Origin of the sequence: Methylosinus trichosporium OB3b, assembly GCF_002752655.1 — a bacterium.
Taxonomy (GTDB): Bacteria; Pseudomonadota; Alphaproteobacteria; order Rhizobiales; family Beijerinckiaceae; genus Methylosinus; species Methylosinus trichosporium.
Genome location: NZ_CP023737.1, coordinates 1905373 through 1962575, shown reverse-complemented (window position 1 = coordinate 1962575; position 57203 = coordinate 1905373). Strand labels below are relative to the sequence as shown.

At 67.0% G+C, this 57203-nt stretch carries 48 protein-coding genes (2 of these 48 only partly in view); 15 read left to right on the top strand and 33 right to left on the bottom strand.

What is annotated here, in order from left to right; genetic code table 11:
- A protein-coding gene (gene parC / locus CQW49_RS09520; protein WP_003613922.1) for a DNA topoisomerase IV subunit A crosses the window boundary here: on the bottom strand, positions 1-926 show its 5' portion. It extends 1327 nt beyond the left edge of the window; only the first 926 of its 2253 coding nucleotides appear in the window; it begins with the start codon at positions 924-926; its stop codon lies beyond the left edge, outside the window.
- 229 nt (positions 927-1155) lie between these two features.
- On the opposite strand from parC, the gene CQW49_RS09515 reads away from it, so the two are divergent.
- Positions 1156-1404 carry a hypothetical protein gene (locus CQW49_RS09515; protein ID WP_003613924.1) on the top strand — a complete coding sequence of 83 codons (249 nt, stop codon included), beginning with the start codon at positions 1156-1158 and terminating at the stop codon, positions 1402-1404.
- 111 nt (positions 1405-1515) lie between these two features.
- Here the strand turns inward: CQW49_RS09515 and CQW49_RS09510 are convergent, their stop codons facing one another.
- Positions 1516-1761, bottom strand: a complete 246-nt coding sequence (locus CQW49_RS09510; protein WP_003613925.1) for a hypothetical protein — start codon at positions 1759-1761, stop codon at positions 1516-1518.
- A 158-nt stretch (positions 1762-1919) separates the two neighbouring features.
- On the opposite strand from CQW49_RS09510, the gene CQW49_RS09505 reads away from it, so the two are divergent.
- Together CQW49_RS09505 and dapE are read left to right on the top strand one after the other, a co-directional pair.
- Positions 1920-2825 (top strand): class I SAM-dependent methyltransferase, encoded by a 906-nt coding sequence (locus CQW49_RS09505; RefSeq protein ID WP_003613927.1) that lies wholly within the window; start codon positions 1920-1922, stop codon positions 2823-2825.
- A gap of 71 nt (positions 2826-2896) precedes the next feature.
- The gene (gene dapE / locus CQW49_RS09500; protein WP_003613928.1) at positions 2897-4054 is read left to right on the top strand and encodes a succinyl-diaminopimelate desuccinylase; all 1158 of its coding nucleotides are present in this window, start codon (positions 2897-2899) and stop codon (positions 4052-4054) included.
- 218 nt (positions 4055-4272) lie between these two features.
- Here dapE and CQW49_RS09490 read toward each other — a convergent pair whose 3' ends face one another.
- The 5 genes from CQW49_RS09490 to CQW49_RS09470 all read right to left on the bottom strand — a co-directional run bounded on the left by CQW49_RS09490 (position 4273) and on the right by CQW49_RS09470 (position 10677).
- Positions 4273-5292 carry a sensor histidine kinase gene (locus CQW49_RS09490; protein WP_040567359.1) on the bottom strand — a complete coding sequence of 340 codons (1020 nt, stop codon included), beginning with the start codon at positions 5290-5292 and terminating at the stop codon, positions 4273-4275.
- Between the two features lie 146 nt (positions 5293-5438).
- Positions 5439-7457, bottom strand: coding sequence for a DNA topoisomerase IV subunit B (parE, locus tag CQW49_RS09485; protein ID WP_003613930.1), 2019 nt, complete (start codon positions 7455-7457; stop codon positions 5439-5441).
- 65 nt (positions 7458-7522) lie between these two features.
- Positions 7523-8365: a tetratricopeptide repeat protein gene (locus CQW49_RS09480; RefSeq protein ID WP_162150812.1), complete on the bottom strand. Its 843-nt coding sequence runs from the start codon at positions 8363-8365 to the stop codon at positions 7523-7525.
- Between the two features lie 206 nt (positions 8366-8571).
- Positions 8572-10062: a toll/interleukin-1 receptor domain-containing protein gene (locus tag CQW49_RS09475; RefSeq protein WP_003613932.1), complete on the bottom strand. Its 1491-nt coding sequence runs from the start codon at positions 10060-10062 to the stop codon at positions 8572-8574.
- Between the two features lie 180 nt (positions 10063-10242).
- Complete coding sequence (locus CQW49_RS09470) at positions 10243-10677, bottom strand: RrF2 family transcriptional regulator (protein WP_003613933.1); 435 nt, start codon at positions 10675-10677, stop codon at positions 10243-10245.
- Between the two features lie 210 nt (positions 10678-10887).
- Here CQW49_RS09470 and CQW49_RS09465 point away from each other — a divergent pair, with 210 nt between their 5' ends.
- A complete protein-coding gene (locus CQW49_RS09465; RefSeq protein WP_003613934.1) occupies positions 10888-12216 on the top strand; it encodes a PQQ-dependent sugar dehydrogenase in 1329 nt (442 codons plus the stop codon).
- Positions 12217-12260: 44 nt separating this feature from the next.
- Here CQW49_RS09465 and CQW49_RS09460 read toward each other — a convergent pair whose 3' ends face one another.
- Complete coding sequence (locus CQW49_RS09460) at positions 12261-13301, bottom strand: sulfate ABC transporter substrate-binding protein (RefSeq protein WP_003613935.1); 1041 nt, start codon at positions 13299-13301, stop codon at positions 12261-12263.
- A 372-nt stretch (positions 13302-13673) separates the two neighbouring features.
- Here CQW49_RS09460 and CQW49_RS09455 point away from each other — a divergent pair, with 372 nt between their 5' ends.
- Positions 13674-15341 (top strand): hypothetical protein, encoded by a 1668-nt coding sequence (locus CQW49_RS09455; RefSeq protein ID WP_157926079.1) that lies wholly within the window; start codon positions 13674-13676, stop codon positions 15339-15341.
- 159 nt (positions 15342-15500) lie between these two features.
- On the opposite strand, the gene CQW49_RS09450 is transcribed toward CQW49_RS09455, so the two are convergent.
- From CQW49_RS09450 to erpA, 3 genes are all read right to left on the bottom strand, one after another.
- Positions 15501-16649 carry a Ppx/GppA phosphatase family protein gene (locus CQW49_RS09450; RefSeq protein ID WP_003613939.1) on the bottom strand — a complete coding sequence of 383 codons (1149 nt, stop codon included), beginning with the start codon at positions 16647-16649 and terminating at the stop codon, positions 15501-15503.
- A 331-nt stretch (positions 16650-16980) separates the two neighbouring features.
- A complete protein-coding gene (locus tag CQW49_RS09445; RefSeq protein ID WP_003613942.1) occupies positions 16981-17883 on the bottom strand; it encodes a sugar kinase in 903 nt (300 codons plus the stop codon).
- A 194-nt stretch (positions 17884-18077) separates the two neighbouring features.
- Complete coding sequence (erpA, locus tag CQW49_RS09440) at positions 18078-18422, bottom strand: iron-sulfur cluster insertion protein ErpA (protein ID WP_003613946.1); 345 nt, start codon at positions 18420-18422, stop codon at positions 18078-18080.
- A 116-nt stretch (positions 18423-18538) separates the two neighbouring features.
- On the opposite strand from erpA, the gene CQW49_RS09435 reads away from it, so the two are divergent.
- Positions 18539-19726, top strand: coding sequence for a deoxyguanosinetriphosphate triphosphohydrolase (locus CQW49_RS09435; protein ID WP_003613947.1), 1188 nt, complete (start codon positions 18539-18541; stop codon positions 19724-19726).
- Positions 19727-19833: 107 nt separating this feature from the next.
- Here the strand turns inward: CQW49_RS09435 and CQW49_RS09430 are convergent, their stop codons facing one another.
- Entirely contained in the window at positions 19834-20361 is a 528-nt protein-coding gene (locus CQW49_RS09430) for a hypothetical protein (protein ID WP_003613949.1), read from the bottom strand.
- Between the two features lie 299 nt (positions 20362-20660).
- Between CQW49_RS09430 and CQW49_RS09425 the strand changes: the two genes are divergently transcribed.
- On the top strand, positions 20661-21665 hold the full coding sequence (locus tag CQW49_RS09425; RefSeq protein WP_003613952.1) for a complex I NDUFA9 subunit family protein: 1005 nt from the start codon (positions 20661-20663) through the stop codon (positions 21663-21665).
- A 157-nt stretch (positions 21666-21822) separates the two neighbouring features.
- Here the strand turns inward: CQW49_RS09425 and CQW49_RS09420 are convergent, their stop codons facing one another.
- From CQW49_RS09420 to CQW49_RS09385, 8 genes are all read right to left on the bottom strand, one after another.
- On the bottom strand, positions 21823-22512 hold the full coding sequence (locus CQW49_RS09420) for a sulfate transporter family protein (protein ID WP_003613953.1): 690 nt from the start codon (positions 22510-22512) through the stop codon (positions 21823-21825).
- A gap of 83 nt (positions 22513-22595) precedes the next feature.
- Positions 22596-23657: a GSCFA domain-containing protein gene (locus tag CQW49_RS09415; RefSeq protein WP_003613954.1), complete on the bottom strand. Its 1062-nt coding sequence runs from the start codon at positions 23655-23657 to the stop codon at positions 22596-22598.
- Positions 23654-24445 carry a hypothetical protein gene (locus CQW49_RS09410; RefSeq protein WP_003613955.1) on the bottom strand — a complete coding sequence of 264 codons (792 nt, stop codon included), beginning with the start codon at positions 24443-24445 and terminating at the stop codon, positions 23654-23656. The genes CQW49_RS09415 and CQW49_RS09410 overlap by 4 nt, the downstream gene beginning before the upstream one ends.
- 445 nt (positions 24446-24890) lie before the next feature.
- On the bottom strand, positions 24891-26780 hold the full coding sequence (locus tag CQW49_RS09405) for a cation:proton antiporter domain-containing protein (RefSeq protein WP_003613956.1): 1890 nt from the start codon (positions 26778-26780) through the stop codon (positions 24891-24893).
- A 6-nt stretch (positions 26781-26786) separates the two neighbouring features.
- Positions 26787-27386: an NAD(P)H-dependent oxidoreductase gene (locus tag CQW49_RS09400; RefSeq protein ID WP_003613959.1), complete on the bottom strand. Its 600-nt coding sequence runs from the start codon at positions 27384-27386 to the stop codon at positions 26787-26789.
- Between the two features lie 188 nt (positions 27387-27574).
- Positions 27575-28672, bottom strand: coding sequence for a redox-regulated ATPase YchF (gene ychF, locus CQW49_RS09395; protein WP_003613961.1), 1098 nt, complete (start codon positions 28670-28672; stop codon positions 27575-27577).
- Positions 28673-28784: 112 nt separating this feature from the next.
- A complete protein-coding gene (rsmD, locus tag CQW49_RS09390; RefSeq protein ID WP_003613962.1) occupies positions 28785-29339 on the bottom strand; it encodes a 16S rRNA (guanine(966)-N(2))-methyltransferase RsmD in 555 nt (184 codons plus the stop codon).
- 174 nt (positions 29340-29513) lie between these two features.
- On the bottom strand, positions 29514-31670 hold the full coding sequence (locus tag CQW49_RS09385; RefSeq protein ID WP_099831768.1) for a pseudouridine synthase: 2157 nt from the start codon (positions 31668-31670) through the stop codon (positions 29514-29516).
- A gap of 183 nt (positions 31671-31853) precedes the next feature.
- Between CQW49_RS09385 and CQW49_RS09380 the strand changes: the two genes are divergently transcribed.
- Positions 31854-33155: a UDP-N-acetylglucosamine 1-carboxyvinyltransferase gene (locus CQW49_RS09380; RefSeq protein ID WP_003615405.1), complete on the top strand. Its 1302-nt coding sequence runs from the start codon at positions 31854-31856 to the stop codon at positions 33153-33155.
- A 197-nt stretch (positions 33156-33352) separates the two neighbouring features.
- Here the strand turns inward: CQW49_RS09380 and addA are convergent, their stop codons facing one another.
- The 5 genes from addA to addB all read right to left on the bottom strand — a co-directional run bounded on the left by addA (position 33353) and on the right by addB (position 42428).
- A complete protein-coding gene (gene addA, locus CQW49_RS09375; RefSeq protein ID WP_003615407.1) occupies positions 33353-36790 on the bottom strand; it encodes a double-strand break repair helicase AddA in 3438 nt (1145 codons plus the stop codon).
- 136 nt (positions 36791-36926) lie between these two features.
- Positions 36927-38321, bottom strand: coding sequence for an MFS transporter (locus CQW49_RS09370; protein ID WP_003615410.1), 1395 nt, complete (start codon positions 38319-38321; stop codon positions 36927-36929).
- A gap of 120 nt (positions 38322-38441) precedes the next feature.
- A complete protein-coding gene (locus CQW49_RS09365) occupies positions 38442-38876 on the bottom strand; it encodes a type II toxin-antitoxin system VapC family toxin (RefSeq protein ID WP_003615412.1) in 435 nt (144 codons plus the stop codon).
- The gene (locus CQW49_RS09360; RefSeq protein ID WP_003615414.1) at positions 38876-39121 is read right to left on the bottom strand and encodes a type II toxin-antitoxin system VapB family antitoxin; all 246 of its coding nucleotides are present in this window, start codon (positions 39119-39121) and stop codon (positions 38876-38878) included. Before CQW49_RS09360 ends, CQW49_RS09365 begins: the two co-directional genes overlap by 1 nt.
- Before the next feature lie 199 nt (positions 39122-39320).
- Positions 39321-42428: a double-strand break repair protein AddB gene (gene addB / locus CQW49_RS09355; protein ID WP_024749810.1), complete on the bottom strand. Its 3108-nt coding sequence runs from the start codon at positions 42426-42428 to the stop codon at positions 39321-39323.
- A gap of 431 nt (positions 42429-42859) precedes the next feature.
- On the opposite strand from addB, the gene CQW49_RS09350 reads away from it, so the two are divergent.
- Positions 42860-44014: a sensor histidine kinase gene (locus tag CQW49_RS09350; RefSeq protein ID WP_003615073.1), complete on the top strand. Its 1155-nt coding sequence runs from the start codon at positions 42860-42862 to the stop codon at positions 44012-44014.
- Positions 44011-44679, top strand: a complete 669-nt coding sequence (locus tag CQW49_RS09345; RefSeq protein WP_003615075.1) for a response regulator transcription factor — start codon at positions 44011-44013, stop codon at positions 44677-44679. Before CQW49_RS09350 ends, CQW49_RS09345 begins: the two co-directional genes overlap by 4 nt.
- Here the strand turns inward: CQW49_RS09345 and fabI are convergent.
- From fabI to CQW49_RS09315, 6 genes are all read right to left on the bottom strand, one after another.
- A complete protein-coding gene (gene fabI, locus CQW49_RS09340) occupies positions 44630-45445 on the bottom strand; it encodes an enoyl-ACP reductase FabI (RefSeq protein WP_003615078.1) in 816 nt (271 codons plus the stop codon). The genes CQW49_RS09345 and fabI overlap by 50 nt on opposite strands.
- A 24-nt stretch (positions 45446-45469) precedes the next feature.
- Positions 45470-46693 carry a beta-ketoacyl-ACP synthase I gene (gene fabB, locus CQW49_RS09335; protein ID WP_003615079.1) on the bottom strand — a complete coding sequence of 408 codons (1224 nt, stop codon included), beginning with the start codon at positions 46691-46693 and terminating at the stop codon, positions 45470-45472.
- 72 nt (positions 46694-46765) lie between these two features.
- Positions 46766-47287 (bottom strand): 3-hydroxyacyl-[acyl-carrier-protein] dehydratase FabA, encoded by a 522-nt coding sequence (gene fabA / locus CQW49_RS09330; RefSeq protein ID WP_003615081.1) that lies wholly within the window; start codon positions 47285-47287, stop codon positions 46766-46768.
- A gap of 124 nt (positions 47288-47411) precedes the next feature.
- Positions 47412-48587, bottom strand: coding sequence for an FAD-dependent monooxygenase (locus CQW49_RS09325; protein ID WP_003615082.1), 1176 nt, complete (start codon positions 48585-48587; stop codon positions 47412-47414).
- Between the two features lie 12 nt (positions 48588-48599).
- The gene (locus CQW49_RS09320; RefSeq protein WP_003615084.1) at positions 48600-48860 is read right to left on the bottom strand and encodes a zinc-finger domain-containing protein; all 261 of its coding nucleotides are present in this window, start codon (positions 48858-48860) and stop codon (positions 48600-48602) included.
- 398 nt (positions 48861-49258) lie between these two features.
- On the bottom strand, positions 49259-50494 hold the full coding sequence (locus tag CQW49_RS09315; RefSeq protein ID WP_003615086.1) for a M48 family metallopeptidase: 1236 nt from the start codon (positions 50492-50494) through the stop codon (positions 49259-49261).
- 136 nt (positions 50495-50630) lie between these two features.
- Here CQW49_RS09315 and CQW49_RS09310 point away from each other — a divergent pair, with 136 nt between their 5' ends.
- From CQW49_RS09310 to CQW49_RS09295, 4 genes are all read left to right on the top strand, one after another.
- A complete protein-coding gene (locus CQW49_RS09310; RefSeq protein ID WP_003615088.1) occupies positions 50631-50975 on the top strand; it encodes a DUF952 domain-containing protein in 345 nt (114 codons plus the stop codon).
- Complete coding sequence (locus CQW49_RS09305) at positions 50972-52042, top strand: quinone-dependent dihydroorotate dehydrogenase (protein WP_003615089.1); 1071 nt, start codon at positions 50972-50974, stop codon at positions 52040-52042. The genes CQW49_RS09310 and CQW49_RS09305 overlap by 4 nt, the downstream gene beginning before the upstream one ends.
- 68 nt (positions 52043-52110) lie before the next feature.
- Positions 52111-52650, top strand: coding sequence for a formaldehyde-activating enzyme (gene fae, locus CQW49_RS09300; RefSeq protein ID WP_003615091.1), 540 nt, complete (start codon positions 52111-52113; stop codon positions 52648-52650).
- A 127-nt stretch (positions 52651-52777) separates the two neighbouring features.
- Positions 52778-53170, top strand: a complete 393-nt coding sequence (locus CQW49_RS09295; protein ID WP_003615093.1) for an HU family DNA-binding protein — start codon at positions 52778-52780, stop codon at positions 53168-53170.
- A gap of 92 nt (positions 53171-53262) precedes the next feature.
- Here CQW49_RS09295 and CQW49_RS09290 read toward each other — a convergent pair whose 3' ends face one another.
- Complete coding sequence (locus tag CQW49_RS09290; RefSeq protein WP_244441321.1) at positions 53263-53733, bottom strand: cupin domain-containing protein; 471 nt, start codon at positions 53731-53733, stop codon at positions 53263-53265.
- A gap of 267 nt (positions 53734-54000) precedes the next feature.
- Positions 54001-56340, bottom strand: a complete 2340-nt coding sequence (locus tag CQW49_RS09285; RefSeq protein WP_099831767.1) for a transporter substrate-binding protein — start codon at positions 56338-56340, stop codon at positions 54001-54003.
- 203 nt (positions 56341-56543) lie between these two features.
- On the opposite strand from CQW49_RS09285, the gene CQW49_RS09280 reads away from it, so the two are divergent.
- Positions 56544-57203: the 5' portion of an alpha/beta hydrolase gene (locus CQW49_RS09280; protein WP_004448110.1), read on the top strand. 570 nt of this gene lie beyond the right edge of the window; 660 of the gene's 1230 nt are visible here — the first part of the coding sequence; the start codon lies at positions 56544-56546; the stop codon falls past the right edge of the window.

Sequence of the window (57203 nt, the reverse complement as noted above, 5' to 3'; positions counted from 1 at the left end):
ACATCCTCCGCAGATTCGTCGCGCACATCGCCGGCGAGCGGCGCCTTCTTGTCGACGATCAGCTCGGCGAGCTTCTCGATGAGGCGCGACTTCTGCACGCCATAGGGAATCTCGGTGACGACGGCCACCCATTGGCCCCGCGCAGTCTCCTCCTTATGCCAGCGCGCGCGCAGGCGGAAGGAGCCGCGGCCGGTGCGATAGGTCTCGACGATCTGCGGACGAGGATCGACGACGACGCCGCCGGTCGGGAAGTCGGGCCCCTGCACGAAGTTCATCAATTGCTCGGCGGTCGCCTCGCGATGCGAGATCAGATAGAGCGCCGCGTCGCAGAGCTCGGCGAGATTATGGGGCGGGACCGAAGTCGCCATGCCGACGGCGATGCCCTGCGCGCCATTGGCGAGCAGATTGGGGAGCGCGGCCGGCAGCACCACCGGCTCCTGCTCCTCGCCCGAATAATTGGGGCGGAAGTCGATCGCGTCCTCGTCGATCCCCTCGAGCAGCAGCCGCGCGACAGCGGTCATGCGCGCTTCGGTGTAGCGATAGGCGGCGGCGGCGTCGCCGTCGACATTGCCGAAATTACCCTGGCCGTCGACGAGCGGATAGCGCGAGGAAAAGTCCTGCGCGAGGCGCACCAGCGCATCATAGATGGCCTGATCGCCATGCGGATGGAAGGAGCCCATCACATCGCCGACGATCTTCGCGCATTTCTTGAACGGCGCGTCGGGCGCGAGGCGCAGGGTCTGCATGCCGTAGAGAATGCGGCGATGCACGGGCTTCAGTCCGTCGCGCGCGTCCGGCAGAGCGCGGCCGGTGATGGTGGACAGGGCGTAGGTGAGATAACGCTCCTCGAGCGCCTCGCGCAGCTCGACCGGGATCAGCGCCTCGCCGCCGCCGGCGTCCCCCGCCGGCGTTCCGCTCTTTGCCATGTCGAACGCTCCTTCAGCCGGGCGTCGATTCGCCCCGGCCCGCCGAGCCGTCGTCTATAGAGCGCTTTCTGATCGAACGGAATTGCTCGATCGAACGGAATTCGCTCGAAGCCCTCCAACGCCTGGACGTGAACCATATCCCGCCGGAGAGCATTGCTGCTGCGCCAAAGGTCGAGTAAGACGGCGACGCGCTTCGGAGACGCCGAGGCCTTTTTCCTCGAGCCTTCCCATGAAGACGCCGCTGTTGATCCTCACCACGCTCGTCGCCGGGCTGTCGCTGACGCGCGCCGACGCCGGTCCTTTCAGCTTTCCTCTGTTCGATTGGCTGTCGCCGGGACAAGAGGAGCCGACTCCGGGCAAGTCCGGACGGCGCGCGGCTTCGCCCGAGGCGCTGTGCCGGGAGGTCGATGTCGCAGTGGACGAGGGCTATGGCGTGAGCAGCCGCGAGAAGCGCGTCATCTGCGAGGACGATCGCTGACGAGTCCAGCCTTCTATCGACGACGCGAAATGCGAGCCTGAAGGCTCGCGGTCCGAGGGGCGCCCAGGACCGCGAGCCTTCAGGCTCGCTCCGTCGCGCGATGCGACGCTCTCAATCGATCGAGGAGATGCGGATCGCCGCGTCGAGGTCGGCATGGACGACCTTGAGGCCCGCCTTGGCGACTGCGGCCTCGTCCGCATACCAAGTCGATTCATGGTCGAGACCGCCATATTTATTGAAGACCATCACATATTTGGCCTTCAAATCCACCTCGCAGCGCAGCCCTTTGCCGGGCTGGTCGATCGGCCGCATCTTGCCGTCCCAATCGATGAAATAGCCGCCGGTCGCCTCGGACATTTCCGTTCCCTTTCGAACATTATTCCTGCAAGGCGCGGGAAAGCAGATTCCGGGCCAGGGCCGAGGGCGAGACACGCGCTTTCGTCTGCGCTATGAGGCCAGGACCGGCGGCGCAGCCCGCGCCGATCGCGCAGGCTCGAGCCAGGAGACGAGAGCGGATGCCGTTGCGTCGAAAATTTTCGCGCCTCCATGATCTCTTGTCGCTCCGAATGTCGAGATATTTCAACGCCGACTGGTATTTGCACACCTATCCGGACGTGAAGGCGACGGGGCTCGATCCGGCGCGGCACTATCTCGACCATGGCGCAGCGGAAAAGCGCGATCCGAGCTGGGCGTTCTCGACCGCGGCCTATCTCGACAGCCATCCTGAAGTCGCCCGCGCCGGAGTGAACCCGCTGCTGCATTTCATTCGCGCGGGCGGGTGCGCAGGGCGCGCGGAGCCAGCGCCCTCCGTTAGAGGCCGCGCTGCGCCGCTCGCCGACGCGCCCGCTCTCGTCGATGTCGACGCCACATTCGACCGCCTCGCCGGGGAAAGGCGTCCGGCCAGAGTGCTCGAAGCCGGCACTCTGCAATCGAACCCTGGGCATGCGACCCATTCGCACCGGCGCTTTCCCTGGGTGGCGCAGCGCGATTATGTGAAGCTCGACATCGTCGCCGGTCTGGATGTGGATGTCGTCGGCGATCTCCACGCGCTGCCGGCGCATTGGTCGGGGACCTTCGATTGCGTCCTCGCCAACGCCGTGTTCGAGCATTTGGAGCGCCCCTGGATCGCCGCCCGCGAGATCGCGCGCGTGCTCGCCCCGGGCGGACTCTTCCTGGTGTCGACGCATCAGAGCTTTCCGCTCCACGCCTATCCGAGCGATTTCTTTCGCTTCAGCCGCGAGGCCCTTCGCCTCATCTTCGAGGACGCCGGGCTCGTCGTCGACGCCGCCGACTATAAGCATCGCTGCGCGATCCTGCCGCCGGCCGCGGTCATGCCGTCGCGCCAAGTCGGCGCCTGGAACGCGACATTTCCTTCCTTCATCCTGGTGCAGGCGGCCGGACACAGGAGCGAGAACGGATAGAGAGCGCTTTCCGATCGAACGGAATCGCAGCACGGTTGCGCGACTCGGCGGCTTTCCCTAATTTTGCGCGCATGACACTTTCCCCCGCGCTCTCCATTACCCGCGATCTCCTCCGCTGCCCCTCCGTCACCCCGGCCGACGCCGGCGCGCTCGGTGTGCTCGAGCAGCGTCTGAAGGAGGCCGGCTTCACCACCCATCGGCTCGTCTTCTCGGAAGAGGGGACGCCCGACATCAACAATCTCTTCGCCAAGATCGGCGAGGGGCGCCCGCATCTCGTCTTCGCCGGCCATACGGATGTGGTGCCGAGCGGCGATCCGGCGCGCTGGCGCTTCGATCCCTTCTCCGGCGAGATCGCCGACGGCAAAATCTTCGGCCGCGGCGCCTCGGATATGAAGGGCGGCATCGCCGCCTTCGCCGCCGCCGCGATCGATTTCGTGAGGGAGCATGGCGTCCCGAGGGGCGCCATTTCCTTCCTCATCACCGGCGACGAGGAAGGGCCGGCGGTCAATGGAACGGTGAAGATGCTCGACTGGGCGAGAGCCCAGGGCGAAGTCTTCGACCACAGCATCGTCGGCGAGCCGACCAATCTGGAGGCGATCGGCGACACCATCAAGATCGGCCGGCGCGGCTCGCTCAACGGACGCCTCGTGGTGCGCGGCAAGCAGGGGCATTCGGCGCATCCGCATCGCGCCGACAATCCGACGCCGGCGGTGGCGCGCATCGTCACGGCGCTATCGACGCATCGCTTCGACGAGGGCACGGAGCATTTCGACCGCTCCAATCTCGAGGTGACCTCGATCGACATCGGCAATCAGGCCGCGAATGTCATTCCAGGCGAGGCGCGCGCGCGCTTCAACATTCGCTTCAACAACAGCTGGACTCTCGAGACGCTGCAGGCGGAAATCCGCCGCGTGATCGACGAGGCGGCGGCCGGGGCGCGGGTCGAGGTCGAGTTCCTGCCGTGCAATTCTCTGCCTTTCCTCACTGCGCCGGGCGATTTCACCGCGCTGGTCGCGGGGGCGATCGAGGAGGTGACCGGGCGCCGGCCGGGGCTTTCCACCAGCGGCGGCACGTCGGACGCGCGCTTCATCACCCGCGAATGCCCGGTGCTGGAGTTCGGACTCGTCAATGAATCGATCCATGCGGTCGACGAGCATGCGCGGCTCGAGGATGTGGATCGGCTGACCGCGGTCTATAAGCGCATCCTCGAGAAATATTTCGCGAGGTGACGGCGCTGCTGCGTCACGACAAACTGCGATGATCGGGCTCCGTCATTGCGAGGAGCGAAGCGACGAAGCAAGTGGATGGGCGGACTATCGGCATCGCTGCGCGATCGTTCCCCCCAATGATGCGATCCCGCACATATGGATGGAGAATTGGAACACGAACGAGCCAGCGTTCATTCTGACGCTCGTCGCCGGACCTGAGAAAGCCGAGTGACGCGGCGTCACTCGGCAAGAGCCTGCGCCGCCGGCACGGCGAGCGTCCAGGCGAATCCGTCCGGCGGAAAGCCGATCGTCGCCTCGCCGCCGAGCGCCTGAGCGACGAGCCGCTTGATCACCTTGTGGCCGAAGCCCTCGCAGGGCGCATCGGCGACGGGCGGACCGCCGAACTCGCGCCATTCGACCAGGAACCGGCCGTCCTCCCTGCGCCAGCAGAGCTCGACGCGCCCACCGGGCTGCGACAGCGCGCCATGGGTGAGCGCATTCACGGCGAGCTCGTGCAGTGCGAGGCCGATGTTCTGCGCCGCCTCCGGCTTCAGCATCACGCGCGGCCCCTCGATATGCGTGTCGACGCTGTCCATGTCGAGGCAATAGCCGATTTGCGCGCTCGCCAGCTCGCGCATGCAGGCGCCGCGCCATTCCTGCGACACGAGCAGGTCGTGCGCCATCGCCAGCGCCTGCAGGCGCGCGGCGAACTTGCGCTGAAAATCCTCGAGCGAGGGGGAGCCCGCGGCCGTCTGCCGCGCCATCGCCTGCACCACGGCGAGCAGATTCTTGGAGCGATGCACCAGCTCGCGCAGCAGCACATGCACATGCTGCTCGCGGCGCTTGCGGTCGCTGATGTCGCGCGCCGTGCCGATGATGCGCGCCGCATGGCCGTTCTCGAAGACGGTGCGGCCGCGCACCGCGATCCACCGCTCGATCCCGTCGGTCTGGCCGATCACGCGATATTCCGCTTCGTAATCGCCGACATGGGCGGGATCGAGCGCCGCCTCGACGGCTTCGCGCGTGCGTTCCTTGTCGTCGGGATGCAGCGCATTGCGGAAAATCTCGAAGCTGCCGGGCGCGCTCTCGGGCAGCGCCCAGAGCGCGCGCACGCGCTCGTCGAGATGGACCTCGCCGGTGACGAGATCCCAGTCCCAAATGCCGGTGAGGCTGGCGTCGAGCGCCATGCGCATGCGCTCCAGCGCCAGCGCGGAATCGCCGTCGCCGGAGGCGGCGCGTCTGCTGTCGATGTCGGTCAAGACCTCATCCTCTTCGACGGTCGTCCGCATTGCGTCAGCCGCGCGAGCATAGCGCAATCGTCGCGCGCGGGCGACCTGTCGCGCCCGCTACTGCTGCGCCCGCGCATTCACAACGCACCCGGGCCCGGCGAGGTTCCCGTCCTCGCTCACACATCGAGCTCCGTGGCGAAGGGCGCGCGTTCCTGGATGAAGGCGAAGCGCGCCTCGGGCTTCGTCCCCATCAGCCGCTCGACGCAATCGGCGGTCTCCTCGCGCTCCTCGCCGGCGATCACCACCTTCAGAAGCGTGCGTTTCTTCGCATCCATGGTGGTTTCCTTGAGCTGAGCCGGCATCATCTCGCCGAGGCCCTTGAAGCGGCTCGTCTCGATCTTCCCCTTGCCGGTCAGCACCTTCTTCACCAGCTCGTCGCGATGCCTGTCGTCGCGCGCATAGACCGTCTTGGCGCCTTGCGTCAGCTTATAGAGCGGCGGCACGGCGAGATAGAGATGGCCGCCGTCGATGAGCTTGGGCATTTGGCGGAAGAAGAAGGTGATGAGCAGCGAGGCGATGTGGGCGCCGTCCACATCGGCGTCGGTCATCACGATGATCTTGTCGTAGCGCAAATCCTCGTCGCGATAATGCGAGCCGGAGCCGCAGCCGAGCGCCTGGGCGAGATCGGCGAGCTGCTGATTGGCCGCGAACTTCTCCTTGCCCGCCGAGGCGACATTGAGAATCTTGCCGCGCAAGGGCAGGACGGCCTGACTGGCGCGGTCGCGCGCCGCCTTGGCCGAGCCGCCGGCCGAATCGCCCTCGACGATGAACAGCTCCGAGCCCTGCGCCGAGGTGTTGGTGCAATCGGCGAGCTTGCCGGGCAGGCGCAATTTGCGCGTCGGCGATTTGCGCGCCTGCTCCTTCTCGGCGCGGCGGCGCAGCCGCTCCTCGGCGCGCTCCACCGCGAAATCCAAGAGCTTGGTCGCCTGTGACGGCGCGCCGGCGAGCCAATGATCGAAAGCGTCGCGCACCGTATTCTCGACGACGCGCGAGGCCTCGACATTCATCAGCCGCGTCTTGTTCTGGCCCTGGAACTCCGGCTCGCGGATGAACACCGAGATCATCGCCGCCGACTGGCCCATCAGATCGTCGGCCGTCAGCAGCGCTGCGCGCTTGGCCTGGCCGATGCGCTCGGCGTGATCCTTGAGCCCGCGCAGCAGAGCGAGGCGGAAGCCCGCCTCATGCGTGCCGCCGTCCGGCGTCGGAATCGTGTTGCAATAGGAATGGGAGAAGCCGTCCTCATGGGTGAACCAGGCGATCGCCCATTCGAGCGAGCCATGGCCGCCCTCGCGCTGCACTTTGCCGACGAAGGGCTGATCGGCGACGAGATCCTTGCCCTCGGTCTCGCGGGCGAGATAATCGCGCAATCCGCCCGGGAAGCGCAGCACCGCCTCGGCCGGCACATCGGAGCCGGGCTCGATCAGCGCCGGAGCGCAACGCCAGCGGATTTCGACGCCGCCGAAGAGATAGGCCTTGGAGCGCGCCATGCGGAAGAGGCGGGCGGGGCGCCAATGCGTCGCCGCGCCGAAGATTTCCGCGTCCGGCTTGAAGCGAATCTTGGTGCCGCGGCGATTGGCGATGCGGCCCAATTCCTCGAGCTTTCCCTGCGGCAGTCCGCGCGAAAAAATCTGTCGATAGAGCTGCTGGTTCTGGGCGACCTCGACCTCGAGCCGCTCCGAGAGGGCGTTGACCACCGAGACGCCGACGCCATGCAGGCCGCCGGAGGTCTGATAGGCCCCCGAATCGAACTTGCCGCCGGCGTGCAGCATGGTCATCACCACTTCCAGCGCCGATTTCTTGGGGAATTTCGGATGCGGGCCGACGGGAATGCCGCGGCCGTTGTCGATGACGGTGAGCCAGCCGTCCGGCTCGAGGGAAACCTCGATGAAGCTGGCGTGGCCGGCGACGGCCTCGTCCATCGAATTGTCCAGCACCTCGGCGAAGAGGTGATGCATGGCGGCCTCGTCCTTGCCGCCGATATACATTCCGGGCCGGCGCCGGACGGGCTCCAGCCCCTCCAGCACCTCGATGGAGGCGGCGTCATATTCCGCCGGCGCCTTGGGCGCCTTCGCGGCGGGAGCGGCGGAGGCGGGCTTGCGCTGAGCGCCGCCGAAGAGATCGTCGGATTTGGCCATGAGGGGGATTTTAGCGATTCGTGGAAGGGAGCGCGAGGGGGAGGCTCATGTCGTCCTATGGGCGACTACCTTTTTTGTATATGATTCGCCCATTCTCGTAGCTCTTTAGCGACGAAGCCGTCGCTAAACGCGATAGCTTTGGCTAGACTATGGGAAAGCCGGTCAGAAACGTGGGTCGGAAGAACGAAAGCTTTTCTCTTAATTTCGGCATGCGCCTGACTATATTGCCGCTTTTCGATGAGGACTCTGATGTCCAACTCACTTTTCCTCGCTTCATCATCTGCTGAGAACCCGCCTTCGGCAGCAAGTAACTGATCGATGGTAGCGAGATCACGTTCGGCCTGAGGAATATCATTGAGAGCTAAAAGAATCTCTGTTCGCAGAAAGTAAGCGGGTGGATGGCTGTCATTACGCTCGATTGCCTTGTTGACCGTCCGAAGTGCGTCCCTATATTTTCGGTTAGACAATTGTGATTGTGCCATCCGAATGAGATAGAAAGAAGATCCCGGTGCATCGCCGTACCGCTCAAGCGATTGCATCACGTCGGTCAACTCAGTTTCATCCACGCCGAGACCAAGCTGCCGCTTTCCCAATAGCGCTTCAGCCATTATGTCAAGCAAATAGACATTAGTAGGGAATTGCTTGTAGGCGGCTCTAGCGTAGCCTTCAGCCTCATTATATCGCCGCTGTTTACAGTAAAGCGCCGCTAGTTCGCGGTTTATGTGAACATTGCCAGAACTAAGTGCATAGGCTTTCAAAAACTTACTTTCAGCCTCATCTAATCGGCGTCGATTTCTGAGATCGAATCCCTCTAGAAAAAGGCAGTTTCTCTGTGCGGTGCGCGAGTCATATGTTTTTAGAGCTTGAATTATCGGAGTCAGGTCGCGACCAAGTCTGATGGTCGACAAACCCGAGAGCCGAAGGGCCTCGACTTGGCCGTCCGTCGTTAGCCGATTGCTCATCGCAAGCGCTTGGTTACAGAAATCCAGACAATCTGCCCACTTCCGTCGATCATAACAATCTCGCGCAATTGTAAGTATATGAGATGGAAGTATAAGATTTGCTACGAAAGAGGGAGCGGATGCTCCTCGCAGAAGAGCGGTGTTTGCGCTTTCTAGTAAATAGATCGGGATTTGCTCGTCGTTCTATATTCTCCAATTGTAGAAGTAATTGCATTGGCGATCGCCTTTTTCCAGGCGTCTGTCTTTTCAAATCGCTCGTCGCGCCTGACGGCCTCCCTGATTGGGCTGGCTACTTGATAGTACTTATCTCGCCGCTCAATGCAGCAATGATCTTCAAGTCTACGTAAGGCGGCGGTTATTTCGCTGATATCTTTTTTCATTATTGTTTGTAAAAGCTCAAGTGGAAAATAACGATACTCAGACAGCGCGGCGATTAAGTCCGTTTCAGCCTCATTAAATTCGATCAGCTTCAAAAAATCCTCTGCTCTTCTTACTTTCCACTCGATCAAGTCGTGTGGGTCTGATATAAATAGATCAATGCCATAACTCTTTATAGCCTGAACAACAAATTTGACGTTGAAAGGGTGTCCGTCTAGCAGTTGCGTGATTGCATTTAGTTGTTCGTCAGAAAAGTCAACTTCTGCATCCTTTAACGTGAAGCTCAGCAACTCTTTAATTTGTTCATCGCTCAAGCGAGTGACGAATCTATGATAAGAATTAGGCGAGGCTGCCCGGTAAGCAGGTGGCATCATGCGTGTTTGAACAAAACCAATCTCTGGCCTTGCAGAGCCAGTAAGTTTTTTCAATAGCTCAATTAGAAATGGCTTGTATTTACCCTCTTCGTCGTATGCGCCTCCTTGATCGTCAACAATTGTGAAATCGCCAAGGCGACTTAAATCGGCCATCAAGTCCGCGAGCGCGTCTACCTGCTCGTCAAGACTCATTTGTCCAAATGCCTCAAAATCCTTAACTGCGTCCTCCAGAGAACCAACGACGTGTTGTTCGTGCAGCCTCCGATAGAATTCTTCCGCACCTTCATATCGGTGAAGTGGGATTTCGATGAAGCCTGTGATAGCTCGTGGATATAGTTCTGTGAGAGACTTCTGCAGGAAGGTTCGGCGACCAATGCCGTAGTGACCAACGGCATGGAGCGCAATGGGAGCTTTTCCAGGGGCTAGTCGGAGAGCGCGACGTAGATCCCTCTCATCGTCGTCTCTTCGAATATAAACTTCAAGTCTTGAACGAGTTTCTGCTTCAAGCGCAATCAGAGATGCCTCTATTTTTCTTGAAATAGATTTTGCATTTGCAATGTGAAAGGCCACGTTTATTTCACGCATCCATTCCGGAAGCGCCTTGTAAGAAGTCACGTCTAATGAAAATATTAGCACTCTCCGTAGTGTGCCGGCAGACCTAGACTCAAGAGCAATGCGAAGCTCTTCGGCAACAAAGTCAGAGCGGATCGAGTTATAGGATAGAAAGAAGACAAATAGCGTTGATCGCTTGAGTGCGTTCCTAATAGCTTCAGAGTTCAGCGTAAACTCGAATGTATATTCGTCATATTCACATCGAGCTAGCCCGAGTCGGTCTGCTACCGCGCGCACTACGGCTTTATCTTTGCTGCTGTGCGATAGAAACGCTTTCATTTCATTCCTCTGCCAGCGCGTTAGCTTCACTATCCGGTAAAAACCGGCCCGCGGTCTTGAAACCCTGTCGTCGGGGCAATCGATTGTAAGGCAGAAAAGCTAGCACGAAGGAAGGGAGCACGGAAGCTGCGCCGGGGCGCGAATCTTGAGCGAGCCTTCAGGCTCGCACCTCGCACCCCCTCACCGCAGCACCCGCGCTTCGCGGCTGCCCCGTTCCCGCAGCGAGGCGATGCTGGTGCGGTCCAGAATGAGCGCGATCGATTCGCGCACGTCGAGCATGATGTCGTGAATGGCGCAGGCGTCCTCGTCGGGGCAGTCGGCGCAGCGCTGATAGGCGGTCTTGCTGGCGCAGGCGATCGGCGCCAGCGGCCCGTCGAGAATGCGGATGATCTGGCCCACGGTGACCTTCTCGGCAGGGCGCGCCAGCAGATAGCCGCCGTGCTTGCCCTTCTTGCTGTTGATGATCCCGGCGTTCCTCAGCTCGACCAGAATCGCGTCGAGAAATTTTCGCGGAATATTATTCTCTTTCGCGATGTCGCCGGCGAGGCACTGGCCTTCGGCGCCGGCGAGATGAATCAGCGCTTTCAAGCCGTATTTGGCTTTGTTCGACAACATGGCGGACGATCGGCCTCCTCGACGGCGTGGGCGTCGATGGTCAATCTATCTCCTTTTGCTCACTTCTCCTATAGGGGCGCTGTCGCCGCCCGCCTCCGCGCGGCTCCCCTCGCCGTCGATCGGTGGTAATGTCCAGCCGACGCAGGGCGCGCCGCCGGGCGGCGGCAGGCGGGCGCGCGCCATCGAAACATTCGATCGAGGCGGTGGACTATGAGAATCGGAATTTCCCATTGGGCGGTCCTGCTCGCGATCGCCGGCGCCGGGCCGGCGGCGGCGGAGCCCGCCCCTTTGCTGCGAGGCGCCGCGGCTTTTTCCGATTGGCGCGCCGACGCGCCGGGCGTGCGCCGGCAGATCACCGCCGGCGATCTTCCGGCGCCGCTCGCCAGCGATCCCGTCGCCTCGCGCTCGCAGATCGTCGCGCGCCCCGCCGATGCGGCGCCGCGCGTCCCGGCGGGCTTCGCGACCAGCGTCCTCGCCACCGGCCTCGAGGGCCCGCGCGTCATTCGCGTCGCGCCCAATGGCGATGTCTTCGTCACCGAGAGCGTCGGCGGTCGCGTGCGCGTCTTGCGTCTCGACGGCGCCGCTCCAGCGGAGCATGTGTTCGCGCGCGATCTCGAGCGGCCCTCCGGCCTCGCCTTCTATCCGCCGGGCCCCGATCCGCAATGGCTCTATGTCGCGACGGTCTCGCAGGTGCGGCGCTATCCCTATCGCGCCGGCGATCTCGAGGCGTCCGGCGCCGGCGAGATCGTCGTCGCGGATTTGCCGCGCGACGGACATTGGACGCGGGACATCGCCTTTTCGCCCGATGGCCGCACGCTGTATGTCGCGGTCGGCTCGCGCACCAATGTCGCCGAGGGACATGCGCAACCGTCCGCGCAGCAGGTCGCCGCGCTCGAGCGGGCCAATGGCGTCGGCGCGAGCGATGGTCCCGAGCTGTTTCGCGCCGATGTGCTCGCCTTCGATCCGCAGGGCGGACAAAAACGCGTCTTCGCCACCGGCCTGCGCAATTGCGCGAGCCTCGCCTTTCGGCCGAAGTCCGACGAGCTCTGGTGCGCCGTCGCCGAGCGCGACATGCTCGGCGACGATCTGCCGCCCGATTATGTGACGCATGTGCGCGAGGGCGGGTTCTATGGGTGGCCGTGGCGCTATGCCGGCGACAATGTCGATCCCCGCCACGCCGGCGAGCGGCCGGATCTCGCCGGTCGAGCCCTGTCTCCGCAGGTTCTGATCCAGCCGCATTCGGCGCCGCTCGGCGTCGCCTTCTACGAGGGCGATCAGTTTCCGCGGGACTATTCCGGCGACGCCTTCGTCGCTCTGCACGGCTCATGGAATCGCGCCAAGCGCACGGGCTACAAGATCGTGCGGCTGCGGTTCGAGAACGGGAGCGCGACCGGCGAATATGAGGATTTCGTGACCGGCTTCGTCGCCGATGACGCGGCTGTCTGGGGGCGTCCGGTCGCGGTCGCCGTCGCCAGGGACGGCGCGCTGCTCTTCGGCGAGGACGCCAATGGCACGATCTGGCGCGTCTCTCATCCGTGAGAGGGGAGGGCGGAGCCGACGTCGGCTCCGCCCTCCCCGGCGTTTCAGTTGGCGGCGATCTGCTTTTGAATGTCGTCGAAGACGCCGCCGTCGGCGAAGTGCTTCTTCTGCGCCGCGGCCCAGCCGCCGAAGGCGCCGTCGATGGTGAGGAGCTCGAGCTTCGGCAGGCTATTCACATCTTTCTTCTCGGCGAACTCCGGGTGCGCGGGCCGATAGAAATTCTTGGCGATGATCTTCTGCGCCTGCGGCGTGTAGAGGAAGTTCAGATAGGCTTCCGCGACCTTGCGCGTTCCCTTGGCGTCGACATTGCCGTCGACGAGGGCGACGGGCGGTTCGGCCAGGATCGACAGCGGCGGCACGACGATCTCGAGCTTGTCGGCGCCGAACTCCTTCTGAGCGAGAAAGGCCTCGTTCTCCCAGGCGATGAGCACGTCGCCGATGCCGCGCTGCGCGAAGGTGATGGTGGAGCCGCGCGCGCCGGTGTCGAGAACCGGCGCATTCTTGTAGATGGCCTTCACCAGATCCAGCGTCTTGGCCTCGTCGCCGCCATAGGTCTTCAGCCCATAACCCCAGGCGGCGAGATAGTTCCAGCGGGCGCCGCCGGAGGTCTTGGGATTTGGCGTGATCACCGACACGCCGGGCTTGGCGAGATCGTCCCAATTCTTGACGCCCTTCGGATTGCCCTTGCGCACCAGGAAGACGATCGTCGAGGCGTATGGCGTCGAATTATTGGGAAGACGCTTCTGCCAATCGGCGGCGATCTTCCCGCTCTTGGCGGCGACCGCATCGATATCGGCGGCGAGCGCAAGCGTCACGACATCGGCGTCGAGCCCGTCGATGACCGAGCGCGCCTGCTTGCCCGAGCCGCCGTGCGAGGCCTGGATCGCAACCGTATCGCCGGTCTTGGCCTTCCAATGAGCGGCGAAGGCTGGGTTGATCTCCTTGTACAGCTCGCGCGTCGGATCATAGGAGACGTTGAGGATGCGGATTTCGGCGGCGGAGAGCTTCGGCGCCGGCGCCGCGAGGATCATCGCCGAGAGAATTGGAAGGCGGCGGAGCAGGCGAAGGCAAGGCGTCAGCAGCATGGGACCTCCATCCCTATTAAGATATATATCTACTAGATTAATGGTGTTAATGGGGTGAGTCAATCGAGCGGCGGGCGCATGTGCCGGCCTCGGCGCGAGCGCGCTTCTGGACCGTGAGGCTAGGAGGACAGCCGTTGGCCATTTGCCCATGCGTCGCTCGATGCGGCAGAGCGTCGACGCCGCTCTTCGTCGCGTCGCGTGTGGACCAGAGGCGTCACAGCAGTGAACGAAAAGCGCCGCGTCAAGGACACGATGTCGTCATAGTGGCGGCGGAAATGCGGGGCTCCAAAGCTAAATGAAATCACGTAGGTAGAAATCCTTACGATGTTATAAAAATTTCACAATTCCTCTCTAGCTCACGGCTGCGGCGCCGTGGCGAAGGAGGAGCTAGTGCATTTCCGCTCAAAACTTAGGCATAGAGTGTGCCGATCCAGGCTACTGGGCGGCGTCGGAACCGTGGCGCTCCTCCTTTCGTCAAGTCTTCCGGCCGCGGCGGCCGATAAGGAGACGATGGCGGAACTTCGCGCCCTCATGGCCGAGATCCGTGAGCTGAAGGCGAAGCAGCACGCTCTCGAGAGCCGGCTCGACAAGCAGCAGAAGGCCCCTCCGCAGCATCAGCATGCCGATCGCGGCGCCGTTAAAACCGTGAAGAGCGACCCTCCCGCTCCGGTCTCGCTCGACAAACTCCCGGGCGTCACACTGACCCCGGGCGGCTTCTTTGCCGCCGAGAGCGTCTATCGCACTCATTGGATGGGCAGCGATATCGTCGAGGGCTTCCAGAATATTCCGTTCGCCAACAATCCGGCCGGACATACGGATGAATTTCGGTTCAGCGCCCGTCAGAGCCGACTGTCTCTGCGCGCGGATGGCGACGTCGACCCGTCGACGCATTTGACGGGCTATGTGGAGATCGACTTTCTCGGCGCGGCGCAGACCGCCAATTCCAACCAGACCAGCTCCTATAATCCACGCATTCGACAGCTCTACACCAGCCTCGACTTGAACGAGTTCGACCTGCACTTCCTGGCTGGCCAGGCATGGACGCTGGCGACGACCAATTCGAACGGCATCAAGCCCGAGACGATTCTGACGCCGCCGCAGATCGACGCGCAATATATTCCGGGCTTCGTCTTCGCGCGCCAGCCGGGTCTGCGCATCACCAAGAACTTCGGCAAGGAGTTCAGCGTCGCTTTCGCGGCGGAAGAGGCTGCGACGACATTCGCCGCCGTTCCCGCGAATGTGGCGCCGGGATTCACCAATGTCGCCACGCTCCCCGGCGGCGGCGTCCCGCTCGTCGTCAGCGCTCCCTTGGGCGGTGGATTGTACAATTCGTCCAACAACTACAGCTTCAATCGGATGCCCGATCTGATTGCCAAGGTGGCTTGGGATCCGACCATTCTCGATCGCCATATCCATGTGGAGGGCTTCGGACTCCTGCGCGACTTCACCAGCCGCGCCTATTTGGGCAATCACAGCGTTTGGGCCGGCGGCGGCGGCGCCAGCGTGATCGTGCCGGTCGTTCCCAAGCTGCTGGACTTCCAAGTGTCGGGCGCGATCGGGCATGGCATCGGTCGTTATGGCGCGTCCGGATTGCCGGATGCGACGACGTCGATCACCGGCGCGCCTCTGCCGATCCAACAGCGAATGCTCCTCATCGGCGCGATCGGACATGTCACGCCTCAGACGGATGTCTACGCTTTCGCCGGCGGCGAGTTTTCGAGCGCTCAGCCGCAGTTCGAAACGGTCGGTGGGACGACTTACGCCGGCGGCTACGGCAATTGGGCGTATGATAACTCGGGATGCGGGATCGAGAACTCGGGGCTGCTGCCGGCTGCTCTCACGGTTTGCGCGGGCCAGACCAAATCCGTACGACAGCTCACCGGGGGATTCTGGCACACGCTGTATTCCGGCTCGTTCGGCAAGTTCAAAGCCGGCGTACAATATTCCTATACGGTGAGAGACGGCTTCCAAGGCTTGGGCGGGTCGCCTCAGGGCCGCAACAGCATGATCTTCACGAGCATTCGCTACTATCCGTTCTGATCGTCGTTTTGACGCTCCGACCCCCGAACGGCCGCGCTTCGCGCGGCCGTTCTTGCGTTTTCCATCATGCGGGCGCGTCGGCGGTGCTTTCAGACGCCGGCGCAAAGACCGATGCGAGGAGATCGTGGAGGAAGCGTCCCCGCGATTTGAAAGCGAGGCTCAGCGTTCGCTCGCGCGGAGTCCATCCTCTTCCATCAGCTCGAGCAGGATGCCCTCGCGCAGGCCGCGGTCGGCGATGCGGGTGCGGGCGGCTGGGAAGACGCTGCGGATCGCCTCGAAAATGGCGCAGCCGGCGAGCACCAGATCGGCGCGTTGTGGCCCGATGCAGCCATTGGCGGAGCGCTGATCGAAATCCATGGCGCGCAGCAGGTCGATCGCCTTCGTCGCATCTTCGTCGGAGAGCCATAGCCCGTCGACGCGCCAGCGGTCGTAACGCTCGAGACCGAGATGGACGCCGGCGAGTGTCGTCACCGTGCCGGAGGTGCCGAGGAGGTGAAAACGCTGGCAGCGGCGCTCCACCGCCGTCATCGCGGCGAAGGGCGACAGCGCCGCGAGGGCGCGCTCGGTCATCGCCGCGAAGGTCGTCGCATCGACGCTGCGGCCGCCATAATGCTCGGCGAGCGAGACGACGCCGATCTCGAGCGAGGTCCAATGGCGCAGCTCGAATCCGGCCGCGCCCGCGGCTCGCGCCAGCCAGACGAGCTCGGTGGAGCCGCCGCCGATATCGAACAAAAGGACGCTGTCTGCCTGGGGGTCGGCGAGCGCGCCGCAGCCGCGGGCGGCGTAGCGCGCCTCGGTCTCGCGGTCGATGATCTCGAGCTCGAGGCCGGTACGGTCGAGAACCCGCTGAACGAACTCCTCGCCATTCTCGGCGGCGCGGCAGGCCTGTGTGGCGACGAGCCGGGCGCGGGTGACGCCGCGCGCGCTCATCTTGTCGCGGCAGATGTCGAGCGCCGCCAAAGTGCGCTCGATCGCCCCCTCGCTGATGCGGCGCGCCTGGCTCACGCCCTCGCCGAGCCGCACGATGCGCGAGAAGGCGTCGACGACGCGCAGCATGTCGCTCTTACGCCGCGCCCGATGTTCGCGACGCGCGATCAGCAGCCGGCAATTATTGGTGCCGAGGTCGAGAGCGGCATAGACCGGGTCATGACGGGCCGGCTCGTGACGCTCGCTCGCGCAGGGCAGGCGCGCCGGCTGCGCCTCGGCGTCGCCGATCGGAGCGGGAGGCCGCCCGCCGCGGGCGGAGGCGAAAGGGTCGAACCGCCGCGGTCCGCCGCCTCCGCCGCTCCAATGTTCCGGTTTTCTCAACGCTCCTCCCGCCCGGCTGTCGGCGACGGGGGCGAGCCGCCGGTCTGCTCGTCTCGCGCGATTCAAAGTCCGATCGTGGCGACGAGCATATCAAGGCCTGCGGGAATGCCAAGAACAGGTTTCTGCGCTGTGTCTCTAGGCGGGCGCGCCGCCGCGAATGCGAGGAAGCGCGCCCGAGCGATCGCATCGGCGATGCGATGGGCCGCGGCTCAACAGATCGAGTCGATCGAGAAGTCCGAAAGTTATGAGAGGCCCAGAATCAGGAATCGCGAGGTCGAGCATGGTCCGCCCCCCGCCTTGCTCGGCGCCCGACCGACTTCGCGCCGAACCGCTACTCTTCGTCGGTCGGCGGAAACAGCGCGAGCGTCGCCGTGATGTCGTTTTGCGTCGGCAGGCCGGCTTCATTGCCGAGATGCTGAATTTTGAAAGCCGAGGCGGCGCGGGCGAAGCCGAAATGCTCGCGCCAGGGCGCCTGCGGACGCTGGAGAAAGGAGGCCACGTAGGCGCCGTGGAACACATCGCCCGCGCCCGAAGTGTCGACGACCTTCTCCTTGGGCACCGGCAGAGCGGGCAGGCGCGACACCTCGCCGGATTCGTCGTACCACAACATGCCGTGCTCGCCGGTGGTGACGCCGCCGATGCGGCAGCCTTTGCCGCGCAAGAAGGCGAGCATTTCCGTTTCCGATAGCGACATCTGCTCGCACAGGCGCTCGGCCACCACCGCGACATCGACGAAGTCGAGGAGCTCCAGAATGCCCGGCCGCAGCGCGCCGCCGTCGAGAGACACCAGCGCGCCGGTCTCACGGCATCCGCGCGCGTAATGGATGGCGGCGTCGCTCATATGGCCGTCGACATGCAGCACCTCGAGGCCGCTCACGTCGATGCGCGGAAAATCCTCGAGGAAATCGGCGTCGCGGGCGCGCAGAATGGCGCGCTTGCCGTCATTGGGCAGCACGAAGGAGAGCGAGGAGCGCCGCACCCGGCGCGGATGCACGCGAATGCCATAGCTCGCCGTCATGTCCATGAACATGTGCCCGAGCCAGTCCGGCGCGAGCGAGGTGACGAGATCGACGCCCTTGCCGATGAGCTTGGCGCAAGCGAAGCCGGCCGTCACCGCATTGCCGCCGAAGGAGACGGCATAGTCCTCGGCGACCGATTTCTGATCGCCATGCGGCACCGTCTTCGTGCGCATGGTGACGTCGATATAGGCGTGGCCGATGAAGAGCGCGTCCAAGCGAAGCTCCGCTGTAGAGGGCCTTGCGCTAGAGCGCCATCCGATCCGATTGGATCGGACAGCGCCTCTAGGTTTCTTTCGTTTGAGCGAATTCTGATCGATCGAACGATTCCGTTCGATCGGAAAGCGCTCTAGCCGAGGTCGCCGCGGCCCGAGCGTTTTCTGGACCGCGAGCCTTCAGGCGCGTCGCCGACTCAGAGCGAGAAGCTCGAGCCGCAGCCGCAGGAGGATGTGGCGTTGGGATTCTCGATGCGGAACGACTGGCCCATCAGATCGTCCACGAAATCGATGCGCGCGCCGGCGAGATAGGCCAGCGAGACCGGATCGACGACGAGCCTCGCGCCGTCGCGCTCGATCGCCACATCGTCCGCGCTCGGCGCGGGCTCGACCGAATAGGTGTATTGGAAGCCCGAGCATCCGCCTCCGCCGACGCCGACGCGCATCGCCGCGCCCGCCGCCTCGGCGGCCAGAAGAGCGAGAATGCGCTTGGCCGCGCGCTCGGTCAGCTCTGGTTTCGCGATGCTCTGCGCTACGTCCATCTTGCTCGGCCTTTCCATTCATCGGCCCGGACCCTTGCGCGCCGCCGCCGCGCCAGGATAAGCCTTCCGGCAACATATGGCCGCCCGTGCGACCTTGCAATGACAGGAGCAGCCGTTTGGCGACCCTGGACCTTCCTCCGGCCCGCCGCGCCGTCTACGCCTGCGATCCGGCGGCGTCGCGCGGGCGGCTCTTTCCCGAGCACGCCTCGCCGACCCGCACCGAGTTCCAGCGCGACCGCGACCGTATCATCCATTCGACGGCCTTCCGCCGCCTCGCACATAAGACACAGGTGTTCGTGCCGCTCGACGGCGATCATTTTCGCACCCGGCTGACGCATACGATCGAGGTCGGGCAGATCGCGCGGGCGCTCGCGCGGGCGCTCGCTCTCGATGAAGATCTGGCCGAGGCGGTGGCGCTCGCCCATGATCTCGGCCACCCGCCCTTCGGCCATGCCGGCGAGCGCGCGCTGCAACGCTGTATGGCCGATCACGGCGGCTTCGACCACAACGCCCAGGCGCTGCGCGTCGTCACTCTGCTGGAGCGCCGTTACGCCCGCTATGACGGGCTCGATCTCACTTTCGAGACGCTGGAAGGCGTCGTCAAGCACAATGGCCCGCTCGCCGGCCCGAAGGCCGCGCGCGTCCTGCCGGCCTATGTGAGGGAGTTCGACGCGCAGTTTCCGCTCGGGCTCGATACATTCGCCAGCGCCGAGGCGCAGGCGGCGGCGATCGCCGACGACATCGCCTATGACGCCCATGACATCGACGACGGGCTGCGCGCCGGCCTGTTCACGCTCGAGGACATCGCCGCGGCGCCGTTCATCGGCGTGATGCTCGACGAGATCGCCGCCGTCTATGGCGCGATCGAGGAGACGCGAATCATTCACGAGCTGGTGCGGCGCGTCATCACGCGCTTCGTCGAGGATGTGATCGTGCAGTCGAAGAAGCGGCTCGCGCTGACGGCGCCGCAGAGCGCCGAGGACGTGCGGCGCGCCGGCGTCGCCATGGTCGCCTTCTCGCCGCCCATGGCCGAGGCCGACCGCTCGATCAAGGCGTTTTTGTTCCCGCGCATGTATCGGCACGAGAAGATCGTCGGCGTCTGGACGCGCGCCGAGGAGGTGATCTCGCGGCTGTTCCCGGTCTATCTCGCCGATCCGGGGCTGATGTCCGCCGAATGGGCCGAGCTGGCCCGCGCGGAGCAGGGCCGCGCGCGCCATGTGGCGGATTATATCGCCGGCATGACCGACCGCTTTGCGCTCGGCGAATATCGGCGGCTGTTCGGGGAGACGGTGGCGTTGGGGTGACGGAGCGGCGCGCTCCGGCAGACGCGCGCGAACGGAGAAATGAACGAGACAGACGAGAGCTGCGCCCTCGCGGGCGAGGGCGCAGTCGAAGCTGGCGGTGGGCTCGCTCAGCGCGTGCCGCCCGTCTGGGCCTTCTGGGGAACGACCTGTGATTTCACCGCATTGAGAGAGACGGTGGAGAGCGGCGTCGTCGCGCCGGCGCAGAGCGAGCTCGTCGAGGGCAGGCGCCAGACCTGGAAGGTGAAGTCGGCGTTGACCGACGCGCCCGAGAAGTTGGAGATGCGCAGAATATGCCATCCCCGCGTGGTGGTGATCGCCTTGACCAGCGGACGCAGCGAGCCGTTGCCATCGTCATCGCGCCAGGTGCGTCCGTCGGGCGCGACCAGAGTCGCCTCGAGGTCGGTCTCCTGATTGTTCACTGCGATGCGCAGGCATTCATTGCCGGCCGAGAACACTTCGATGGTGAAGGGATCGACATTGCCGTTGGCGTTGGTCTCGGTGGTGCCATTGGCGATGAAGCTGTTGTTGAGATAGGCGAAGAGCTTCGGACCCGCGAAGGCCGGGCTGGTCGCCGCGAGAGCCGCGCCGCCGACGAGAGCGAGGCGGAGGGCGCGAGAAGCGTTCTGCATGTTCATCTTTCCAACTCCTCAATTCCAGAAGAACCTTGAAATGTTTCGGTTCAGGACGAGAGGGAGTATGGTCGGCGCCGTCGTTTCTCGATGTGCGACTTCACATATCGCGAATGCTGCGGCGCAGCGCATGCGCGCGAGCGAAAGCGCCGCGCCTCGCACGGGGTGGTCGAGCGCTATGATGGCGAACATTCCTTACGCCATTCCATTTTCACCTGATTCGCGCTATGGCGTCGGCTCGAGACAGATGTTCCAGGAGCGCGCTGGCGAATGGGCCGGGCGCCATCGGCGAGGGGCCTTCAGCAATGAGCGCAGATGTGTTGGAGTCGGGTCGGCTCGTGACGGTGTTCGGCGGGTCGGGCTTCATCGGCCGCCATGTCGTGGGCGCGCTCGCCCGCGACGGCTGGCGCATTCGTGTCGCCTGCCGCCGGCCTGATCTCGCCTTCCATTTGCAGCCGCTCGGCAAGGTCGGGCAGATTTTCCCCATCCAGGCCAATCTGCGCAACAAGGCCTCGATCGCCGCCGCGGTGAAGGGCGCCGACGCCGTCGTCAATCTGGTCGGCATTCTCGCCGAGGGCGGCAAGCAGAGCTTCTCGGCCCTGCACGCCGAAGGCGCCAAGGCGGTCGCCGAAGCCGCGGAGGCGGCGGGGGCCATCCATTTCGTGCAGATTTCGGCGCTCGGCGCCGACGCCCATTCGACCTCTGTCTACGCCCGCACCAAGGCGGCCGGCGAGGCGGCGGTGCGCGAGGCCTTCCCCGCCGCGGTGATCTTTCGGCCGTCGGTCGTGTTTGGCCCGGAGGATGATTTCTTCAACCGCTTCGCCACGATGGCCCGCTACTTCCCCGTCATTCCCGTGGTCGGCGAGGGAACGCGCTTCCAGCCGGTCTATGTCGGCGATGTGGCGCGCGCCGTGGCGCTGGCGGTCGACGGCCGCGCCGCCGCCGGGGCGACCTATGAGCTCGGCGGGCCGGAGGTGAAGAGCTTCCGCGAGCTCGTGCAATATGTGCTCGAGGTGACCGAGCGCGACCGCCGCATCCTGCCCATGTCCTTCCTCGCCGGCAAGAAGGTGGCGCTGATCACCAAGATCGCGGGCGCGCTGTCCTTCGGCCTGTTCCCGAAGCTGCTGTCGATGACCCCCGATCAGGTCGAGCTGCTGCGCCATGACAATGTCGTCTCGGCGCAGGCGAAATCGACTGGCATGACGCTGGAAGGGCTCGGCCTCGCGCCGACGGCGATCGAGGCGATCGTCCCGTCCTATCTCTACCGCTATCGCAAGACCGGCCAATATCAGGCGCAGCGGCTCGCGTAGGTTTCGAGCGAAGCGAAGCAATCCTTCAGCCGTGCGGGCGGCTGGATTGCTTCGTCGCTTCGCTCCTTGCGATGATGGACGTCCTGCCTCGCAGGGGCTCGTCATCGCGAGCGAAGCGAAGCAATTTAGAGCGGCAGGGCGGAATCTCGTCGCCTCCTCACGGCGCGCGCACAAAAGGCCGCGGGGCCGGCGTGGCCGCGAGCCGCTTGTGCAGTCGCACCATGAAGGCGACGCCGAACAGCGGCGTCAGCAGATTGAGCCCCGGCACGGCGACGAAGCCGGCGATGAACAGGCCGGCGACGAACAGGGTCGTCGCATGGCGGCGCGTCATCTCGCGCGCTTCCGTCAGCGAGCGATAGCGCGTCGCGGCGAAGGCGAAATATTCCCGGCCGAACAGGAAAGCGTTGGCCAGGATGAAGACGATCGCATTAATGCCGGGCACGAGCAGCAGCAGCAGCGCGATGAAATTGACGCCGGCCGAGACCAGCGCGAAGCGCAGCGCCATGATCATCGCCTGACCGGCGGGCAGCGGGCGTCCGGGCGGCCCTTCGGGATCGATCTCCCGCTCGACGATCTCGGCGAGATCGTCGAGGAAGAGGCCCGCCACCAGCACCGAGATCGGCGCGATCAGAAAGGCGAGGCCGACGACGAGCCCGGCGCCGGTCACGAAAGTGACCGCCGTATGCAGCAGGACATTATCGACGCTGACGAAGGAGAGGGCGAGCTTGTCGAGCCCGACCCAGGCGAGCGCAAGCAGCGCGAAGGTCATGCCGAGGCTCTTGAGCAGCACATTGCGGAAGGGCGGCGAGAGAATTTGGCGCGCGGCGTCGATGGCGTCTTGCAGCATTGGAGCTCCGTTCGGCGAACCCGCCGCGGAAATGGGGAGGCGGAGGCGCGGGCGCAAGCCCGCAATGTCGGTCGGCTCGGCGGTCACCCCGCCTCGGGCGGGGCGCGGTCGGCGGCCATTTCCTCGCATTCGCGTTCCGACAGCGCTTTCGACAATTCGCGCGCGCGGCGCATCGCCTCGGCGGCGGCGCGCTCCCCGGCCGGGCGCGCGGGACGATCGCTGTGGCGGAACAGCACATCCATCACCGCCTGCACGCCGGCAGGGCTGACGGAGCGCAGATCGGCCTCGAAGAAGCCGGCCGAATGCGGCCCGGTGACGATCTCATAGGCCGGGAAATAGACGAGGTCGGGGCAGTCCATCGCCGTCTCCTCGCAGGCCGCTCGCAAAGCCGCTTTGCTATAGGCGGTCGCGCGCTGCACATGGGCGCCGGAGGCGGTGGCGACGAGAGGCACCGGCGAGACGGTCGCCATCACGCGAATGGCGGGATTGAATCGTTTCAGCAGCCGCACGGCGGCGATGAGATCGTCGCGGGTCTCGCCGCTGCGGAAATTGACGAAAGCGTGGCGATCGGGATCGAAGGCGCCGGCGATGGTCCCCGGACAGGCGGGAAACACCGCGCCATCGGCTCTGGAGACCCAGGCCTCGGTGAGGCCTAGGGTGAAGACGAAGAGGCTCGCTTGCGCGATCGCCTCGCGAATACGCTCGTGATGCGAGGCGAGGATGAGATCGAATTCCTCGTCCGATCCGGCCGGATCGGGCAGTCCGGGGCGAAACGGGTCGATGACCGCCTCGTCTATGGCCCAGCGGTCCTCGACCGGGCGGAAGTCGCCCGCGACCCGCTCCAGCATCTGCCGCAGCTGCCGCGCCGTATAGATGTTGCCATAGGCGGCCGAATAGAGGTGATAGCCATAGCGGTCGGCCTCCTCGACGCATTCGGTGCGCACATAGGGAAAGCCGGCGCTCTCGAAGAAGGGGATGATATTGGCGGCGAAGCAGCTTCCGGCCGACATGATCCTGTCGTCCGCGCGCAGCAGCGGCGCCTCGGCTCCGACGAGCGCCTGTGCGTCATAGCCGCGGGCGACGGAGCGCGACCAGAAGGCCGTGTCCGGCAGAGCGAGATAGGGATGGCTCGCGCCCCTCTTCACGCGGCGACGTCCTCCAGCGCCTGCTTCAGCACGATCGCGCCATAGGCGGCGTTGGCGTGGGTGACGTCCGGATGCCAATATTGCTCGAGCAGGAAGCCATCCTCGTCCTGCAGTTCTCTCGGCACGGGAATGAAACGGGCGCCGTGGCGATGAGCGATTTCGGCGATCATGTCCTGCAGCAGGAACCACATCTTCAGGCGGACATGCGGATCGGTGATCTTGATGTCCTCTATGCTCTGGCCGAGCTGGGCCGCCCAATCGCAGAAATAGGGCTCCTGCGCGAGCAGCTTGCGCAGCGCCTCATTGTCCTTCTTGGGCGGCGGCGTGCCCAGAAGCGTCACCGAGGACGGCCCGCGCTCGTTCAGCATGGCGAGCACGCCGTTCAATTCGTCGAGGTCGATCTCGTTGAAGCGGCGCTTGATGCGGCTCTGCGAGACGATCTGGAAGCTGGGGATCAGCCGCTTCACCTTGTTGGAGAGGAAGTCGAAGGCGAAGGCTGCCTGGAAGAAGTAGCCGACATTATGCTCGTTGCCGCCCCAGATGATCACGAGGTCGGCGCCGGCGGCGTTGTCGGCGAGGGCGCGCCAATAGGCTTCGTCGCGCGGCCAAGTTCCTTCGAGCACGTGAAGATTGTCGCGCTTGCGCAGCGCCGGCGGGTGCTTCACATGATTGACAGTCAAGGCGGTGAGATGGGAATGTCCCGCGAGGATCACCTTCGCCGACGGCCGAGAGGAAGCGGCGGCGTCGGCAGTTTCGGCAAGGTCTTGGTCACCTGCGCGGATGGCCATTTCGACTCTCGATCTCTCTCTCTTTTGCACCTAGCCACGCTCCTTGCGCAAAGAGGTCCGGCGATTCGCTGCTAGCACACTGATAAACCCATGCAAAGCATGCGCCGAGCCGGTGCTGCGCTCCGTTCATACGACCGCGGGACCCTAGCGATCAAACAGGATTTTGGAAAGCCCGGGGCTCGAAGAACGGCCGCGGGGCGGAACTCTCGGGCGTCTCGCTGTGGCCGTTCTTCGAGACGCCCGCTTCGCGGGCTCCTCAGAGCTGGTGAATCAATTGGCTCTTCGGCGTTTTTGTGCCCTCCGAGTTACTGATTTGGCTGAGGTCCAAAATCGCGAACATCGAAAGATTCACAAGCTCTCAGGACGAGGGTGGCAGGACTTTGGTCTTCACCCGATCTCCCGGCCTCGGCTCGCTCTTGGACGCATCGGATTAGGTGACGACCGGCTACGGCGCGCTCTCCGCGTTTCCGCGCGCGTAGGGGCGCCAGGCGCGGTCGGTCGCGCCCTTGCCCGGCTGGCGGCTCACCGACATCATTTCCTCTTCTTCCTCGCGCGCCTGCTTGGCCAGCGCGATGTAGGCGGCGTTCTCCTGCGGCGCGAGGTTCGGATCATGGGCCTCGGCGAGCTTGCGCAGCGACCTGCGATCGCCCTTGACGAAGGTCTTCACGATCTTCTCGGCTTCATAAGGGTGGACGCCGAGCGCCTCCAGGGCCGAGCGTCCGGCGCGCACCGCGCCGTCGAAGGTCTCGCGGATGATGTCGTCACAGCCGGCGCTGTAGAGATCATAGACATGCAGCCGGTCATAGGCGCGGGCGACGATGTGAATGTCGGGGCGCACGCGCTTGGCGTATCTGACGATGGTCAGGGCGCGCTCCCGGTCGTCGATGGCGACGACGAGGAGGCGCGCCTCCATCAGTCCGGCGGCCTCGAGCAAGTCTGGTCGCGCCGCGTCGCCGAAGAACGCCTTGACGCCGAACCGGGCGGCGGCGTCGACGGTCGCGGCGCCGAGATCGAGCGCCACGGTCTCATAGCCGTTGGAGCGCAACATGCGATTGACGATCTGCCCGAAGCGGCCGATGCCGGCGATGATGGCGACGCCTCTCGCGTCGATCGCATCGGCCGCGCGCGCCTGCTCCTTCGTCGTGCGCGGCAGGATCACGCGATCGAACAGGATGAAGAGGAGCGGCGTCGCCAGCATCGACAGAGCGGCGACGAGCAGAAGAAGCTTGGCGACCGCATCGGGCAGAATGGCGTTCTGCGCCGCGAAGGCGAGGAGGACGAAGGCGAACTCGCTCGCCTGCGCCAGACCGAGCGTGAAAAGCCAGCGATCGGCGCCGCGCAGCCGGAACGCGCCGCCGATCGAATACAACACGGCCGCCTTGACGAAAATGAGCGCCGCGGTCAGTCCGAGCACGAGCGGCGCATGCTCGATCAGAAGCGAAAAATCGATCCCCGCGCCGACGGTGATGAAGAACAGGCCGAGCAGCAGGCTCTTGAACGGCTCGATGTCGCTCTCGAGCTCATGGCGATATTCGCTGTCGGCGAGCACGACGCCGGCGAGGAACGCGCCGAGCGCCGGCGACAGGCCGACCAGCGTCATCAATAGCGCGATGCCGATCACCAGCAGCAGCGCGGTGGCGGTGAACATTTCGCGCAGCTGCGCCGAGGCGATGAAACGAAAGAGCGGCCGCGTGAGAAAATGCCCGCCAATCACCACGAGGGCGATCGCCGCCAGCGTGACGGCGCCGGCGGCCCAGCCCGGCAGGCCGTGAACGAGAGACGTCACATGCTCCGCCGTCTCGCCGCTCGCCGCATGTGCGCCGGGTCCGGCCAGCAGAGGCAGCAGAGCCAGCGTCGGAATGACCGCAATGTCCTGCAGCAGCAGCACGGCGAAGCTGGCCTTGCCGCCGTCGCTCTCGAGCAGTCCTTTCTCCGAGAGCGTCTGGAGAACGATCGCGGTGCAGGAGCCGGCCGCCATCAGCCCGATCGCCAGCGCGGCGGGCGCGCCCGTCCCGGCCGCGAAGGCGAGGCCGCACACCGCCAGCGCCGTGGCGACGAATTGCAGCCCGCCCAGTCCGAGCAGGCGGTCGCGCATCGCCCAGAGCTGTCGCGGCTCGAGCTCGAGGCCGACCAGGAACAGCATCATCACGACGCCGAACTCGGCGAACTCCTGCAGCTTCTGCGTCTCCGCGCCGACGATGCCGATCAGCGGGCCGATGACGACGCCGGCGACCAGATAGCCGAGCACCGATCCGAGACCGAAGCGCTTGGCCAGAGGGACGGCCGTCACCCCGGCGCAGAGATAGACGAAGGACTGGAAGAACAAGCCGTCCATCGTCGCTCACCCGATCATGCGGTCGAGCCGCGAGGCGGCGAGATAGTCGCTGGCGCGCGAAGCGGCGAGGTCGAGCCGATCGTCGCGCAGCGCCTCGAGCAGGCGGATATAGCCGTTCACATGCTCCCGCCGCCGCGTCTCCTCGGCCTCGAGCGCGCCGAACAGAATATAGGGAGCGAGAAAGCTCATGCGGCAGAGATTGGCCGTCGCCTCGAGCGGCAGCAGCAATTGCCGAACCGGCGGATAATCGCGGCTGTCCGGCCCATAGGCGTGCTCCGGCGCGCCGGTGGTGATGGCGCAGAGCCAGGGCTTGCCGGCGAGGGCGTCGCCCGCTTCGCCATAGGCGAAGCCGTGCTCGAGCACGAGGTCCTGCCATTCCTTGAGCAAGGAAGGCGTCGAATACCAGTAGAGCGGAAATTGAAAGACGATCGCCTCATGCTGCTGCAGCCGTCGCTGTTCGCGCTCGACGTCGATCTCGAATCTCGGATAGTCCGCATAGAGATCGACGATGGTGACGCCTCCGATCCGCCGCGCCGCGTCCAGCATCGCGCGATTGGTGCGAGAATGCCGATGCGCCGGATGCGCGAACAGAACCAGCGTCTTCATTCCGCCCCCGCTCCTTCGCCTGCGTTCGCGCCAGTTGCGCCTTATAGCACCGATCCACCGCCGGGACGTCAGCTCGGCGTGAAGGCAGGACGAAGCAGGGGCGCGGTCATTGGGCGGAAGGACGATCGTCCCGTCACCCTCGTCCTGAGGAGCCCGCGCAGCGGGCGTCTCGGATCGGGGGGCGTCCTTCAGTTGTTGAAGCGGAAATGCAGCACGTCGCCGTCCGCCACCACATAATCTTTGCCCTCGAGCCGCAGCTTGCCGGCCTCGCGCGCGCCGGCCTCGCCGCGCAGCGTCACATAATCGGCATAGGCGATGGTCTCGGCGCGGATGAAGCCCTTCTCGAAATCCGTGTGGATGACGCCCGCCGCCTGCGGCGCGCGCGTGCCCGCCTCGATCGTCCAGGCGCGAGCCTCCTTCGGCCCCACGGTGAAATAAGTGAGGAGATGCAGCAGGTCATAGCCGGCGCGGATGACGCGGTTGAGGCCCGGCTCGGCGAGGTCGACCGCCTCGAGATAGTCCTTCTGCTCCTCGGCAGGCAGCACGGCGATCTCGCTCTCGATCTTGGCCGAGACCACCACTGTCGCCGCGCCTTCCTCGCGCGCCCGCGCCGCCACCTTCTCGGAGAAGGAATTGCCCGTGGCAGCCGCGCTCTCCTCGACATTGCAGACATAGAGCACGGGCTTGGACGAGAGCAGGCCGAGCCCGGCGAGCGCGCCGCGCTCCTCCGGCTTGATCTCCACGACCCGCGCCGGTCGGCCCTCGCGCAAGAGATCGAGGCAGCGCCGCATCAGATCGAGCAGCTCCTTGGAATCCTTGTCGCCGCCCTTGGCCTTTTTCTCGAGCGGGATCACGCGTTTTTCCAGACTGTCGAGATCGGCGAGCATCAGCTCGGTCTCGATCGTCTCTATGTCGCGGATCGGATCGACGCCGCCCTCGACATGGGTGACGTCGCCATCCTCGAAGCAGCGCACCACATGGGCGACGGCGTCGCATTCGCGAATATTGGCGAGGAACTGATTGCCGAGCCCCTCGCCCTTGGAGGCGCCGCGCACCAGGCCGGCGATATCGACGAAGGTGAGGCGCGTCGGGATGATCTGCTTGGAGCCGGCGACCTCGGCGAGCGCGTCGAGCCGGGGATCGGGCACGGCGACCTCGCCGACATTGGGCTCGATGGTGCAGAACGGATAATTGGCCGCCTGCGCCGCCGCGGTCTGCGTCAGCGCGTTGAACAGGGTCGACTTGCCGACATTGGGCAGGCCGACAATTCCGCATTTGAAGCCCATGGCGTCCCGTATCCTCGCAGAAAGCTCGCTGCGGCGCGGTATGGGCGGGACCGGCCGAAAAGGCAAGGGCGGGGAGGTCGGGCGCAAGGTCGTCGCAGCGCGGCGCGCCGTTTCAGGCGCGGCGCGCGATGACGATCTGCGTGTCGCCATAGCGGCGGCGCTCCGCCTCGGCGACGCCTTCGGGGAGCGGGACCGGCTCCTCCGCCGCCTCCTCGATCACGATCAGCGACTCCTCGGCGAGCCAGCCGCCCTCGAGCAGAGAGGCCAGCGCGCGCGGGGCGAGGCCGCGGCCATAGGGCGGATCGAGAAAGGCGAGGCTGAAGCGCTCGCCGGGCGGCGCGAGGCCGAGCTTCGTCGCATCGCGTCGGAAGACGCGGGTGACGCCGCCGAGGCCGAGCGCATCGATATTGGCGCGCAGAAGCGCGCGGGCTTCCACGCCATCGTCGACGAACAGCGCCCGCTCGGCGCCGCGCGACAGCGCCTCGAGGCCGAGCGCGCCGACGCCCGCGAACAGGTCGATGACGCGCGCGCCGGCGACCGGATCGCCATAGGCATGGGCCAGAATGTCGAAGATCGATTCGCGCAGCCGATCCGAGGTCGGGCGGATGTCGCGACTCTGCGGCGCCTTCAAATTACGGCCGCGCAGCGCGCCGGCGACGATGCGCATCGCTCAGCCGCTCCCGGCGGCGCTCGTCGGCGGAGCCGACGGCCCGAATGGCGAGCCTGAAGGCGCTCGGTCTGAAATTGCGCTCGGACCGCGAGCGTTCAGGCTCGCTCGGATCGGCTTCCTCTCCCGCGCAGCGGGAGAGGGGTGGGGAGGGGACGCCATGATCTGCGCCATTCACGAACGTTCGCGCGGCTTGCGCGGGCCGCTGGGCTTGCCTCCTGCGGGCTTGCCTCCCGAAGGTTTGCCCCCACGCGGCTTGCCGCCGGGCTTCCCTCCGCGTGGCGCGTCCCGCGGCGGGCCGCGGCGTTCGGCGCCATCGCGCCCGCCGGAGCGCGGCCGCGCGTCCTTTCCATCTTCTCGGCGCGGCTTGGCGAACCCGCGCTTCGCCGGCGCCTCGCCCTCGGGCCGCGGACGGCGCGGCCGTTCGTCGCGACGCGCGTCATCTTCCCCGCGCCGCACGAAATTGCCGCGCCCCTCGGGACGGGGGCGGGCCTCGCCCTCGGGCCGCGGACGACGGGGCCGCTCGGCGCTCTCGCCGCGGCGGGCGTCATCGCCGCCGCGCCGCACGAAATTGCCGCGCCCCTCGGGACGGGGGCGGGCCTCGCCCTCGGGCCGCGGACGACGGGGCCGCTCGGCGCTCTCGCCGCGGCGCGCATCATCGCCGCCGCGCCGCACGAAATTGCCGCGCCCCTCGGGACGGGGCCGGGCCTCGCCCTCGGGCCGCGGACGACGGGGCCGCTCGGCGCTCTCGCCGCGACGCGCGTCATCGCCGCCGCGCCGCACGAAATTGCCGCGTCCCTCGGGGCGGGGCCGGGCCTCGCCCTCGGGCCGCGGACGACGGGGCCGCTCGGCGCTCTCGCCGCAGCGCGCATCATCGCCGCCGCGCCGCACGAAATTGCCGCGCCCCTCGGGACGGGGGCGGGCCTCGCCCTCGGGCCGCGGACGACGGGGCCGCTCGGCGTTCTCGCCGCGGCGGGCGTCATCGCCGCCGCGCCGCACGAAATTGCCGCGTCCCTCGGGGCGAGCCTCGCCCTCCGGACGCGGGCGGCGCGGCCGCAGCTCTTGCCGCGCTCCGCCGTCGCGGCCTTCGCCGCGCGGCGCTCTGCGGCGCTCATCGGCGCCATGGGCGGCGGCGGCCTCGCGCCGTCGCGGCGGCGCGCGCTCGGGACGCGCTTCGGCGCTTTCGCCGCGCTCGGCCTGGAAACGGCGGGCGTTGCGGGTCGCCAGCGGCGGCGCCTCCTCCTCCAGGCGGCGGCGCACCGGCTTGATCGTCTCCACGGCGACGGCGCGGCCCTTGCGGTCGGCGGTGGCGCTGCGCTCGATGCGGGCGCGCGGCGCCTTCTTGCCGCGGCTTTCCTCGACTTCGGCGCGCAAAGTGGAGACATGCTTGCGCGCGCGCGTTTTGGCGTGCTGGCGGCGCTCCTCCTCGATCACATGCTCCGGCTCCGCCGTCTCGCGCCGCGGCGACGAAAAATCGACGCCGGCGAGCTCGGCGAGGCCCTTGCCGAGCTGCTCGCGCAAAATCTTGAGCTTGACCTCCTCTACGGCGCCCTCGGCCAGCTCGCCGAGCTGGAACGGCCCGAAGGAGATGCGGATCAGCCGGTTGACGCCGAGCCCCAGATGCTCGAGCACGCGCTTGATCTCGCGATTCTTGCCCTCGCGCAGCGCCATTGTGATCCAGACATTGGCGCCCTGCACGCGGTCGAGCCGCGCCTCGATTGGCGCATAATCGACATCGTCGACGGTGACGCCCTTGCGCAGCTCGTCGAGCCTCGCCTGGTCGATCTCGCCATGGGCGCGCACCCGGTAGCGGCGCGTCCAGCCGGTCGCCGGAAGCTCCAGCGTGCGCGCGAGGCCGCCGTCATTGGTCAGCAGCAGCAGGCCTTCGGTGTTGATGTCGAGCCGCCCGACGCTGACGAGCCGCGGCAGATCGGGATGGCGCTCCTCGAGAAAGCCGAAGACGGTGTCGCGCCCTTCCGGATCCTTGGCGCTGGTGACGAGCCCTTCCGGCTTGTGGAACAGAAACAGCCGCGTCGGCTCGCGCTCGGCCAGCGGCGCGCCGTCGACCTCGATGCGGTCGCCCTCGCGCACATTGAAGGCGGGGCTGTCCAGCACCGCGCCATTGACCGCGACGCGGCCTTCGGCGATCCAAATCTCGGCGTCGCGGCGTGAGCAGGCGCCGGCGCGCGCCATCACCTTGGCGATGCGATCGCCCTCGAAAGCCTTGGGCGCCTGTGGCTCCGGCTTTGCTTTTACAGGCGCGCGGCGACGCGGCGGGCGCTCGCCGCCCTCGGGGCGATGGCCCGCCTTTTGCGGTTTTTTGTCGGTCATACATCCTGATAGCAGGTCGCGCGCCTCGTGAGAAAGGCGCCACAGCCCCTTTTTCACTCGTCATTCGCCATGAATCTAAGTTATGCCGTGCCGAAGCTGGGGAAACCCCGCGGCGCCGGAGACGAAACGGCGGGCTCCCCTATCTCGTCCCATCATCGCGTAACGTTTCGCCCGGGAGGCGGCATGGCTCATCTCATCGTTCATGGCGGACGCCCGCTCGAGGGGCGAATCGTTCCTTCCGCGAATAAGAACGCCGTTCTCCCCATTCTCTGCGCCACGCTGCTGACCCGCCATCCGCTGCGCATCCATGGCGTGCCCGAGATCACCGATGTGCGGAAAATCCTCGAGCTGTTCCGCACGCTCGGCAGCGATGTGCGGATGGATTATTCCACCGGCTTGCTGGAGCTCTGCCATCAGGCGACGCGTTTCGATCCGGCCGCGCATCGGCTGCCGGTGGAGATGCGTTCCTCCATCATGCTGGTTCCGCCTCTGCTCGCCCGCTTCGGCGTCGCCCGGCTCGAGAATGACGTGAAGGGCTGCACGCTCGGCGTGCGCGAGATCGACCCGCATATCGAGGTGCTGCGCTCCTTCGGCGCGCGCATCGAGGAGAGCCGCGATTCGCTGATCATCCGCGCCGACGGCCCCTTGCGCGCGACGCGCCATTGGCTCGACTACGCCTCCGTCACCACCACCGAGAATTTCGTGCTGTGCGCGGCGCTGGCGGCCGGCGAATCGAAGCTGACCAACGCCGCCTCCGAGCCGCATGTGCAGGAGTTCTGCGATTTCATGCGCTCGCTCGGCGCGCGCATCGAGGGCGTCGGCACCTCGCAGCTCACCATCGAGGGGGTCGACGAGCTCGCCGGCGGCGAGTTCCGTCTGACCGAAGACTTCCACGAGGTCGCGACCTTTCTGGCGCTCGGCGCGATCACCGGCGGCAGCATAGCGGTGAAGAATTCGGCGCCCGATCAATTCCCGCTGATCGACCGCACTTTCGCGAAATTCGGGGTCACGATCCATCACGAGGACGGCTGGTCGAAGACCAAGGCCAATGGCCCGCTGAAGGTCGCCGAGCCCTTCACCCGCAATGTGCTGCAGAAGGTCGAGGCGGCGCCTTGGCCTTATCTGCCGGTCGATTTGCTGCCGATCTTCATCGCGCTCGGCGTGAAGGCCGAGGGCAGCGTGATGTTCTGGAACAAGGTCTATGACGGCGCGCTCGGTTGGACCGGCGAACTATCGAAGTTCGGCGCGCATGTGTTCCTGTCCGATCCGCATCGGCTCGTCGTGTTCGGCGGCAAGCCATTGATGGCGTCGGAGGTGGAGAGCCCCTACATTATCCGCGTCGCCATCGCTCTCTTGATGCTGGCGGCGAGCATAGAGGGGCGCTCGGTCATCCATAATGCGACGCCGATCAAGCGCGCCCACCCGCGCTTCGTCGAAAACCTGCGCGCGCTCGGCGCGGAAGTCGAGTGGACCGGCGGAGATTGAGAATTCAATTATCCGAATCTCGACGCGGGGCCACCTTCTCCCGCAGGGCGGGAGAAGGTGGCCCCGCGAAGCGGGGTCGGATGAGGGCGCCTCAGAATGCGCGGAATCGTCGAGGGAGCGCCACGGCGGCGAGGACCCTCATCCGACCCGGCTTCGCCGGGCCACCTTCTCCCACGAGTGGGAGAAGGAATCGCAGCTCATAGATTGGTCAGAACTTCTTCGAGCGCGGCGTCGAGCTCGCTCGGCGTCGGCTCCACGATCGTCGCCGTTTCCGTGAACACCAACACGCAGCGGATCGTCTTGCCCGGATAGAGCTGCGCCGCGGCGGCGCGATAGACGGCGAGCTGGCGCAATTGCGTGCGGCTCGGCGGATTCCGCGCCGCGCCCGTCTTGAAATCGGCAACAATTGCTTCGCTGTCCGTCTCGGCGAGACGGTCGATGCGGCCGGTCACCGCGATCTCGCCGCGCGAGCCCATGAGCCGCGCGACGATCTCCACCTCCGGCGCCGAGCGCGGCCCGAACAATGCCACGAGCGAGCGATCGGCGATGACGGCGAGCGCAGCACGCGCCACTCGCTCGCGCTGCGCCTCGTCCAGACTTACGGCGCGAAGCTCCAAAAACTTGCGCGCCGCCGCTTCGCGCCGCTCCGGCGGCGTGTCGGGCAGGCGCTGCAGCAGCGCATGGGTGAGGCGGCCGATCAGCAGGCGTTCGCCGTCCTGGCGCGTCGTCGACGCATATTCGTCCGCGACCGGAATCCGATCGGCGGCGGCGAGCGCCGTCACCGGACGCAGCGGCGGCGCCGGCGCGCTCTCGCGCGGCGCCGGCTGCAGCGCATAGGCGGGAAGCACGACGCGCTCCTCGCGCGCAGGCGTCGCTTGGACGCGCCCGCGCGCGGCGTCGCCGCGCACGAGAATCTCCTTCGTCGCCTCGAACGGATCCGGCGCGCGCGCGCAGCTCGGCTCGAGCGCGTCGCGAATCGCGTCGTACCAGCAATCCTCGGCCCGGCCTCGCGGGCCGTGAAAGCCGGCGATATAGAGCCGCTCCTCGGCGCGCGTCAGCGCCACATAGAGCAGGCGCCGATGCTCGTCGCGCGCCGCTTCGCGCAGCGTCTCCCGCGCCCGCGCCACTGCGGGCGGATCGGCGTCCTTGCCCGTCGACCAGACGAGCGCCGCTTCGTCCTCCTCGCCGAGCACGAAGAGCTTCGGGTCATGATGTCCGGCCGGCGCGCCGCAGGTGTCGGGCAGAAACACGACCTTGGCCTCGAGTCCCTTGGCCGCATGCACCGTCATCACGCGCACGGCGTCGCCGGCCTGCTCCATGTCGCGCTTGATCGACAGCTCGAGCGCTTCGACGCTCGCCAGAAAGCCGGTGAGCGTTTGCGCCTGCTCGCGCTCGAAGGCGCTCGCGAGACGCAGGAACTCGTCTATCGCGTCATTGGCCTCGACACCGAGCCGCGCGACGAGCTTCTCGCGGCCGCCGCCGGCGCCGAGCGCGAGGCTGTAGAAATCGAAAGGCGCGAGCGTGCGCGCGAGGCGCGACCAATGCGCAATGAGAGCCGCGGCCTCTGCATGACGCGGCTGCGGCGAAGCGGCGAGCGCATCATGGAGCGAGCCGCTGCGACCCGGCGCGAGAGCGATGAGATCGTCGTCGTCGAGGCCGACGAGCGGCGATTTGAGCAGAACGGCGAGCGTCAGATCATCCTCGCGCAGCAGCGCGGCGCGGCCGAGCGCGACGAGATCCATCACCGCTATATGGCCGGAGAGATCGAGACGATCGGCGCCGGCGACGGCGACGCCTTCCGCCTTCAGCGCGCGGATCACCGCCTCGAAGAAAGCGTCGCGCTTGCGCACCAGGATCATCACATCGCCGGGCCGCATTGCGCGGATCGCGCCTTTGTCCTCGACGCATTCGCCATTCTCCGGCGCGAGCAGCGCCTTCGTCCTGCGCGCGATCTTGCGGGCGAGACGCGCGGCGGGCGTGGCGTCGTTCACATAATCGAGCGGCAGGCGCCAATCGGGCGGCGCCTCGGCGACATCGGCGCTCTCGGGCTCCCAGATCTCGACGCGGCCGCGCACATCGGCCTTCCACGCCTCATGCTGCGGCGCCGGCTCCTGCGGATCGGCGCTGAGGCCGCGGCGATTGCCTTCATGCGCGAAAATATCGTCGACCGCCGCGAGCACATCGGGCGAGGAGCGGAAGGAGCGCGTCAGCCGCACCGTCTCGAAGCTCATGCGCGCGTCGCGGAAGCGGCCGGCGAAAACGCGGCGCATCGCGTCGAACTTCTCCGGCGCCGCGCCCTGAAAGGAGAAGATCGACTGTTTCTCGTCGCCGACGGCGAAGAAGCTGCGCGCCGCGCGCCGCGCGCTGGCGCCGGCGCAGAACTCCGCGGCGAGCGCCGCCAATATGTCCCATTGCGCCGCGCTCGTATCCTGCGCCTCGTCGACGAGAATATGGTCGATCTGCGAATCGAGCTTGTAGAGCACCCAGCCGGCGCTCGAGCGCAGCAGCAGCCGGCGCGTGCGCTCGATGAGATCGTCGAAATCGAAGAGGCCGCGATTGCTCTTCATCCGCTCGTAATCGGAGAGGATGGCGTCGCCGATCGCGGCGAGCGCCATCGAGCGGTCGAAAGCCGCCGCCGCCTTGCGCCGCTCGATGAGCGCGACGAGCCGGTCGCGCTCGTCCTCGAGCCGCGCCAGCAGCGCAGGCTGCTGCTTCTGCAGGCCGGCTGAGATGATCTTCTGCTTGCCCGATCCGCGCGGCTCGCCCTTCTGCGTGAAGAACACCGCGAGATAATCGTCGATATCGCCGCTCTGCGCCGCGGCGGCGAGCGCATCGCCGAGCTTGCCGTCATTGGCGCCGCCGCGGCGCAGCGTCTGCGCCAGCTCCGGCCAGTCGCGCGACGGCAATCCTCCCTCGAGGATCTCCGCTTCGATCGCCGCCAGCGTCTCACCCTCGGCGAGGCCGAGATGGCGGCGCAGCGCGCCGGCGTAATCGGCCGAGGACAGATTGCGATGCGTCTCGCGACGGCCGAGCAGCTCGCGGATGAGATCGTCGAAGCCGCCGCCGGAGCAGAGCCGCGATAGTTTCGCGAGCGCGCCCTGCAAGGCGCCGCCGTCGAGCGCTGCGCGCGCGAGCGTGTTGCGGCGCGCGCGCTCCAGCAATTCGGCGCGCTCGAGATCGTCGAGCACGCGGAAGGAGGCGGAGACATTGGCCTCGAAGGGAAAAAGATGCAGCAGCCTTTCGCAGAAGGCGTGAATGGTCTGGATCTTCAATCCGCCCGGCGTCTCCACCGCATGCGCGAACAGCTTTCGCGCGCGCGCGAGATCGGCGGGGAAGGGGCGCGGGGCGCCGGTCGCCATTATGGCCGCGGCGAGCGCCTCGTCGTCGAGCAGCGCCCAGCCCGCGAGAATGTCGAAGATGCGCGCCGCCATATTGGCGGCTGCGGCCTTGGTGTAGGTGAGGCAGAGAATATGCGAGGGCGAAGCGCCGGCGAGCAGCAGCCGCACCACGCGCTGCGACAGCACATGCGTCTTGCCCGAGCCCGCATGCGCCGACACCCAGGCCGAGAGGCCGGGGTCGGAAGCGATGCGCTGCTTCTCGCGTGTGTCCTGCGCTATCGGGCGGCGGTCGCTCATAGGGGCCAGTGGTTTGCGTCACGTGAATAGATGTTTTGAATAGCGAGCCTGAAGGCTCGCGGTCCAGGGGCCGCGTTTGGACCGCGAGCCTTCAGGCTCGCTCTTTCCGCCCCGTCAAATCGACCGCATCACGCTGCTATGGCGATGTCTGTTCTATGCGTTCGGCGACCGTCTCGTCGATCATGCTGTCGAGATCGGTGGCTTTCGTCTCCTTGGTCAGCAGCAGCGCAATGATCGTCGAGGCGCCGAGCGCGGCGAGATAATAGCCGACCGAAACGGCGCCGTAAGTCTGCGCGAGCCATGTGGCGACGAAGGGCGTCAGCGCCGCGCCGAGAATGGAGGCGAGATTATAGGAGACGCCGGAGCCAGTGTAGCGCGTGTTGGTCGGGAACAATTCCGGCAGCAGCGCCGACATCGGCCCGAAGCTCAAGCCCATCAGCGTCATGCCGATGCTCAGAAAGACGAGGATGACGCCGCGATTGGCGGTGGCGCCGGAGCCGACGATCTCCCGCGAGAGGAAGAATTTGAAGCCGAGGCCGAAGAGAACGATCGCCGTCGTCACGACGAGCAGCAGCCGGCGGCGGCCGAAGCGATCGGCGAGCCAGCCGGAGACGGGAATGAAGGCGGCGAAGAAGAGAACCGAAATGAGCTGCAGCACGAGGAAGTCGCGATAGCCGACGCCGAGATTGCCGAGCTCGACCTTGCCGATGCCATAGGAGAGAATCCAGGTGGTCATCAGATAGAAGAGACCATAGGTCGCGACCATGATGAAGGTCCCGAGCGTCAGCTCCTTCAGATTGGCGCGGAACACCTGGATGAGCGGCGATTTCAGCTTCTCGCCGCGCTCCAGCGCGCGCGCGAACACCGGCGTCTCATGCAGCTTCAGGCGCACATAGAGGCCGAGCGTCACCAGAATGATCGACAGCAGAAACGGCAGGCGCCAGCCCCAGGTCAGAAAGTGCTCGTCGATCTTCGCCTTGGTGGAGTCGAAGCCGAAGCCGATGGTGAGCGAAAGGAAGAAGCCATTGGCGAGGATGAATCCGAAGGGCGCGCCGAGCTGCGGCCACATCGCGGCCCGTGCGCGCTTGCCCTTGTCGGCGGTCTCGGTGGCGAGCAGCGCCGCGCCCGACCATTCGCCGCCGAGGCCGACGCCCTGGCAGAAGCGGAAGACGGTGAGCAGCAGCGGCGCGAACAGACCGATGCGATGATAGGTGGGTAGCAGGCCGATGGCGAAAGTGGCGAGGCCCATCAGCAGCAGCGAGCCGACCAGCGTCGCCTTGCGGCCGACGCGATCGCCGAAATGGCCGAACACGACCGAGCCGATCGGCCGCGCGATGAAGGCGACGCCGAATGTCGCCATGGAGGCGAGCAGAGCGGCGCTGCCCTCGCCGGCCGGAAAGAACAGCAACGGAAACACCGACACGGCGGCGGTCGCATAGATGTAGAAGTCGAAGAACTCGATCGTCGTGCCGGCGAGGCTCGCGAAGATGATGCGATTGCGGTAGCTCTTGTCGGGCGGCTCGAGACTCATCTTTGCGTTTCCTCAGCGTGCATGCGTCGGCATGAACGGCTCCGCAGGAGCGGGGAGACCGAGCCGAGACGCCAGCGAAACTATGGCCAAACCCTAGCCATCGCAACCGATCGCCGGGCTTCAGGCGGAGCGTCGTGGACCGATCGTCGGAAGGTCGGTGAGCGCGAAGCCTTCATCTGTCGTGAGAATGGGGATCGCGCGCGATTTGGCGCTCGCATAGTGAAAGCAATCTGCGAGATTGAGCCCCTTGTTGCGATCGGCGGGGGAGGAATAGCGATGGCGGCCGTAGCGGTCGAACGCCGTCAAGGCCAAGGAAAGCTCGCCCGCAGAGACAGGCAGGGTCTCGACGCCGGCAATGGATAGAAACGAAAGGACGCGCTCCTCGGAGACCGAGATCGGCATGTTCTTTTTTCTATGAATCGCTGCGGTCGTTTCCCAAACGGCGATCACATTGGTCACGAGAGGCGTCGCGGCGTCGTCGATCTCGGCGGCCAGCCGCTCGCCTTCGGCTTCCTGCAAGAGAATGGCCGCCATTACCGAAGCGTCGACGAACATCAATCGACCGTCTCGTCGCCGAGCTCGTCGAAAAACGCCTTGTCGATGACGACGCCGGTGTCGGGATAGGCGGCGATCTCGTTGCGCAGCGGCTCCGAGCGCAGCCACAGCGGTTGCTCTGAGCGCACGCGCGTCAGCTCGCGCCGCAGCGCGTCCCGCACCGCCTCGGTCTTCGTACTCCGGGTAAGCGCCGCCAATTGCGCCGCCAGCCGGTCGACTTCGTCGTCGCGAATGTCCAGAGACATGGCCGTTTCCTATGACGAGGCGGAAAATAGGCCTCTGCGAGAGAAGAAGCAACATGGCCCCGCCGGCGCGCTGCTTACCGATTGGTGAATCCCTGATCGCCGCCGCCCATCCCAAATCGGGAGCCGCGGCACAGGACGCAAACAAACCCCGTCCGAATCGAGGCCGCCGAAATCGGCGCGGCGATTCGTCAGCAAAACGTTACTCCTCCCCCGCGCCGCCGCCGTCGCGCGACCATTCCGCGACGCGGGCGAGATGGTCGTAGTCGCCGTAGCGCGAGGCGAATTCGACGAAGGGGCGGGAGGGGTAGGGGGTCGCGGGATCGCGAAACTGGTTCAGCAGCTCCAGGAGATTGGCGCGATGCTCGGCGACGACGTCGGAAAAGCTCTTGTCCTTGAACTTCAGCTCCCGGGTCTCGCCGCCGTCCTTGCCGCCGAGCCGCACATAGGCGGCGCCGGAGACGGCGCGCACGCCGATCGGCGGAAAGGCGCCCGCCTCGATCATCGCGGCTTCCAGCGTCAGCTGCGGCGAGAAGCCGGCGTCGACCTGCTTCACGCTCGGCGGCGTTCCGGTCTTATAGTCGACGACAAAGGCCGCGCCGGCGGCGTCGAGCTCGATGCGATCGGCGACGCAGGAGAGCGTGAAGACGCCGCCGTCGGCGAGCGGCAAGCGCCATTCGCCCCTTATCTCGATGAAGGTCTCGCTCGCGATTTTGCGCCGCTCGCGCTCGAAGGCGAGCGCATGGCGGAGCCCCGTCTCGAGCCGCGGCCATTGAAAGGCGATGAAGGACGGATCGTCGAGAAACTCCGCGAGCTCTGCGCGGGCGAGGATGAGCAGGCGTTCGCTCGCGTCCTCCGGCAGCGGGCCCTTCGGATGCGCCTCGCTGAATTTCGCCAGCGCAGCATGGACGGCGACGCCGATCTCGCGCGCGCCCTTCTCGGCCCCGAGCGGGGGCAGCGGCGCGAGGCGCAGGACATGCTCGGCGAACACGGAATAGGGATCGCGCCGCAGCTTCTCGATGCGCGTGACGCTGAGCCGGACGGGACGCAACTCGACCGGCGGGCGCGGCAGCGGCCGCGCGGCGGCGCGGATCTCGGCCGGATGATCGAGCGCCGCGGCGAGCGCCCGCGCCCTGTCGCCGCGCGCCTTGCAGGCCGAGAAATTCTCGCCGGCGAGCGCCGCGAGCCGCGCGACGAAGCGCGAGACGACGGTCGGCGAGCCGTCGCGCTTGCGCGAGCGGCTCAACACGACCTCGCGCGCGCAAAAGGCGAGCGAGAAATCATGCGCCGTCTGGCCGATGCGGCGCTCGGGCGGCGAGAGGCCCAATTGCGCGCGCATGGTGCGGTTGAGAAAGGCGCCGGTCTCCGCCTGCGGCGGCCAGATGGTCTCGTCGAGGCCGGCGAGCAGAACGAGGTCGGCGTCGAGCAGCCGCGCCTCCAGCAGGCCGAGAATCTTCAGCCGCGGATGCGCGCGCCGTGGACTGGGCGCCGCGGTCTCGAAGGCGAGGCGGTCGAAGAAGGAAGAATAGCCGCCGGCGTCGAAGGCGAGGCCGCCGCCCGCCGCCGCCAGCGCATCGACGAGCTCCAGCCATTGCTCGGCCCCCTCGCCCGCCGCTTCGGCGCCGATGATCCGCTCCAGCGCCTCAGCATGGGCGCGCACGCGCGCCGTGAGCGGCGCCTCGGCGGGAAGCGTGGCGAGCGGCGCCAGCGCCGCGTCGAGCCGCGCGAGCGCATCCTCGATCGCGCGCCAATCAGCGTCGGCGATGCGGCGCAGCGCCGGCGCGGCGTCCTGCCCGCGAGCGCGGGCGCGCGCCGCGGCGGCCATTTCCGCTAGCGGGCCGGGGCGACGCTCGACATTGCGCAGCACGCCGATCTCGACGAGCGGGGCGATCCGCGCGATCTCGGCGCGGCCGAGGCCGAGCGAGGTCAGCGGATGAGCGAGCAGCGCCGCGGCGTCGACCGCGGAGACGCCGTCCTCGAGGCTCGCCGCGACGAGCCGCGCCAGCGCGCCGATCGGCGTCGCGGCCAGGGGGCGGCCGGCGGAATCGTCGACCTCTATGTCCCAGCGCGCCAGCTCGGCGCAGACTCGCCGCGCGATCATGCGGTCGGGGGTGACGAGCGCCGCGGTGCGGCCCGGCGTCTCCAGCGCCTCGCGCATGCACAGCGCCAGCGCCAGCGCCTCCTCGCGCTCGTCCGCCGCCTCGATGAAGGAAACGCCCGCCAGCGCCGCGTCGAAGGAGGCCCCATGCGCCTCGCGAAACGCCCGCCACAGATCGGTCGAATCGGCCGGCTTCAGCGCCGCTGCGAGGAGGCGCCCGCGCGCCTCGATCGCGGCCGGCGGCGCGCCGATGCGGCGGACCTCGGCGCGCGCGACGCCGATGATCCCGATGAGGCGTTTCAGCATCGCCTGCGGATGGGTGACCGCCGCCTCCTCACGCGCGACGCTCGTTTCGCCGACGCGGCGCCAGGACGCTTCGTCCATCTCGAGATCGAGGCCCGGCAGCACCACGGCGCCGGTCTCCAGCCGCTCGATGGCGGCGATGAGCCGCGCCGTCGTCGGCTGCGCGCCGGTGGAGCCGAGCGCGATCACCGGGCCGCGCGCCGCGCCGCGCGTCAGCGCGTCGATCTGCGCCGCCACCAGCGCCTTGCGCCGCGTCGCGCCGTCGATGCATTCGCGCTCTTTCAGAATTTTCGGCCAGTCCTCGAGCGCGATGCGCAGGAAATGCGTGGTGATCGCGAAATAGCGGTCATGGGCGTCCTCGGCCAGCGAGCCGAGAGCTTTCGGATCGACATCCTCGATGATGAATTCGTCGACGAGGCGGGCGAGCTCCTCGGCCAGCGCGCAGGCGCTCGCCGGCGAGGGGGCGACCAGCAGCATCTCGCGCGGATCATGCTCGATGCGGCCGAGCGGGTCGATCGCGACGATCGCATGGCGGAGCGATTTCGCCCAATGCAGCACCAGCGCGGCGAGCGTCAGGCGGCGGTCGATCTCGGCGACCGCCGGGGCCAGCGCGTCGTCCGAGCCGATCTCCTCGGCGTGAAACAGCGCCGAGGCCTCCTGCTCGTCGAGGTCGCCGAGCGGCAGAATGCGCGGCAGCAGCGCCGCCGGCGTCTCGATCGCCGCGGCCAATTGCGCGGCCAGCGCCCGCGCGGCGCGGCGCGTCGGGACATAGATCGTGGTCTCGGCCAGAGCCAGCGGGCCGCTCGCGCGCGAAAGCCCGGGAATGATCTCCCCGTCCAACAGGGCGCGCGTGAAGGCGCCTAGAAAAGAAGCGCCGGGCGGAATGGAAAAGACGTTGCGCGGCGCCAATCTGTCCTCTCGAAACTAGAGCGCATGACGAGCAGAAGCGGGACCGTTCATCGCCGATTGCTGTGCATTGTTCGCCCATACCGGATTGTAAGCCCGTTCGTTCCGACAATACTCCAGTGCGGCGGCTGTGACGATGGCGAGGGCGATCGTGATCGGGGGAAGCGAGCGAAGAACGACCCCTATCACCCTCGTCCTGAGGAGCCCGCGCAGCGGGCGTCTCGAAGGACGGCAATGGGGAGAAACCTTTGATTTCGCCCTGCGGCCGTCCTTCGAGACGCCGCCTCCGGCGGCTCCTCAGGACGAGGGCCGGGGATATTGTCCTTCACCCGATCTCCCTGCGATCGTGATCGGGCGCGCTCGATTTTGAACGGACCGCCTCTCGGGGCGACGAATTTTTTACACTGCGCATTGCTTTCGAAGGGAGCTCGTCGATGGGCCAACCGCCGACAGACCCGCGTGTGAGACGGCGCCGAGCCCCGGAGCCGCTGCGTCGGCCATCCAGGCTGGAGGCGGCGCCGACCGGCGAGGAGGCGGCTCGCCTCGCCGAAGCGCGTCTCGCCGCGCTGATGCAGGGCGTCGCCGACGGCGTGCTGTTCTTCGACGAGAGCGGCGTGCTGGTCGGCGCCAACGCCGCGGCGGAGCGCCTGTTCGGCTATGCGCGCGGCGAGCTGCTCGGCTGCAATATCTCGATCGTGCTGCCGGGGATCGATCCCTCGCGCGAGCGATCCGAGGTCGAGGCGCGGCGCAAGGACGGCGCGCGCTTCGGGGTGGAGGCGACGATCGGCGAGGGACGCGGCGGCGCGCAGCGCCAGTTCGCCGCCGTCCTTCGCGATTTCACCGACGCGCGCGCGGCGCGGGCCGAGCTGCAGGCGCTGCAATCGGAGCTCGCCTATGCGCGCCGCCTCTCCGCCATGGGCGAGATGACCGCGGCGTTGACGCATGAGATCAACCAACCCTTCTCCGCCGTCGCCACTTATGTGCGGACGGCGCGCTGGCTGCTGCAGCGCAAGCCCGGGAGCCGCAGTCCCGAGATCGAGGAGATTCTCGACAAGGCCGGCGCGCAGGCGATTCGCGCCGGCGAGATCATCCGTCGCCTGCGTGAGTTCGTGACGCGCGGCGATTCGGTGAAGACGGTGCAGCGCCTCTCCAGCCTCGTCGACGAGGCGACGACGCTCGCCTTCGCCGGCCGGCGCGCCGAGGCGCGGCTCAGCGTCGTCCGAACCGACGGCGATGATTTCGTCCTCGCCGACCGCGTGCAGATTCAGCAGGTCGTCGTCAATCTCATGCGCAACGCCATCGAGGCGATGGATGGCGCGGCGCGGCGCGAATTGTCGCTCGCGACCTCGGTCGCCGACGATTGCGTGCGGCTCGATGTCGCCGACACCGGCAAAGGACTCGACGAGGCTGCCCGCCTCGCTCTGTTCCAGCCCTTTCGCAGCAGCAAGACCAAAGGCATGGGGCTCGGCCTGTCGATCTCGCGCTCGATCGTCGAGGCGCATGGCGGCCGCATCTGGGCGGAGCCCAATTCGGGCGGCGGCGCGATTTTCAGCTTCACATTGCCCAAGGCGGAAGGGAGGCCCGAATGACCAGTGCGCCGCTCGTTCATCTCGTCGACGACGACGACGCCGTGCGCGACGCGCTCGGCGTGATGTTCGGCGCGCGCGGCTTTCGCGTGCGCGCCTATGCGTCGGCGACCCAATGTCTCGCCGGGCTCGGCCGCCGTCCGACCGGCTGCCTCGTCGCCGATCTGCGGCTTCCGGATATGAATGCGCTCGCGCTGCTCGCGAGCTTGCGCGCGCGCGGCTCGTCGCTTCCAGCCGTCGTCATCACCGCCGCGGCCGGCGCGCCGCTCGCCGTCGAGGCGATGGCGGCCGGCGCCAGCGATCTCCTCGAGAAGCCCTTCGACGATGAGGCGCTGCTCGTCTCGGTGCGGCGCGCGCTCGCGACGACGCGAGGCGGAAAAGCGCGCGAGGCCGAGACGCGCGCCGTTCTGCAGCGCTTCGCCGCGCTCGGCGAGGCCGAGCGGGAGGTGCTCGCCGGCATTGCGCAAGGCCGGCCGAGCCCGGAGATCGCCGCCGCGCTCGGGCTGGAGCTGCGCGCGGTCGAGCTGCATCGCGCCAATATCATGGCCAAGGCCAATGTGGCGACGCTGGTCGAGCTGGTGCGGATGTCGGCGATCGCCTCGGCGGCGACGCGCGCGCCTACTCCGTCGCGCCGCCGTTCAAATCCTCGGGGCGCGGCTGCAGCATGATGTTGTAGCCGGCGTCGATGAGGTGAATCTCGCCGGTGACGCCGCCCGACAGCTCCGACAGCAGATAGACCGCCGAGCCGCCGATCTCGTCGAGCGTGATCATGCGGCGCAGCGGCGCATGCGCCTTCTGGAACGCGCCCATCGCCCGCGCGCCGGTGATGCCGGCGCCCGCCATGGTGCGCACCGGTCCGGGCGAGAGGGCGTTGACGCGTATGCCGCGCGCGCCGAAATCGGCGGCGAGATAGCGCACCGAGGAATCGAGCGCCGCCTTGGCGACCCCCATCACATTATAGTTGGGCATCACATGGGTGCCGCCGCCGAAGGAGACGGTGAGCATGGAGCCGCGATTGCGCATCATCGCCGCCGCGCGCCGCGCCGCCTCGGTGAAGGAGAAGCAGGAGATCACCAGCGTGCGGATGAAATTCTCGCGGCTCGTGTCGGCGTAGAGGCCCTTCAGCTCGCTCTTGTCGGAATAGGCGACCGAATGGACGAGAAAATCCATCTCGCCCCATTCGTTGCGCAGCGCCGAGAACACCTCGTCGACCGTCGCGATGTCTTCGACGTCGCAAGGCAGAACGAGATTGGAGCCGAGATCCTGCGCCAGCGGCTTGACTCGCTTGCCGAGCGCGTCGCCCTGATAGGTGAAGGCGAGCTCCGCGCCGTGCTGCGCGAGCGTCCTTGCTATGCCATAGGCGATGGAATGATCATTGGCGACACCCATCACAAGGCCGCGCTTGCCCTGCATCAGGCCCGTTGAAACCGTCATATTGCGATGATCCCGTGGTGGTGGTCAGGCGTCCGGATGCTTGAACACCAGTGTAGCGTTGGTGCCGCCGAAGCCGAAGGAGTTGGACAGCACGGCGCGCAGCGCCACATTGTCGCGCCGTTCGCGCAAAATCGGCATGTCGGAGAATTCCGGATCGAGCTCCTCGATATTGGCGCTCTCGCAGATGAAGCCGTTCTGCATCATCAAGAGCGAATAGATCGCCTCCTGCACGCCGGTCGCGCCGAGCGAATGGCCGGTCAGCGACTTCGTCGCCGAGATCGGCGGGCTCTTGTCGCCGCCGCCGAACACCTCGCGAATGGCCTCGATCTCCTTGAGATCGCCGACCGGCGTCGAGGTGGCGTGCGGATTGATGTAGTCGATCGGCGTCTTCACCGTGGCCAGCGCCTGGCGCATGCAGCGCACCGCGCCTTCGCCCGAGGGCGCGACCATGTCATGGCCGTCGGAGGTCGCGCCATAGCCGGCGATCTCGGCGTAGATCTTGGCGCCGCGCGCCTTTGCGCGCTCATATTCCTCGAGCACCAGCACGCCGGCGCCGCCGCCGATGACGAAGCCGTCGCGATTCTTGTCATAGGCGCGCGAGGCGGTCGCCGGGCGATCGTTGAAGGAGGAGGACATGGCGCCCATGGCGTCGAAGAGGACCGAGAGCTCCCATTCCAGCTCCTCGCAGCCGCCGGCGAACATCAAATCCTGCTTGCCCCATTGGATCTGCTCAAAGGCGTTGCCGATGCAATGATTGGAGGTCGCGCAGGCCGAGGAGATCGAATAATTGACGCCCTTGATCTTGAACCAGGTGGCGAGCGTCGCCGAGGCGGTGGAGGACATGGCCTTGGGCACGGCGAAGGGGCCGATCCGCTTGGGGCCTTTGGTCCGCGCGATATCGGCGGATTCGACGACCACTTTGGTCGACGGCCCGCCCGAGCCCATGATGATGCCGCTGCGCTCGTTGGAGATGTCTTCCGCTCCGAGGCCGGCGTCGAGGATCGCTTGATCCATCGCCACGTGATTCCAGGCGGTGCCCATGGCGTGGAAGCGCATGGCTCTGCGGTCGACGATGGTCGAAGGATCGAGCGTCGGCGCGCCATGCACCTGACAGCGGAAGCCGAGCTCGGCGTATTTGTCCGCCTTCACGATGCCCGAGCGCGCCTCGCGCAGAGAGGCGACGACCTCCTGCGTGTTGTTGCCGATCGAGGACACGATCCCCATTCCGGTCACGACCACTCGTCTCATGTCCATTCTCCCTTTGCGCCGGCGAGGTCTTGCGCCCCGTCCGCTGTTTCGGCGTGCCGGCGAAGCGCTCGGTCAGGCCGAGGCCGTCTCCTGCTTGGCGAGGCCGACGCGAAGGTCCTTGGCCTCGTAGATGCGCTGCCCGTCCACCTCGACCCAGCCGTCGGCGATGCCGAGCACCAGCTTCGATTTGAACACGCGCTTGAAATCGACCCCGTAGCGGACGAGCTTGTTGCTCGGCCGCACCTGCCCGCTGAACTTGACCTCGCCGACGCCGAGCGCCATGCCGCGGCCGGGCAGATCGAGCCAGCCGAGATAGAAGCCGGTCAGCTGCCACAGCGAATCGAGGCCGAGGCAGCCGGGCATCACCGGATTGCCCTTGAAGTGACAATCGAAGAACCACAGGCTCGGCGAAATGTCGTATTCGGCGCGCATATAGCCCTTGCCGTGGGCGCCGCCGTCCTCGAAAATCTCGGTGATGCGATCGAACATCAGCATCGGCGGCAGGGGGAGCTGCGCATTGCCGGGGCCGAATAGCTCCTCGCGCGCGCAGGCGAGCAAATCCTCATAGCCGAATGACGATCGCCTCTCACTCATGTCTCGAAGTTCCTTCCGCCCCTGTCGTGGTCTTTTTATCGGCGCCCCGGTCTCGCCGCCGGCCGGAGTTCGTCCTCGTTAACATAGGCGCCCGCCCCGTCAAAGCGCGAGACGCCCGCCCGACCTATCGATAGAGCCAGGCGTTGCGGGCCAGCATGCCGCGACCGCCGAGCAGGCGGATCGACAGATCGCGCGCCGCGGCGGCCGGGCCGCGCAGATGCACATGGCTTCCCTGACGCCAGGAGCCGCGCTGGACCTTGGCGGCGCGCGTCATGCGCGCCGCTTGATAGGCCTCGAGCGCCGCCTCGATCGGAGCGGCGCCTTCGAGGGCGCGGCCGAGCGCCGCCGCGTCCTCGATCGCCTGGGCCGCGCCCTGGGCGAGGAAGGGCGTCATCGGATGCGCGGCGTCGCCGAGCAGGACGACGCGGCCGCGGCCCCAGCGCGGCAGCTCCGGCCGCACGAACAGGGGCCAGCGCCGCCAGGAGACGCCCGCCTCGATCAGCGCGCGCAGATCGGCGCTCCAGCGCGTAAAGCCCATGGCCGCGGCGAGCTCGGCGCCGGTGCGGGTCTCGGCGGGCGGGCCCTTGTCGGCGCTATCGTCGAGAATGGCGACGGCGCTGACGATCGAAGCGTCGCGCAGCGGGTAATGGACGACATGCGCGCTCGGCCCGAGCCAGAGCTGCGACGCCCGCTCGCGCAGCGGGGCCGGGAGGGCGTCGGCCGGCAGGATCGCGCGCCAGGCGGTCTTTCCCGAGGAGAAAGGCGCGTCGTCGGGGCGTAGGGCGAGGGCGTCACGCAGGGTCGAGCGCAGCCCGTCGGCGCCGATCACGGCGGCGCCGGCGCGCGTCTCCGCGCCGGCCTCGGCGACGAGGCGCAGGCGCAGGCCTTCGGCGTCCTGCACAAAGCCCTCGCAGCGCCGGCCGGTCGCGACCTCGACGCCGCAGCGGAGGGCTTCATCGAGAAGGAGCTTTTGCAGATCGGCGCGGTGGAAGACGCGGAAGGGCGCGCCCCAGCGCTCCCGGACCGCGGCGAGCGGCAGGCTCGCCAGCACGGCGCCGTCCCCGGCGCGGCGGATGCGCAGCGCCTGCGGCTCCAGCGCCGTCTCCCGCATCGCCGGGCCGAGGCCGAATTCCTGCAGGATGCGGCCGGCGTTGGGCGATATCTGGAGGCCGGCGCCGACCTCCTCTATGCGCGGCGCGCGCTCGACCACCTCGACGCGGCGGCCGGCGCGCGCCAGCGCGAGCGCCGCAGCGAGCCCGCCGACGCCGGCTCCGACGACGAGGATGGGAGGCTCCGCCATGGCGGCGAAGCGTCAGGCGGCTTCGGGGTCGAGGATTTCCTCGGACTGGTAGACGCATTCGGCCGGATCGGCGCCGCCGTGCAGGCTCTCGTCATAGACATAGAGGGTCGAGCAATAGGGGCAGACCGCCTCGTCCGCCGCGCCCATGTCGATGAACACATGCGGATGGTCGAACGGCGGCAGCGCGCCGATGCACATGAATTCCTTGGCGCCGACGCGAATCTTGGCGACGCCGGGCTGATTGTGGAAATGCGGGGTGGAACCGTGCGCCATGGCGAATTCGAACTCCTCGGGGGTGACGAGAGGCTAGAGCGTTATCCGATCCGATTGGATCGGATAACGCTCTCGCATTCTTTCGTTGGAGCGAATTCTGATCGATCGAACGATTCCGTTCGATCGGAAAGCGCTCTCTAACGCTGGCCGCAGCTATATTGGACCGCGGGGCTTTTGGGTAGGGGGCGCGCGGCGGCCCGCAGGGCAATCGGGTGAAGGACTATATCCTGACCCTCGTCCTGAGGAGCCCGCGAAGCGGGCGTCTCGAAGGACGGCAACGGGAAGCAACCTCGAGATTTCGCCCGACGGCCACCCTTCGAGACGCCGCCTGCGGCGGCTCCTCAGGACGAGGGTCGGGGAGGTTATCATTCACCCGATTCCCCTGCGGCGGCCCGGCCTCAGCGCGGCTCGTCGCCGAGCGCGGCAATGCGCAGCGGCGCCGGCGGATGGGAGTAGTAGAACAGCGCATAGAGCCGGTCCGGCGTCAGCGTCGCCAAATTGTCGCGCGACAATTTGGTCAGCGCGCTCACCATCGGCTCGCGGCCGCAGATCGCGCGGGCGTAGTCGTCGGCCTCGAACTCGGCGCGGCGCGACAGATAATTGGTCAGCGGCGACAGGAGATGGAGGATCGGCGCCCCCGCCGTCATCACCACGACGAGGACGACGCCCGGATCGTCGGGCAGGCCGAAGGCGCTGGCGAGGCCGCGCGAGAAGGAGAGATGCAGCGCCAGAAAGCCGATGAAGAGCACGCCCGCGGCGAGGCCGAGCCGTTGGCGCACATGGCCGAATTTGAAATGGCCGAGCTCATGGGCGAGGATGGCGACGATCTCGTCCGGCGTGTGCTTGCGCAGCAGAGTGTCGAAGAAGACGATGCGCTTGGCCTTGCCGAGGCCCGAAAAATAGGCGTTGCCATGGGTGGAGCGCGTCGAGGCGTCCATCACGAACAGCCCGCCCGATTGAAAGCCGCAGCGCTCGAGCAACGCCTCCATGCGCGCCTTCAGCTCCTCGTCGGCGAGCGGCGTGAAACGATTGAATAAAGGAGCGATGACGCTCGGATAGACGATCGTCATGGCGACGAGGAAGACGAGCGCCCCGGCAAAGCCGACGATCCACCAATAATCCGGCGAAAGGCGCAGCGCCAGCAGCAGCCCATAGAGCAGCGGAACCGCGAACAGAAGCCATAGCGCCGCGCCTTTCAGCTCGTCGAGCAGCATGGTCGTCGGCGTCGCGCGGTTGAAGCCGAAGCGCGTCTCGAGGCCGAAAGTCTCGGCGAGCGAGAGCGGCAGGTGGAGAACATGGTCGACGAAGGCCGCCGCCACGACCACTGCGACGCTGAGCGTGAGGCCCGGCGCGATGACGCGCGACAACAGGGCGTAGAGTGGGCCGAGCAGCAGAGCGAGCCAGGCGATGGCGAGCCCCGCCTCGAGCAGCGTCTCGCAGATCGACAGGCGCATGCGCGCGATCGTGTAGTCGGCCGAGCGGCGATGCTGCTCCAAAGTCACGCTCGCGGCGAATTCGACGGGCGGCGCGTCGCGATGCGCGAGCGCCGCGCGGGCCTGACGGCGCTGCAGATAGACGCCGAGCGCGGCGGAGAGGAGAATGGCGAGATAGACGAGCGCGGCGACGACATCCATGACGAGATCCGTGAGCGCGTGAGATTTTGAACTATACGCGCCATTCGCTGGAAATTCGAGATTTCTCTTCGAATTTCCGCACGATCTCGCAGCGAAGCTTCTGGGCGGCGCGCGGCGGGCCTGCTATTTGGAGCCTATGACCCTCATCTACAAGCTCCTTCCCGAAAGCCTCTGGCGCGAGGCGCAGGCCGCGGGCGTGTTCTCCGGCGCCGGCGTCGATCTCGCCGACGGCTTCATCCATTTCTCGACGCGCGCCCAGGTCGAGGAGACCGCGGCGCGCTATTTTCGCGGCGTCGCCGATCTGCTGCTCGTCGCCGTGGAGGCCGAGCGGCTCGGCGCCGCGCTGCGCTACGAGCCTTCGCGCGGCGGCGATCTGTTCCCGCATCTCTATGGCCCCCTCGCCCTCGATGCGGTCGCGGGCGTCGACGCGCCGCCGCTGCGCGCCGACGGCTCCCATGATTTTTCCGGCCTGCTCCCATGATGTCGGCGCTCGGCGGAATCGCCTCGTCCCTGCTGCGCCGCTTCGACGCGGAAGACGCGCATAAGCTCGCGATCTCGGCGCTGAAGCTGCTGCCCTCGCGCGCGCCGCCGCGCGCCGATCCGCGGCTCGCCGTCCATGCGTTCGGCCTCGATTTTCCCAATCCGATCGGCCTCGGCGCCGGCTTCGACAAGAATGCGGAGGTCCCGGACGCCATGCTCGGCCTCGGCTTCGGCTTCGTCGAGGTCGGCACGCTGACGCCGCGGCCGCAGCCCGGCAATGCGCGCCCGCGCGTCTTCCGCCTCGCCGAGGATCGCGCCGTCGTCAATCGCTATGGCTTTAACAATGAGGGGCACGCCCGCGCCCATGCGCGGCTCGCGGCGCGGCGCTGGCGCGGCGGAATCGTCGGCGTCAACATCGGCGCCAACAAGGAGACGGCCGATCGCGTCGGCGATTATGTGGCCGGAATCGAGGCTTTCGCCGATGTGGCGAGCTATTTTTGCGTCAATGTCTCCTCGCCCAACACCCCTGGTCTCCGCGATCTGCAGGAGAAGTCGGCGCTCGACGAGCTCTTGTCCAGCGTGCTGGCGGCGCGCGAGCGGGCGCATCCGCGGCGTCCCGTGCTGCTGAAGATCGCCCCCGATCTCTCCCTCTCCGCGCTCGACGACATCGTACTCGTCGCCCGCGACCGCGGCGTCGACGGTCTCGTCGTCTCCAACACGACTTTGGCGCGGCCGCAGACTTTGGTGTCGCCTTTGGCGAAGGAGAGCGGCGGTCTTTCGGGCGCGCCTCTGTTCGATCTCTCGACGCGCATGCTCGCGGCGGCTTTCGTCCGCGTCGAGGACCAGTTTCCGATCATCGGCGTCGGCGGAATCGATTCGCTGGAGACGGCGCTCGCCAAGATCGAGGCCGGCGCGAGCCTCGTGCAGCTCTACAGCGGCCTCGTCTATGCAGGGCCGGGGCTCGTCGGCGACGTCGCGCGCGGCCTCGTCGCGACATTGGAGCGGGAAGGGATCGCGCTCGCCGCGCTGGTTGGCCGCCGCGCCGAGGAATGGGCGAAACAGGGCTGAGCCCGCCCTCTTTCGGCGCCTGCGCGCCGATGCTATTCGACCGCCTCCACGATGAGGAGGAGCGCGAGATGAGCGAGATTTGGCTGGCGACGGGCGAGGCGACGGTTCTGGCGGCGGATGGGCAATATACCGACGCCATGCCGGAAGTGCTGATCGGCCATGTGAAAGGCCCGGTGGGGCAGGCCTTCGCGTCGATGGCGGGGCAGGTGGCGGGACATCCGCGCATGTTCGTCATCCGCGATCTCAATCAGCAGGTCCGGCCCGCCACGATGATGACCACCAAGATGACGGTGCGCTCCAATGATTTTGTGGAGCTGCTCGGCGGCGTGGTGCAGGCGGCGACCGGCGACGCCATCGTCGACGCCGTGGCGGAAGGAATCATTCCAAAAGATCAGGTGAACGAGCTGGTGATGATCATCATGATCTGGCTCGATCCGCGCTGCGCCACCGATCCGAATCTCGACAAGCGCGATCTCTATCGCACCAATTACGAGGCGACGAAGCTGGCGATTTCCCGCGCTCTGAAGGGCGAGCCGAGCATCGACGAGCTGATCGCCAACCGCAAGACGGTCACGCATTATGCGCTGGAAGGCGTGTTCGACGCGTGATTTTCGGCGCCGCTTGTGCATGAATGCAACGGGCCGATTGCGAATCAGCGTTTGAAACGTTAGCAAACATTGATGGCGCGCCGCATCGTGCGACGATGCGCGGCCCGTTGCAGCAGGGAGACATGCGATGGCCAGGGCAGCGAAGAGCGAGAAGCCGACGGCGGCCAAGAAACCCAGAAAAACCGAGGCGTCCGCGGTTCGTCCGGTCAAGGAGAGCCTCACCAAATCGGCGCTGATCAATCATCTCGCCGAGCAGAACGAGCTTCCGCGCAAGACGGCGGCGGCGGTCTACGCCACGCTCGAGGAAGTGTTCCTCGGCTCCGTGCATCCGCGTGGCGTCGGCGAGTTCACGCTTCCCGGCCTGCTGAAAGTGTCGCTTCGCAAGGTCCCCGCCCGCAAGGCCGGCACGCTGGTGCGCAATCCGGCGACGGGCGAGATGGTGAAGGCCGCGGCCAAGCCTGCGAGCGTGCGCGTGAAGATTCGCCCGCTGTCGAAGCTCAAGACCGCCGCAACTCCCTGAGGCGACGCGAGCGGGGACGTCCCGGCGCGCGGCAGGGCGAGCCTTCGGCGAGAAGGCTCGCCCTGCCGCGGCGCACGTCCGACGATGCGATTTCATTTCGGCTTCGGCCAATAGCCGGCCGGCGCGCCCGGAGCGTCGAGCCGTGTCGTTTCCACCGGCCCTTCGCCGATGATCTGCACGATCGTCTCCTCGTCGCCGGCGCCATCCCAATGCGCGCCGCCGGCCGGGTGCAGCACATAGGAGCCGGCTTTCAGCGGCTTCGCCTTGGCGAAGTCCAGAGTCTCGCCGACGCCGTTCCACCACACGCCCTTCAGCACGGTCGCGTGGCGATCCTTGGAATGGAAATGCGGATTGGAATGCGCGCCGGGCGGAAAGCGCACGCGCACCACATATGTGCCCGGCTTCGACGGATCGCCGTAGAGCACCGCCTGGTCGGGCCCGACGCCGAACGGGCTCTTGAAGGCGATGTCCTCCGGGGCCGTGTAGATGAAGGCCCTGTCCGGCGCGGCTCCGGGTTCGGCGACCGCGCCGGCGATCGTCGCGGTCAGCGCTGCAATCAGCATAAACCCTACTCTTTGCATGTAATTACTCTCCGGCCCGCGTGGGGGCGCTGCGCAGTTTTCCAGTCGCACCTGCGATGGGTCAACGCTCACGCAGCATAGTATACCAATTCAATATGTAAATATCGTGCTGCGGGCGAGGCTTCGATTCCCGGTCAGCCCTTGCAAGTCGTCACGGCGTGGATGGCGGCGACAAGCGCGGCCAAGACGCTGAAATAGCGTTGCTCGTGATCCGAATTCGGAGCCCTGGCGCTTTCAGCCGCGTCGGGTTCAGGACGCGACGGCTCGGCGCGCGCCAGGAGCGTTTCCGCGCTGCGCCAGCCAGGGGCTCCAGGGCTCGGGCGCGATGAGCCCGGCGCTGGTCCAGACCGGCAGAATGCGCCCCTGATCGATGCGGCCGACGAAAGCCGGCTTGAAGAGATGATGCGTCTCCTCGTCCACGCGCACGGTGAAGCCGCTCGGCGCCTCGAGCCTCAATCCGCCGAGCGTGGCGCGCACCTTCTCCGCTTGCGATGAGCCGGCGGCGGCGACGGCGGCGCTCCACAGGTTGAAGCCGAGCCAGGTCGCCTCCATCGCGTCATTGGTCATGGCGTCCGGCGCGCTTTTGAAGCGCCGCCAATCGTCGATGAAGCGGCGGTTGGCCTCGCCGTCGATCGCATGGAGATAGTTCCAGGCGACATGAACGCCGTCGACGCCGCAATGGGCGAGCGCCGGCAGCTCGGCCTCGCCGATCGACAGCGACAAGATCGGCGTCGTGGCGCGTCCGCGTCCGCGCCGCGCCAGCTCGGAGAAGAAGCGCAGATTGGCGTCGCCGCTCACGGTCGAGACGATCGCCGCGCCGGGACGAGCGCAGAAGCCGCGAATTTCCTCGCCGATGGCGTCCCAATCCTCGCGGCCGCGTGGCGCATAGCGCTCGAGCACGTCGCCGCCGCCGATTCCGCGCGCCGACAGGTAGGCGCGCAAGATCGCATGGGTGACGCGCGGATAGACGTCGTCGCCGCCGACGAGGACGAACCGCCTTGCGCCGCGCGTGCGCAGGAAGTCGATCGCCGGAATCGCCGTCTGGCTCGGCGTGCCGCCGGCGTAGACGATATTGGGCGAGCGCTCCTCGCCCTCATATTGGCTCGGATAGAACAAGAGGCCGCCGAGCCGCTCCAGCACGGGCAGCGTCTCCTTGCGCGAGGCCGAGGTCCAGCAGCCGAAGATGGCGTCGACCTTGCGGTCCTCGAGCAGCGCGCGCGCCTGCTCGGCGTAGAGGCTCGGAACCGAGCGCGGGTCCATGATCACCGCCTCGATGGGCCGGCCGAGCAGACCGCCATTGGCGTTGCGCTGCTCGATCAGCATCACCAGCAGCTCCTGCAGCGGCCGCTCGCTGCTCGTCATGGTGCCGGAGAGGGAATGCAGGACGCCGACGCGGATCGCCCCGCCGTTCATGTCGCGGAAGAAGCGGCCGACCGCCTCGGCGAGCACGGTCGAGCGGTCGAGCAGGCTCTCCGCCATTGTCAGCGTTGCGCGCCCGGCCGAATCGACCTCGGCGACGACGCCGCTCATATCGGGGAGCGCCGCGCTCACCTCATGCGCGACCAGCGCGGCGCGGGCGCCGATGCGGTCGAGCTCGCCGGCCTCGCGATCGAGCGTGTCGGCGAGGCCGAGATCGAGCCGCGCCATGTCCTCGACGCTCGAAGAAACCGCGGCGATCGCCCCGACCGTCTCCTCCACCACGCGGCGGATGGCGCTGATCTGCGCCTCGATGTCGGATGCGGCGGCGGCGGCCTGATTGGAGAGCGTCTTCACCTCGCCGGCGACGACCGCGAAGCCGCGTCCCGATTCGCCGGCGCGCGCCGCCTCAATGGTCGCGTTCAGCGCCAGCATCGAGGTTTGCGCAGCGATCGCCTGAATGAGCCGGCTCACCTCGCCGATATGTCCCGCCGCCTCGGCGAGGCTGCGCACGGTGCGGTCGGCGCGCGCCAGCTCCCGCGCGGTGCGATCGGCGGCGCCGCGCGCCTCGGCGACCTGCCGCGCCGATCCGGCGAGGAGGTCGATCGCCGCGCGCGCCGCCCCGGCGAGGCTGTCCATGTCGCTGGCCGCGGCCCGCGCCGCCGCGCTCGCCGCCGCCGCCCGCCGTCGCGCCTCCGCGTTGCAGGCATGCAGATCGTCCGCGCTCGCCCGGATCGCCGCGCTGGCGGCGTCGAAGGCCGACACGGCCGCTTCCGCCCTTTCGCGGAAGCGGCCCGCGAAGAAAGCTTGTCCGGCGTTGCGGATCTCGAGCTCCGCCTCGCGGCTGCGCTGCGCGACCGCCACAGCGTCGGCCGAAACCAGCGCGTCGCGCATCCGCTCGGCGACGTCGCGCAGGCGCGCGGAGAGGCGGTCGCTCGCGCCGGGCAGAGCGGCGTAGCGGTCGCCGCCCGCGATCCTCTCCATCGCCTCCATATGCGGCGACAGCCGGCGCTCGATGTAGGCGGCGGCGGCCAGCGCGGCGACGAGCGCGGATGCGCAAGCGAGCGCGGGGCTTCCCGTCGTCACGCCGACGAGAATCGGCGTCGACGTCGCGAGAAGAGCGGCGGTCGTCGGCATGGGCGAAGGAAGCTTCGCGCGAAAGCTCTGCGCCATTCGTTTGAGGCTCCAGCGATTGTCGGAAAATCGACATGAATTTCGGCCGTCGGGGTTACGGATGTGTTTAGGATCGGGCGCCTCCGCGCCTCAATTGTCCGCAAACGGCGCCATTAAATTGTGCGACGCCCGCGACGTGGATCGACTCGCGGGCGGCGCCGGTCTATCAACAGCGTCGAAAGCTTCGCCGATCGGGGACGGATTTGCGCTGTCGCCATATTTTGCCGCTTTTCGCCGCCTTCGTGGCGCTCGCCGCCTGCGCCGACCGTCCGCATGGCGTGCTGATCGCGCAGCCGCAGGCGCCGGGCGTCAGCCGGGTCGAGATGCTCGTCGCGACGACGCGCAGCGCGCAGGGCGCGGCGCCCGGGGATCTCTTCACCGGCGAGCGCGGCGCGGGGCTCGCCTTCGCCGATGTCGCCGTCTCTATTCCGCCCGATGCGGCGCGCCGGATCGGCGAGGTGCAATGGCCCGAGGCTCTGCCCGCCGATCCCTATCGCGACTTCGTCACGCTGCGCGCCGCGCCGCTGACGCGCGAGGAGGCGATGCGCGCTTTCGACCGCCGCATCGCCAGCGCGCCCAAGCGGCAGGCGCTGGTCTTCGTCCATGGCTTCAACACGCTGTTCGCCGAGGCGGTCTATCGCTTCGCGCAGATCGTCCATGATTCGGGGACGAAGGCGCTGCCGGTGCTGTTCACCTGGCCCTCGCGCGGACGCCTCGTCGATTACGGCTATGATCGTGAGAGCGCCAGCTATTCGCGCGACGCGCTGGAGGCGGTGCTGCGCGGCCTCGCCCGCGATCCTGCGGTCGGCGAGATCTCCATCCTGGCGCATTCGATGGGCAATTGGGTCACGCTCGAAGCGTTG

What these genes read in the sequence shown, in the direction of transcription:
- CQW49_RS09295 (WP_003615093.1), top strand. Translation starts at nt 52,778, where the DNA reads ATGGCCAGGGCAGCGAAGAGCGAGAAGCCGACGGCGGCCAAGAAACCC.
- fabB (WP_003615079.1), bottom strand. Translation starts at nt 46,693, where the DNA reads ATGAGACGAGTGGTCGTGACCGGAATGGGGATCGTGTCCTCGATCGGC.
- CQW49_RS09410 (WP_003613955.1), bottom strand. Translation starts at nt 24,445, where the DNA reads ATGGCCATCCGCGCAGGTGACCAAGACCTTGCCGAAACTGCCGACGCC.
- CQW49_RS09425 (WP_003613952.1), top strand. Translation starts at nt 20,661, where the DNA reads ATGAGCGCAGATGTGTTGGAGTCGGGTCGGCTCGTGACGGTGTTCGGC.
- CQW49_RS09320 (WP_003615084.1), bottom strand. Translation starts at nt 48,860, where the DNA reads ATGGCGCACGGTTCCACCCCGCATTTCCACAATCAGCCCGGCGTCGCC.
- CQW49_RS09465 (WP_003613934.1), top strand. Translation starts at nt 10,888, where the DNA reads ATGAGAATCGGAATTTCCCATTGGGCGGTCCTGCTCGCGATCGCCGGC.
- CQW49_RS09345 (WP_003615075.1), top strand. Translation starts at nt 44,011, where the DNA reads ATGACCAGTGCGCCGCTCGTTCATCTCGTCGACGACGACGACGCCGTG.
- CQW49_RS09505 (WP_003613927.1), top strand. Translation starts at nt 1,920, where the DNA reads ATGCCGTTGCGTCGAAAATTTTCGCGCCTCCATGATCTCTTGTCGCTC.
- fae (WP_003615091.1), top strand. Translation starts at nt 52,111, where the DNA reads ATGAGCGAGATTTGGCTGGCGACGGGCGAGGCGACGGTTCTGGCGGCG.
- CQW49_RS09460 (WP_003613935.1), bottom strand. Translation starts at nt 13,301, where the DNA reads ATGCTGCTGACGCCTTGCCTTCGCCTGCTCCGCCGCCTTCCAATTCTC.
- CQW49_RS09385 (WP_099831768.1), bottom strand. Translation starts at nt 31,670, where the DNA reads ATGACCGACAAAAAACCGCAAAAGGCGGGCCATCGCCCCGAGGGCGGC.
- CQW49_RS09310 (WP_003615088.1), top strand. Translation starts at nt 50,631, where the DNA reads ATGACCCTCATCTACAAGCTCCTTCCCGAAAGCCTCTGGCGCGAGGCG.
- CQW49_RS09515 (WP_003613924.1), top strand. Translation starts at nt 1,156, where the DNA reads ATGAAGACGCCGCTGTTGATCCTCACCACGCTCGTCGCCGGGCTGTCG.
- CQW49_RS09475 (WP_003613932.1), bottom strand. Translation starts at nt 10,062, where the DNA reads ATGAAAGCGTTTCTATCGCACAGCAGCAAAGATAAAGCCGTAGTGCGC.
- CQW49_RS09360 (WP_003615414.1), bottom strand. Translation starts at nt 39,121, where the DNA reads ATGTCTCTGGACATTCGCGACGACGAAGTCGACCGGCTGGCGGCGCAA.
- CQW49_RS09400 (WP_003613959.1), bottom strand. Translation starts at nt 27,386, where the DNA reads ATGAAGACGCTGGTTCTGTTCGCGCATCCGGCGCATCGGCATTCTCGC.
- CQW49_RS09510 (WP_003613925.1), bottom strand. Translation starts at nt 1,761, where the DNA reads ATGTCCGAGGCGACCGGCGGCTATTTCATCGATTGGGACGGCAAGATG.
- CQW49_RS09325 (WP_003615082.1), bottom strand. Translation starts at nt 48,587, where the DNA reads ATGGCGGAGCCTCCCATCCTCGTCGTCGGAGCCGGCGTCGGCGGGCTC.
- rsmD (WP_003613962.1), bottom strand. Translation starts at nt 29,339, where the DNA reads ATGCGCATCGTCGCCGGCGCGCTGCGCGGCCGTAATTTGAAGGCGCCG.
- CQW49_RS09370 (WP_003615410.1), bottom strand. Translation starts at nt 38,321, where the DNA reads ATGAGTCTCGAGCCGCCCGACAAGAGCTACCGCAATCGCATCATCTTC.
- CQW49_RS09290 (WP_244441321.1), bottom strand. Translation starts at nt 53,733, where the DNA reads ATGCTGATTGCAGCGCTGACCGCGACGATCGCCGGCGCGGTCGCCGAA.
- fabI (WP_003615078.1), bottom strand. Translation starts at nt 45,445, where the DNA reads ATGACGGTTTCAACGGGCCTGATGCAGGGCAAGCGCGGCCTTGTGATG.
- CQW49_RS09420 (WP_003613953.1), bottom strand. Translation starts at nt 22,512, where the DNA reads ATGCTGCAAGACGCCATCGACGCCGCGCGCCAAATTCTCTCGCCGCCC.
- erpA (WP_003613946.1), bottom strand. Translation starts at nt 18,422, where the DNA reads ATGGACGTAGCGCAGAGCATCGCGAAACCAGAGCTGACCGAGCGCGCG.
- CQW49_RS09365 (WP_003615412.1), bottom strand. Translation starts at nt 38,876, where the DNA reads ATGTTCGTCGACGCTTCGGTAATGGCGGCCATTCTCTTGCAGGAAGCC.
- CQW49_RS09305 (WP_003615089.1), top strand. Translation starts at nt 50,972, where the DNA reads ATGATGTCGGCGCTCGGCGGAATCGCCTCGTCCCTGCTGCGCCGCTTC.
- fabA (WP_003615081.1), bottom strand. Translation starts at nt 47,287, where the DNA reads ATGAGTGAGAGGCGATCGTCATTCGGCTATGAGGATTTGCTCGCCTGC.
- CQW49_RS09380 (WP_003615405.1), top strand. Translation starts at nt 31,854, where the DNA reads ATGGCTCATCTCATCGTTCATGGCGGACGCCCGCTCGAGGGGCGAATC.
- CQW49_RS09285 (WP_099831767.1), bottom strand. Translation starts at nt 56,340, where the DNA reads ATGGCGCAGAGCTTTCGCGCGAAGCTTCCTTCGCCCATGCCGACGACC.
- dapE (WP_003613928.1), top strand. Translation starts at nt 2,897, where the DNA reads ATGACACTTTCCCCCGCGCTCTCCATTACCCGCGATCTCCTCCGCTGC.
- CQW49_RS09350 (WP_003615073.1), top strand. Translation starts at nt 42,860, where the DNA reads ATGGGCCAACCGCCGACAGACCCGCGTGTGAGACGGCGCCGAGCCCCG.
- CQW49_RS09315 (WP_003615086.1), bottom strand. Translation starts at nt 50,494, where the DNA reads ATGGATGTCGTCGCCGCGCTCGTCTATCTCGCCATTCTCCTCTCCGCC.
- CQW49_RS09405 (WP_003613956.1), bottom strand. Translation starts at nt 26,780, where the DNA reads ATGGACGGCTTGTTCTTCCAGTCCTTCGTCTATCTCTGCGCCGGGGTG.
- ychF (WP_003613961.1), bottom strand. Translation starts at nt 28,672, where the DNA reads ATGGGCTTCAAATGCGGAATTGTCGGCCTGCCCAATGTCGGCAAGTCG.
- CQW49_RS09430 (WP_003613949.1), bottom strand. Translation starts at nt 20,361, where the DNA reads ATGAACATGCAGAACGCTTCTCGCGCCCTCCGCCTCGCTCTCGTCGGC.
- parE (WP_003613930.1), bottom strand. Translation starts at nt 7,457, where the DNA reads ATGGCCAAATCCGACGATCTCTTCGGCGGCGCTCAGCGCAAGCCCGCC.
- CQW49_RS09470 (WP_003613933.1), bottom strand. Translation starts at nt 10,677, where the DNA reads ATGTTGTCGAACAAAGCCAAATACGGCTTGAAAGCGCTGATTCATCTC.
- addA (WP_003615407.1), bottom strand. Translation starts at nt 36,790, where the DNA reads ATGAGCGACCGCCGCCCGATAGCGCAGGACACACGCGAGAAGCAGCGC.